This window comes from Nocardia suismassiliense, from assembly GCF_900269665.1.
Classification (GTDB): Bacteria; Actinomycetota; Actinomycetes; order Mycobacteriales; family Mycobacteriaceae; genus Nocardia; species Nocardia suismassiliense.
Genome location: NZ_LT985361.1, coordinates 7,754,808 through 7,810,003 on the forward strand (window position 1 = coordinate 7,754,808; position 55,196 = coordinate 7,810,003).

At 66.4% G+C, this 55,196-nt stretch carries 63 protein-coding genes (2 of these 63 cut by a window edge); 24 read left to right on the forward strand and 39 right to left on the reverse strand.

Going from position 1 to position 55,196, the window contains the following annotated elements; genetic code table 11:
• Positions 1–104, forward strand: partial view of a DUF222 domain-containing protein gene (locus tag DBO33_RS34555; RefSeq protein ID WP_107658786.1) — the end only. Its footprint begins 1,354 nt before the window's first position; 104 of the gene's 1,458 nt are visible here — the last part of the coding sequence; its start codon lies beyond the left edge, outside the window; its stop codon occupies positions 102–104.
• 422 nt (positions 105–526) lie between these two features.
• Here the strand turns inward: DBO33_RS34555 and DBO33_RS34560 are convergent, their stop codons facing one another.
• The 7 genes from DBO33_RS34560 to crcB all read right to left on the reverse strand — a co-directional run bounded on the left by DBO33_RS34560 (position 527) and on the right by crcB (position 6,698).
• Positions 527–1,330 carry an SAM-dependent methyltransferase gene (locus DBO33_RS34560; protein ID WP_107658787.1) on the reverse strand — a complete coding sequence of 268 codons (804 nt, stop codon included), beginning with the start codon at positions 1,328–1,330 and terminating at the stop codon, positions 527–529.
• Between the two features lie 108 nt (positions 1,331–1,438).
• The gene (locus DBO33_RS34565) at positions 1,439–2,140 is read right to left on the reverse strand and encodes a DsbA family protein (protein WP_107658788.1); all 702 of its coding nucleotides are present in this window, start codon (positions 2,138–2,140) and stop codon (positions 1,439–1,441) included.
• 228 nt (positions 2,141–2,368) lie between these two features.
• Positions 2,369–3,841, reverse strand: a complete 1,473-nt coding sequence (locus tag DBO33_RS34570) for an MFS transporter (protein WP_199856846.1) — start codon at positions 3,839–3,841, stop codon at positions 2,369–2,371.
• Complete coding sequence (gene pgm, locus DBO33_RS34575; RefSeq protein WP_107658789.1) at positions 3,834–5,474, reverse strand: phosphoglucomutase (alpha-D-glucose-1,6-bisphosphate-dependent); 1,641 nt, start codon at positions 5,472–5,474, stop codon at positions 3,834–3,836. Before pgm ends, DBO33_RS34570 begins: the two co-directional genes overlap by 8 nt.
• A 47-nt stretch (positions 5,475–5,521) precedes the next feature.
• Complete coding sequence (locus tag DBO33_RS34580; protein WP_107658790.1) at positions 5,522–5,884, reverse strand: fluoride efflux transporter FluC; 363 nt, start codon at positions 5,882–5,884, stop codon at positions 5,522–5,524.
• Positions 5,881–6,222 carry a DUF190 domain-containing protein gene (locus tag DBO33_RS34585; protein ID WP_107658791.1) on the reverse strand — a complete coding sequence of 114 codons (342 nt, stop codon included), beginning with the start codon at positions 6,220–6,222 and terminating at the stop codon, positions 5,881–5,883. Before DBO33_RS34585 ends, DBO33_RS34580 begins: the two co-directional genes overlap by 4 nt.
• On the reverse strand, positions 6,222–6,698 hold the full coding sequence (gene crcB, locus DBO33_RS34590; protein ID WP_325050772.1) for a fluoride efflux transporter CrcB: 477 nt from the start codon (positions 6,696–6,698) through the stop codon (positions 6,222–6,224). Before crcB ends, DBO33_RS34585 begins: the two co-directional genes overlap by 1 nt.
• Before the next feature lie 273 nt (positions 6,699–6,971).
• Between crcB and DBO33_RS34595 the strand changes: the two genes are divergently transcribed.
• Positions 6,972–8,150, forward strand: coding sequence for a lipase family protein (locus DBO33_RS34595; RefSeq protein WP_456093897.1), 1,179 nt, complete (start codon positions 6,972–6,974; stop codon positions 8,148–8,150).
• Between the two features lie 64 nt (positions 8,151–8,214).
• Here DBO33_RS34595 and DBO33_RS34600 read toward each other — a convergent pair whose 3' ends face one another.
• Complete coding sequence (locus DBO33_RS34600; protein ID WP_107658793.1) at positions 8,215–9,714, reverse strand: MFS transporter; 1,500 nt, start codon at positions 9,712–9,714, stop codon at positions 8,215–8,217.
• Between the two features lie 117 nt (positions 9,715–9,831).
• Here DBO33_RS34600 and DBO33_RS34605 point away from each other — a divergent pair, with 117 nt between their 5' ends.
• Positions 9,832–10,503, forward strand: coding sequence for a TetR/AcrR family transcriptional regulator (locus DBO33_RS34605; RefSeq protein WP_107660847.1), 672 nt, complete (start codon positions 9,832–9,834; stop codon positions 10,501–10,503).
• 53 nt (positions 10,504–10,556) lie between these two features.
• Positions 10,557–11,855 (forward strand): D-arabinono-1,4-lactone oxidase, encoded by a 1,299-nt coding sequence (locus tag DBO33_RS34610; protein ID WP_107658794.1) that lies wholly within the window; start codon positions 10,557–10,559, stop codon positions 11,853–11,855.
• A 1-nt stretch (position 11,856) separates the two neighbouring features.
• On the opposite strand, the gene DBO33_RS34615 is transcribed toward DBO33_RS34610, so the two are convergent.
• Entirely contained in the window at positions 11,857–12,609 is a 753-nt protein-coding gene (locus tag DBO33_RS34615; protein WP_107658795.1) for an SIR2 family NAD-dependent protein deacylase, read from the reverse strand.
• A gap of 177 nt (positions 12,610–12,786) precedes the next feature.
• On the opposite strand from DBO33_RS34615, the gene DBO33_RS34620 reads away from it, so the two are divergent.
• From DBO33_RS34620 to DBO33_RS34630, 3 genes are all read left to right on the forward strand, one after another.
• The gene (locus DBO33_RS34620; protein ID WP_107658796.1) at positions 12,787–13,698 is read left to right on the forward strand and encodes an oxygenase MpaB family protein; all 912 of its coding nucleotides are present in this window, start codon (positions 12,787–12,789) and stop codon (positions 13,696–13,698) included.
• A gap of 527 nt (positions 13,699–14,225) precedes the next feature.
• Positions 14,226–14,639: an arsenate reductase ArsC gene (locus DBO33_RS34625; RefSeq protein WP_107658797.1), complete on the forward strand. Its 414-nt coding sequence runs from the start codon at positions 14,226–14,228 to the stop codon at positions 14,637–14,639.
• Positions 14,640–14,693: 54 nt separating this feature from the next.
• Entirely contained in the window at positions 14,694–15,095 is a 402-nt protein-coding gene (locus tag DBO33_RS34630) for a VOC family protein (RefSeq protein ID WP_107658798.1), read from the forward strand.
• A 21-nt stretch (positions 15,096–15,116) separates the two neighbouring features.
• Here the strand turns inward: DBO33_RS34630 and DBO33_RS34635 are convergent, their stop codons facing one another.
• Positions 15,117–15,866, reverse strand: coding sequence for a helix-turn-helix transcriptional regulator (locus tag DBO33_RS34635; protein WP_107658799.1), 750 nt, complete (start codon positions 15,864–15,866; stop codon positions 15,117–15,119).
• Between the two features lie 120 nt (positions 15,867–15,986).
• On the reverse strand, positions 15,987–16,325 hold the full coding sequence (locus tag DBO33_RS34640) for a hypothetical protein (protein WP_159080678.1): 339 nt from the start codon (positions 16,323–16,325) through the stop codon (positions 15,987–15,989).
• Between the two features lie 393 nt (positions 16,326–16,718).
• On the opposite strand from DBO33_RS34640, the gene DBO33_RS34645 reads away from it, so the two are divergent.
• From DBO33_RS34645 to DBO33_RS34670, 6 genes are all read left to right on the forward strand, one after another.
• Positions 16,719–17,489, forward strand: coding sequence for a dienelactone hydrolase family protein (locus tag DBO33_RS34645; protein WP_107658801.1), 771 nt, complete (start codon positions 16,719–16,721; stop codon positions 17,487–17,489).
• 212 nt (positions 17,490–17,701) lie between these two features.
• Positions 17,702–19,093, forward strand: coding sequence for a bifunctional lysylphosphatidylglycerol flippase/synthetase MprF (locus tag DBO33_RS34650; RefSeq protein WP_107658802.1), 1,392 nt, complete (start codon positions 17,702–17,704; stop codon positions 19,091–19,093).
• Positions 19,094–19,101: 8 nt separating this feature from the next.
• Positions 19,102–20,043, forward strand: a complete 942-nt coding sequence (locus tag DBO33_RS34655) for a threonine/serine dehydratase (RefSeq protein WP_107658803.1) — start codon at positions 19,102–19,104, stop codon at positions 20,041–20,043.
• 96 nt (positions 20,044–20,139) lie between these two features.
• Positions 20,140–20,685 carry a thioredoxin family protein gene (locus DBO33_RS34660; protein WP_107658804.1) on the forward strand — a complete coding sequence of 182 codons (546 nt, stop codon included), beginning with the start codon at positions 20,140–20,142 and terminating at the stop codon, positions 20,683–20,685.
• A gap of 80 nt (positions 20,686–20,765) precedes the next feature.
• On the forward strand, positions 20,766–21,698 hold the full coding sequence (locus tag DBO33_RS34665; protein WP_107658805.1) for a hypothetical protein: 933 nt from the start codon (positions 20,766–20,768) through the stop codon (positions 21,696–21,698).
• Between the two features lie 110 nt (positions 21,699–21,808).
• On the forward strand, positions 21,809–22,522 hold the full coding sequence (locus DBO33_RS34670) for an SGNH/GDSL hydrolase family protein (protein ID WP_107658806.1): 714 nt from the start codon (positions 21,809–21,811) through the stop codon (positions 22,520–22,522).
• Here DBO33_RS34670 and DBO33_RS34675 read toward each other — a convergent pair.
• From DBO33_RS34675 to DBO33_RS34685, 3 genes are all read right to left on the reverse strand, one after another.
• The gene (locus tag DBO33_RS34675) at positions 22,516–23,130 is read right to left on the reverse strand and encodes a dihydrofolate reductase family protein (protein WP_107658807.1); all 615 of its coding nucleotides are present in this window, start codon (positions 23,128–23,130) and stop codon (positions 22,516–22,518) included. The two genes, DBO33_RS34670 and DBO33_RS34675, sit on opposite strands and share 7 nt — an antisense overlap.
• Positions 23,131–23,207: 77 nt before the next feature.
• Positions 23,208–23,924, reverse strand: coding sequence for a class I SAM-dependent methyltransferase (locus DBO33_RS34680; RefSeq protein ID WP_107658808.1), 717 nt, complete (start codon positions 23,922–23,924; stop codon positions 23,208–23,210).
• A 105-nt stretch (positions 23,925–24,029) separates the two neighbouring features.
• Positions 24,030–24,986: a GlxA family transcriptional regulator gene (locus DBO33_RS34685; RefSeq protein WP_107658809.1), complete on the reverse strand. Its 957-nt coding sequence runs from the start codon at positions 24,984–24,986 to the stop codon at positions 24,030–24,032.
• A gap of 153 nt (positions 24,987–25,139) precedes the next feature.
• Between DBO33_RS34685 and DBO33_RS34690 the strand changes: the two genes are divergently transcribed.
• A complete protein-coding gene (locus DBO33_RS34690) occupies positions 25,140–25,589 on the forward strand; it encodes a hypothetical protein (protein WP_107658810.1) in 450 nt (149 codons plus the stop codon).
• Here the strand turns inward: DBO33_RS34690 and DBO33_RS34695 are convergent.
• From DBO33_RS34695 to DBO33_RS34725, 7 genes are all read right to left on the reverse strand, one after another.
• On the reverse strand, positions 25,586–25,951 hold the full coding sequence (locus tag DBO33_RS34695; protein ID WP_234391210.1) for an HPF/RaiA family ribosome-associated protein: 366 nt from the start codon (positions 25,949–25,951) through the stop codon (positions 25,586–25,588). The two genes, DBO33_RS34690 and DBO33_RS34695, sit on opposite strands and share 4 nt — an antisense overlap.
• 97 nt (positions 25,952–26,048) lie before the next feature.
• Entirely contained in the window at positions 26,049–26,864 is an 816-nt protein-coding gene (locus DBO33_RS34700) for a mycofactocin-coupled SDR family oxidoreductase (RefSeq protein ID WP_107658811.1), read from the reverse strand.
• Positions 26,865–26,889: 25 nt separating this feature from the next.
• Positions 26,890–28,419 (reverse strand): flavin-containing monooxygenase, encoded by a 1,530-nt coding sequence (locus tag DBO33_RS34705; RefSeq protein ID WP_107658812.1) that lies wholly within the window; start codon positions 28,417–28,419, stop codon positions 26,890–26,892.
• Positions 28,409–29,038, reverse strand: coding sequence for a TetR/AcrR family transcriptional regulator (locus DBO33_RS34710; protein WP_159080679.1), 630 nt, complete (start codon positions 29,036–29,038; stop codon positions 28,409–28,411). The genes DBO33_RS34705 and DBO33_RS34710 overlap by 11 nt, the downstream gene beginning before the upstream one ends.
• Before the next feature lie 183 nt (positions 29,039–29,221).
• Positions 29,222–29,560, reverse strand: coding sequence for a hypothetical protein (locus DBO33_RS34715; protein ID WP_107658814.1), 339 nt, complete (start codon positions 29,558–29,560; stop codon positions 29,222–29,224).
• A gap of 186 nt (positions 29,561–29,746) precedes the next feature.
• Positions 29,747–30,154, reverse strand: a complete 408-nt coding sequence (locus DBO33_RS34720; RefSeq protein WP_107658815.1) for a hypothetical protein — start codon at positions 30,152–30,154, stop codon at positions 29,747–29,749.
• A 101-nt stretch (positions 30,155–30,255) separates the two neighbouring features.
• Positions 30,256–31,191, reverse strand: a complete 936-nt coding sequence (locus DBO33_RS34725) for a phosphotransferase family protein (RefSeq protein WP_199856849.1) — start codon at positions 31,189–31,191, stop codon at positions 30,256–30,258.
• 185 nt (positions 31,192–31,376) lie between these two features.
• Here DBO33_RS34725 and DBO33_RS34730 point away from each other — a divergent pair, with 185 nt between their 5' ends.
• Entirely contained in the window at positions 31,377–31,655 is a 279-nt protein-coding gene (locus tag DBO33_RS34730) for a glutaredoxin family protein (RefSeq protein WP_107658816.1), read from the forward strand.
• A gap of 432 nt (positions 31,656–32,087) precedes the next feature.
• Positions 32,088–32,555 (forward strand): hypothetical protein, encoded by a 468-nt coding sequence (locus DBO33_RS34735; protein ID WP_107658817.1) that lies wholly within the window; start codon positions 32,088–32,090, stop codon positions 32,553–32,555.
• 48 nt (positions 32,556–32,603) lie between these two features.
• Here DBO33_RS34735 and DBO33_RS34740 read toward each other — a convergent pair whose 3' ends face one another.
• The 3 genes from DBO33_RS34740 to DBO33_RS34750 all read right to left on the reverse strand — a co-directional run bounded on the left by DBO33_RS34740 (position 32,604) and on the right by DBO33_RS34750 (position 35,319).
• A complete protein-coding gene (locus tag DBO33_RS34740) occupies positions 32,604–33,752 on the reverse strand; it encodes a hypothetical protein (protein WP_107658818.1) in 1,149 nt (382 codons plus the stop codon).
• 114 nt (positions 33,753–33,866) lie between these two features.
• Positions 33,867–34,760, reverse strand: a complete 894-nt coding sequence (locus DBO33_RS34745) for an EamA family transporter (protein ID WP_234391211.1) — start codon at positions 34,758–34,760, stop codon at positions 33,867–33,869.
• A 124-nt stretch (positions 34,761–34,884) separates the two neighbouring features.
• Positions 34,885–35,319: a MerR family transcriptional regulator gene (locus DBO33_RS34750; RefSeq protein WP_107658820.1), complete on the reverse strand. Its 435-nt coding sequence runs from the start codon at positions 35,317–35,319 to the stop codon at positions 34,885–34,887.
• Positions 35,320–35,383: 64 nt separating this feature from the next.
• On the opposite strand from DBO33_RS34750, the gene DBO33_RS34755 reads away from it, so the two are divergent.
• Positions 35,384–36,277, forward strand: coding sequence for an NAD(P)-dependent oxidoreductase (locus tag DBO33_RS34755; RefSeq protein WP_107658821.1), 894 nt, complete (start codon positions 35,384–35,386; stop codon positions 36,275–36,277).
• A 9-nt stretch (positions 36,278–36,286) separates the two neighbouring features.
• On the opposite strand, the gene DBO33_RS34760 is transcribed toward DBO33_RS34755, so the two are convergent.
• A complete protein-coding gene (locus tag DBO33_RS34760) occupies positions 36,287–36,616 on the reverse strand; it encodes a plasmid stabilization protein (RefSeq protein WP_107658822.1) in 330 nt (109 codons plus the stop codon).
• Between the two features lie 64 nt (positions 36,617–36,680).
• Positions 36,681–37,028, reverse strand: coding sequence for a hypothetical protein (locus DBO33_RS34765; protein ID WP_107658823.1), 348 nt, complete (start codon positions 37,026–37,028; stop codon positions 36,681–36,683).
• A 149-nt stretch (positions 37,029–37,177) separates the two neighbouring features.
• Between DBO33_RS34765 and DBO33_RS34770 the strand changes: the two genes are divergently transcribed.
• Both DBO33_RS34770 and DBO33_RS34775 read left to right on the forward strand, forming a co-directional pair.
• Positions 37,178–37,588, forward strand: a complete 411-nt coding sequence (locus DBO33_RS34770; protein WP_107658824.1) for a pyridoxamine 5'-phosphate oxidase family protein — start codon at positions 37,178–37,180, stop codon at positions 37,586–37,588.
• A 65-nt stretch (positions 37,589–37,653) separates the two neighbouring features.
• On the forward strand, positions 37,654–38,025 hold the full coding sequence (locus DBO33_RS34775; RefSeq protein ID WP_107658825.1) for a helix-turn-helix domain-containing protein: 372 nt from the start codon (positions 37,654–37,656) through the stop codon (positions 38,023–38,025).
• 4 nt (positions 38,026–38,029) lie between these two features.
• On the opposite strand, the gene DBO33_RS34780 is transcribed toward DBO33_RS34775, so the two are convergent.
• Together DBO33_RS34780 and DBO33_RS34785 are read right to left on the reverse strand one after the other, a co-directional pair.
• Complete coding sequence (locus tag DBO33_RS34780; RefSeq protein ID WP_107658826.1) at positions 38,030–38,623, reverse strand: ClpP family protease; 594 nt, start codon at positions 38,621–38,623, stop codon at positions 38,030–38,032.
• A gap of 2 nt (positions 38,624–38,625) precedes the next feature.
• The gene (locus tag DBO33_RS34785; protein ID WP_107658827.1) at positions 38,626–39,228 is read right to left on the reverse strand and encodes a ClpP family protease; all 603 of its coding nucleotides are present in this window, start codon (positions 39,226–39,228) and stop codon (positions 38,626–38,628) included.
• Positions 39,229–39,341: 113 nt separating this feature from the next.
• On the opposite strand from DBO33_RS34785, the gene DBO33_RS34790 reads away from it, so the two are divergent.
• Entirely contained in the window at positions 39,342–39,827 is a 486-nt protein-coding gene (locus tag DBO33_RS34790) for a GNAT family N-acetyltransferase (RefSeq protein ID WP_107658828.1), read from the forward strand.
• A gap of 129 nt (positions 39,828–39,956) precedes the next feature.
• Here DBO33_RS34790 and DBO33_RS34795 read toward each other — a convergent pair whose 3' ends face one another.
• Complete coding sequence (locus DBO33_RS34795; protein WP_107658829.1) at positions 39,957–40,817, reverse strand: helix-turn-helix transcriptional regulator; 861 nt, start codon at positions 40,815–40,817, stop codon at positions 39,957–39,959.
• A 101-nt stretch (positions 40,818–40,918) separates the two neighbouring features.
• On the opposite strand from DBO33_RS34795, the gene DBO33_RS34800 reads away from it, so the two are divergent.
• A complete protein-coding gene (locus DBO33_RS34800) occupies positions 40,919–41,668 on the forward strand; it encodes an SDR family oxidoreductase (protein ID WP_107660850.1) in 750 nt (249 codons plus the stop codon).
• Between the two features lie 59 nt (positions 41,669–41,727).
• Here the strand turns inward: DBO33_RS34800 and DBO33_RS34805 are convergent, their stop codons facing one another.
• The 3 genes from DBO33_RS34805 to DBO33_RS34815 all read right to left on the reverse strand — a co-directional run bounded on the left by DBO33_RS34805 (position 41,728) and on the right by DBO33_RS34815 (position 45,507).
• Complete coding sequence (locus DBO33_RS34805) at positions 41,728–43,362, reverse strand: peptide ABC transporter substrate-binding protein (protein ID WP_456093890.1); 1,635 nt, start codon at positions 43,360–43,362, stop codon at positions 41,728–41,730.
• 115 nt (positions 43,363–43,477) lie between these two features.
• On the reverse strand, positions 43,478–45,199 hold the full coding sequence (locus DBO33_RS34810) for a thiamine pyrophosphate-dependent enzyme (protein WP_107658830.1): 1,722 nt from the start codon (positions 45,197–45,199) through the stop codon (positions 43,478–43,480).
• Positions 45,200–45,234: 35 nt separating this feature from the next.
• On the reverse strand, positions 45,235–45,507 hold the full coding sequence (locus tag DBO33_RS34815; RefSeq protein ID WP_107658831.1) for a GlsB/YeaQ/YmgE family stress response membrane protein: 273 nt from the start codon (positions 45,505–45,507) through the stop codon (positions 45,235–45,237).
• Between the two features lie 354 nt (positions 45,508–45,861).
• On the opposite strand from DBO33_RS34815, the gene DBO33_RS34820 reads away from it, so the two are divergent.
• Positions 45,862–46,614, forward strand: a complete 753-nt coding sequence (locus DBO33_RS34820) for a PIG-L deacetylase family protein (protein WP_107658832.1) — start codon at positions 45,862–45,864, stop codon at positions 46,612–46,614.
• On the forward strand, positions 46,611–47,225 hold the full coding sequence (locus DBO33_RS34825) for an SAM-dependent methyltransferase (RefSeq protein WP_107658833.1): 615 nt from the start codon (positions 46,611–46,613) through the stop codon (positions 47,223–47,225). Before DBO33_RS34820 ends, DBO33_RS34825 begins: the two co-directional genes overlap by 4 nt.
• Before the next feature lie 5 nt (positions 47,226–47,230).
• Here DBO33_RS34825 and DBO33_RS34830 read toward each other — a convergent pair whose 3' ends face one another.
• Positions 47,231–47,812 carry a TerD family protein gene (locus DBO33_RS34830; protein ID WP_107658834.1) on the reverse strand — a complete coding sequence of 194 codons (582 nt, stop codon included), beginning with the start codon at positions 47,810–47,812 and terminating at the stop codon, positions 47,231–47,233.
• A gap of 118 nt (positions 47,813–47,930) precedes the next feature.
• The gene (locus DBO33_RS34835) at positions 47,931–48,365 is read right to left on the reverse strand and encodes a MarR family winged helix-turn-helix transcriptional regulator (protein WP_159080680.1); all 435 of its coding nucleotides are present in this window, start codon (positions 48,363–48,365) and stop codon (positions 47,931–47,933) included.
• Between the two features lie 204 nt (positions 48,366–48,569).
• Between DBO33_RS34835 and DBO33_RS34840 the strand changes: the two genes are divergently transcribed.
• On the forward strand, positions 48,570–49,994 hold the full coding sequence (locus tag DBO33_RS34840) for a pyridoxal phosphate-dependent decarboxylase family protein (protein ID WP_107658836.1): 1,425 nt from the start codon (positions 48,570–48,572) through the stop codon (positions 49,992–49,994).
• 14 nt (positions 49,995–50,008) lie between these two features.
• Here DBO33_RS34840 and DBO33_RS34845 read toward each other — a convergent pair whose 3' ends face one another.
• The 5 genes from DBO33_RS34845 to DBO33_RS34865 form a co-directional block, all read right to left on the reverse strand.
• A complete protein-coding gene (locus tag DBO33_RS34845; RefSeq protein ID WP_107658837.1) occupies positions 50,009–50,668 on the reverse strand; it encodes an RraA family protein in 660 nt (219 codons plus the stop codon).
• A 207-nt stretch (positions 50,669–50,875) separates the two neighbouring features.
• A complete protein-coding gene (locus DBO33_RS34850) occupies positions 50,876–52,717 on the reverse strand; it encodes a sugar-binding protein (protein WP_234391212.1) in 1,842 nt (613 codons plus the stop codon).
• Between the two features lie 101 nt (positions 52,718–52,818).
• Positions 52,819–54,063, reverse strand: a complete 1,245-nt coding sequence (locus DBO33_RS34855) for a pyridoxal phosphate-dependent aminotransferase (RefSeq protein WP_107658839.1) — start codon at positions 54,061–54,063, stop codon at positions 52,819–52,821.
• A gap of 39 nt (positions 54,064–54,102) precedes the next feature.
• A complete protein-coding gene (locus DBO33_RS34860; protein WP_107658840.1) occupies positions 54,103–54,657 on the reverse strand; it encodes a cysteine dioxygenase family protein in 555 nt (184 codons plus the stop codon).
• 213 nt (positions 54,658–54,870) lie between these two features.
• Positions 54,871–55,196 carry the final stretch of a LysR family transcriptional regulator gene (locus tag DBO33_RS34865; RefSeq protein WP_107658841.1) on the reverse strand. The gene runs 583 nt beyond the window's last position, so the window shows 326 of its 909 coding nt (coding positions 584–909); its start codon lies beyond the right edge, outside the window; its stop codon occupies positions 54,871–54,873.

Consider the following 55,196-nt stretch of genomic DNA (forward strand, 5'->3'; position numbering starts at 1 on the left):
CGCTCCGCGGCCACGTGCTGGTCCACCGCCACCTGTGCCGAATCGCGCCAGAGGACGAGATTCCCGACGACACAACAACTTCGGTGACCAACACCGCGTACTGAACGAGGCCACCTAGGGACCACAAAAGTCCCCCACAGACCAACTGAAAACTCGACGCGCGGCGGTCCCGGCCGACTGGGGAAGCAGGACCGCGCCGTCGAACGGGCCGAGTCGCCGACAGGTGGAGTCGGCGACTCGGCCCCACGAAACGACGCGCTGCGGTCCAGGGGGAAATTCGGGCCGCGCCGTCGAACGGGCCGGGCCGTCGGGTGGTGGATGCGACGGTCCGGCCCCCTGACCAACCGAATACTCGGCGGGCAGGGTCCGGCCGACTGGGGTAGCCGGATACCCCCCGCCGAGCGGGCCGAGTCCACGAGAAGATCGTCGGCTCGGCCCCCCGAGCCAACCGAATACCCGGCGCTTGCAGTCCGGATCGCGCGTCGAGCGGGTCGAGCCGCGACAACGTGATGCGTCCGGCCCGACCTCAGGACTTGACGGCTATCCCGCCGACGATGATCTCCTCAACGAGGGTCAGCTTGTCGCGCACGATGCTGTCCGGTCGCCAATGCGATAACGGCACCAGACCCGGCTCGACCAGTTTGCAGCCGCGGAACAAACGGATGATCTCGTCGTAGGTCCGGAACCGTCCGGTGCCGAGGAATTCCAGAAAGGACTTCTCCAGCGCACGCGATTCCTCGCCGGTGTGCAGGAAATGCGTGATGAACAGGTGGCTGCCCACGGGCACGGCATCCAGATACGCGTCGACAACGCCCTCGGGATCTTCGTCGTCGTGCAGGTGATGCAGCATGCCGACGAGCATGACGGCCACCGGTTGAGAAAAGTCGATCAACCGCTGCACGTCCGGATGCGCCAGCACGCCCTCGGGGTCACGCAGGTCAGCGGTGATGACACTGGTCCGGCCGTTCAAGCTCATCAGTGCGCGAGCGTGCGCCAATACGATCGGATCGTTGTCGACGTAGATGACGCTGGCGTCCGGTTGCAGTTCCTGCGCGACCTGATGGGTGTTCTCCATCGTGGGTAGCCCGGCCCCGAGGTCCAGGTATTGCGTCAAGCCGGCGGTACCGGCCAGGTAGCGCACCCCGCGATTGAGGGCCGCACGATTCAGTTTGGCCAGCTCGTAGACGTCCGGCATGGTCTCGCGCAGATGATCGAGCACCCGTTCATCGGAGGGGTAGTAATCCTTGCCGCCGAGCATCGCATCGTAGACGCGCGAGATACTCGGCTTGGTCACGTCGAACTCGACATGTGCCGACTCGGAATTCGTCATCGTTCATCCCTTTACGCACGATACTCGGACGTCTGACCGCCACCGAAAAGCCTAGCGACGTAGCCGGATAGCGTGTGGCGCTATTGCCCGATCTGTACCAAGTCGACATCACCGGGTGAGCGCGTCCACCCAGTCCTCGTTGCTGACGTCGATTTTGGACTTTCCGTCGAAAACGGACGGGGTGGCCGCGGACTTGCCGAGCGCCGATTCGAGGGCGGTCATCGCGGCTGTCGCGTCAGTGCGCGCCGCTTCGACCCTGGCGCCGGTGGAGATGCATTGCAACACCGACTCCGGCGCGCCCGCGACCCGGGCGATCGCGGCGAGTTCGGCATTGTCGAGATCGGCGCCGCCCTCGCTCGGTCGTTTGGTGGTGAACAACTCGGTGTGGAATTTCGAGTAGACCGGGCCCGAGCCGCCTTCTGCGACACATTGATTGGCGGCGACCGCGCGCGTCGAGTAATCCTTGCTCCGCGAACGGTTGTCGAGGAAATTCACCAGCCGGTAGCGCACGGCCAGCTTGCCCTCATCGATGCGCTGCGCGATCTCCTGGCCGGCGATGCGTTCCAGGTTGCCGCAGGCGGGGCAGATCGGGTCCTCGTAGAAGTCGACCGTCTTCGGGGCGTTGGGTTTACCGAGCAGGATCGAACCGTCCGGTTCCAGCAGCACGCGCACACCGGGATCGTGCGCGGACCCGTACCCGTCGTTGCGTACGCTCGGCTCGTCGTGCCCCCAGTTGATCGTCGCGATCACGATCACCGCGATCAACGCGAGGGCAACGGCGCCCAGCGCGTAGGTGGTCTTGCTGGACATGGGCCGAGGAGTGTAGTTCGAACGCGATTCGCTCACCCCACCACTCTGCCGCAACCCGACCACACCCCCACCGCCAACCCCCACCCGCTGCGGCGCGCCACACACCTGGTCGAGGACTCGCACAGTAGCCACGGTCGACCTGCACCCGACCCCGAGCGACTACCGCTCGATATCCACCACAGCCGTCCGGCATTGCGCGGCGCCGCTCGTGGCGCCGCGCCCCGTCAACTACCGCGCGATCGAATCACGCCGAGTCGGTTTCGTATCCGCATCAGCCGAGTCAGTCCGTTGCCCGGATTCACCCTCGGCAACAACAGGTTCGACCGGCACCGGACTATCGGCCACCGGCGCACCCGCCGCATCGTTCACCGCATGCTCGACCTGAGCATCGCGAGCCCGCAACTGATGATCGGCCCCGTCCGGCCCACAGAGGTGCTCGCTTTCGGCCCCCGCCTCGTCCGCCCGCTTGCCCACCGGCTCCTCGCGTTTACGCAACGGCTCGGGCACCACCGCCCACCCGAGCGCCGCCACCGCGAGCAGCGCGCCGGTGACCGCGAGGGCGAGTCCATAAGAAGCCTGCTGTGCCAGTGCGCCGACCGCGACCGGTCCGAGCACGGTGCCCAGATCCGCCGCCATCTGGAACCCGGCGAGCACCGGCCCACCACGGGCGTTCGGGCCGATGATGTCGGCGACCGCAGCCTGCTGAGTCGGCGTGAACATTCCGGCCCCGAGACCGGCCACGAACGAGGTGATGAGCAACCACGGCAACGTGTCGGAGATGCCGAGACCGGCCGTGCCGAGCGCACACACCAGTGATCCGACGATCAAAAACGGTTTACGCCCCCACCGATCCGAGTACCGGCCCGCCAGGAAAAGCACCGCGACGTTACCCGCCGCGAACACGGTCAACGCCACCCCGGCCATGCCCGGCGTCTGATGCAGCACCTCGACCACGAGCAACGGCACCAACGCCATCCGCACACCGAACACCGCGGCACCGTTGGCGAAGTTGGACCACAGCACCGCCCGGTACTCCGGCCGCGCCCACGCCTCCCCGAACGACATCATCCGCACGCCGCCAACGGGTTCCGGCGCGGCCAGCTGCGAATTCCGCAGCGCCAGATACACAGCGACGGTCACCGCGAGCAGCGCGACCGCATAAATAACGAACGGCATGCGCAACCCGAGTCCGGACAGCACCCCGCCGACCAGCGGCCCACTGACCGACCCGATCAGGAAGCTGGTCGACCACAACCCGGACACCCGCCCGCGCGCGGCGGGCGGCGACATCCGGATCACCAGCGCCAGCGACGACACCGTGAACATGGTCGACCCGATCCCGCCGAGCGACCGCAAAACCATCAGCTGCCAGTAGCTTTGGGCCAACGCGCTGGCACCGGTCGACACCGCGACGATCAGCAGCCCGCCCAGATAGACCGAGCGCTCCCCCAGCTTCTGCACCAACCGGCCACTCACCGGCGCGAACAGCAACCGCATCAACGCGAACGCACTCACGATCGCCGAGGCCGCCGCGACGCCCACCCCGAAGCTGCGCGCGAATTGCGGCAGTACCGGGGCGACCAGGCCGAATCCGATGGCGATGACGAACGCGCCGCCGACCAGCACCCAGATCTCGATAGGCAGCGGCTCCGCCCGGCCGGTGGACCGGGTCTTGCCGACTGCCGACGATCTACTACTCACCGGATAGCGCCTGTCCCACCACTTCCTCCGCGGCCGCCTGCACCTGCGCGAGGTGCTCGGGACCGTGGAACGACTCCGCGTAGATCTTGTATTTGTCCTCGGTGCCGGACGGGCGGGCGGCGAACCACGCGTTCTCGGTGGTCACCTTGAGCCCGCCCAGCGGCGCGCCGTTGCCCTTCGCCCTGGTGAGCACGGACGTGATGGGCTCACCGGCGATCTCCTTGGTGGTGATCATGTCCGGAGTCAACTTCCCGAGCAACGCTTTCTGTTCCGTCGTGGCGGCGGCGTCGATCCGCGCGTAGGCGGGACTGCCGTAACGGCGTTCGAGTTCGACGTAGCGGGCCGACGGGCTCTGGCCGGTGACCGCGGCGATCTCGGCGGCGAGCAGCGCGAGCAGGATGCCGTCCTTGTCGGTGGTCCACACGGTGCCGTCCATCCGCAGGAACGACGCGCCCGCGCTCTCCTCGCCGCCGAAAGCGAGGCTGCCGCTGAACAATCCGGGCACGAAGAACTTGAAGCCGACCGGCACCTCGTGCACGTCGCGGCCGAGCACGCTGACCACGCGATCGATCATCGACGAGGTGACCGCGGTCTTGCCGATCTTGGTGAGCGCGTCCCAGCCCATCCGGTTCGCGACGAGATACTCGATGGCGACCGCGAGGAAGTGGTTCGGGTTCATCAGCCCGCCGTCGGGGGTGACGATGCCGTGCCGGTCCGCGTCGGCGTCGTTGCCGGTGGACAGGTCGTAGTCGTCCTTGATCGCGATCAGCGAGGCCATCGCGTAGCGCGAGGACGGGTCCATCCGGATCTTGCCGTCGCTGTCCAGCGTCATGAAGCGCCAGGTCGGGTCGACGAACGGGTTGACGACCTCGAGCTCGAGGTCGTAGCGCTGCCCGATCTCTTCCCAGTAGTCGACGCTCGCGCCGCCCATCGGGTCGGCGCCGAGCCGGATGCCCGCGCCGCGAATCGCGTCCAGGTTCAACACATTCGGCAGGTCGGCGATGTAGTGGTCGAGGTAGTCGTAGCGCTGGACGTTGGTCTCCAGCGCGTGTTGCAGCGTGGTGCGCTTGATCCCGCTGAGCCCGCTGCGCAGCAGTTCGTTGGCGCGCGCGGCGATGGCGTCGGTCGCGGTGTTGTCGGCCGGACCACCGTGCGGCGGGTTGTACTTGAAGCCACCGTCACGGGGAGGATTGTGCGACGGGGTGATCACGATTCCGTCGGCCTGGTTCTTGGTGCCGCCCCGATTGTGGCGCAGCACAGCATGACTCAGCGCCGGCGTCGGCGTGTACCGGTCGCGAGCGTCGATCATCGCGGTCACGTCGTTGGCCGCGAGCACCTCCAGCGCGGTGACCAGCGCGGGCTCGGACAACGCGTGCGTATCCCTGGCCAGATACACCGGCCCGGTAATCCCGCGGGTCGCACGGTATTCCACGATCGACTGGGTGATCGCGAGGATGTGCGCCTCGTTGAACGCGGTGTCCAGGCTGGAGCCGCGATGTCCCGACGTGCCGAAAACCACCTGCTGTGCCGGATCCGTCGGATCCGGAATCCGGCTGTAGTAAGCCGTGACCAGATGTGCGATGTCTTCCAGGTCGGTGGGACGCGCGACACGCCCGGCTCGATCATGGGCCATGCTCGGGTCTCCCTTCCGTATCGGCTGTGCCCTGCTCGTCATCAGGATCATGTCCACAACCACTGCGTCGTCGACGCGGCGGCGAAGACCGCGGTCAGGCTGGCCACGACACTGATCACGACGTTGCCAACGGCGTAGGCGTAAGCGCCGTCCGTCACCAGCCGGATCGTCTCGTAGCCGAACGTACTGAACGTGGTCAGCGCGCCGCAGAAACCCGTACCGGCGGCGGCCAGCAGCCAGTTGCCCGCACCCGCGCCGATCAATCCACCGAGCAGCGCCGAACCGACAATGTTAACGGTCAGCGTGCCCAGCGGCAGCAGAGAATCGAAACGTGCTGATACGACACGGTCTACGAGGTACCGAACGGGCGCGCCGAGCATCCCGCCGAGCACGACGAGCAGGACTGTCATCGGGCGGCTCCCTGCCACAGCTCCAGTGGCGAGAGCGCGACGTTGATGGTGGTGAACAGTTCGGCGTTCTGCTCGACGAACGAACGCAACCGGTCGGCTTCGTCGACGAGCATCAGTACCAGCGGCAGATGGTCGGCCATGTCCAGGATGCGGGTGGTGTGGATGCGCGAGGACGCGCCGTAGCCTTCGATGCCGCGCCAGACACTCGCGCCGGCCAGTCCGGTGTCGCGGGCGCGCCGGACGATCTCGTGGTACAGCGGCGTGTGCCGCCATTTGTCGTCCTCGTCGAGCAGCACCGTCAGCCGCGCCGCAGGCTGCCACTGCCCCGCTGCACTCATCACCGCTTGGCCCCCTTCCGTCCTGCCGTTGCCGTCGACTGCCGAGCCATGCCAGTTGTCCACCGTGCCAGGCCCATGCCGAGCACGACGGCCCCCAGCGCCGCCACCACCGTTCCCCCGAGATAGCCGAACGCCGGTACCGCGGCGCCCGATTCGAGCAGTCTACGAATCTCGAGACCGTAGGTGGAAAACGTGGTGAAGCCGCCGAGCACTCCGATACCGAGAAAGGGACGCAGCAGTCTGTGGGCTACCCACATCTCGGTGCTCAGAACCATCAGAATCCCGATAGCAAAGCATCCCACGACATTTACGGTGAGCGTGGACCAGGGGACGTGTCCGTCGTGCACGGGCCACCACACGCCGAGGCCGTAGCGGGCCACCGCGCCGAGGCCGCCGCCGGCCGAGATCACCGCGAGCAGCATCGGTTCGACGAGCGGGGTGCGCCGCACCCACTGATCTCCCGCGCCGAACGCCACCTGCGCAATGTTATCGGTTGGACCGCGCGGCACGGTCCGCCGGACCCCGCATGTCGAGACCCTACGAACAGCGTTGTTCATTGACATCCGCGCGAGTTCCGCGTACGAATGGCCTGAAGGTTTGGCCGAAGTCGTCTCCATCCACCACTTACTCAGGTCGGAGCAACGATGGCGGCACAGCGAGCACAACCGAACGCGCACCCGGAGACGGCGGCAGCTCGCCCACCGGGGCATCAGCAAACCCACGGCAGACGTCAACTGGGCGTCGGCCGGATTCTGCGTCGATTCTCGATCGTGGCGCTCGCGACGGCCGCGGCCGGGCTCGGTCACCTGGCCCCCGCGGTGGCCGCACCTATCTATCCAGCCGCCGACGGCGACGGCTTCTACAACGCGCCGCCGGACGTCGCCAACTTCCAGCCGGGCGACGTGATGCGCAGCAGGGCGGTGCCCGCGGCCGGTTTCCCGGGCGCCACGGCATGGCAGCTGCTGTACCGGTCGACCAACTCCGCCGACGAACCGATCGGCGCGGTGACCACGCTGCTGCTGCCGCCGGGTGGCGGCATGAGCAGGCCGATCGTGTCGTATCAGCCGTTCGTCAATTCACTCGGCATGCAGTGCGCGCCCTCGCACAGCATCTTCAACGGCACCATGCAGGAGGCGCCCGCGCTGAACCTACTGCTGGCCAGGGGCTGGGCGGTCGCGGTGCCCGATCATCTCGGACCGACCAGCGCCTACGGTGCCGCGCGCCTCGGCGGCAGGCTGACCCTGGACGGTATCCGTGCCGTAAAGCGTTTCGGCCCAGCCGATCTCGCGGGCAGTCCGGTCGGCATGGCGGGTTACTCCGGTGGCGGCATGGCGACCGGCTTCGCCGCGGCCCTCGCCCCCGAGTACGCGCCCGAGCTGCCGATCGTCGGCGCGGCGCAGGGTGGCGTCCCGATGAACATCGGCAAGCTGGCCCAGGACGTCGGGTTGCAGCGCAGCCCGCTGTTCGGACTCGGCTTCGCGGCCGCCATCGGCCTGGAGCGCGAATACCCCGGCGAGTTGCAGATGGACCGGATCCTGAACCCGGCCGGCTTCGCCCTGCGCGACCAGATCGCCAACGCCTGCACCAACGAGATCATCAACGCCGGTGCGAACAAGAGCTTCAGCGATGTGTTCAACGGTCCGATGGACGCCGACCCCACCGTCGTCCGCATCCTGCACGAGAACAGCATCGAGATCTACCCCGGCGTCCCCCGGACCCCGATCTACGAATGGCACGGCGGCTCGGACCAGGTCTCCCCGCAGCTGGTGCGGGAAGTCGCCGGCCGGTACTGCGCCGAGGGCGTCCGCGTCCAGCTCGACATAATCCCCGGGGCCGACCACGGCACCGCGATCGCTCCGGGATCGGTCAACGCCTTCAACTACCTCGGCGACCGCTTCGCCGGCCTTCCGGCCCCGAGCAACTGCTGACCGAACACAGCACAACGCCCCCGTTCACCATTGAACGGGGGCGTTGTGTCGTTCGAGCGGAACGTCAGTGCGCGAGCACCGGCTCGCCTTCCGACGGCTCCGGCACCGTGTTCGGCATCAGCGCCGCCATGATCACCGCGCCGACCACGAAGATTGCTGTCGCCCACCAGAAGCTGGTGGTGTAGCTCTCTACCGCGGATTGCGCCACGGTCAGCGGATCCGGCGTGCGGGTCGACAGGTAGTCGGTGGCTGCCGACGCGGCGATGGTGCTGAGCAGCGCCGTGCCGATCGAGCCGCCGACCTGCTGGCTGGTGTTGATCATGGCCGAGGCCACGCCGGCGTCCTCGTGGTGCACCCCGGAAGTCGCACCCTGGAACGCGGTCGACATCGCGCCACCGAGGCCGAGGCCGAGCAGGATCAGCGCGGGCAGGATGTGCGAGGTGTACCCGGTGTCCAGGCCGATCTGGGTCAGCCAGGCCATGCCGCCCGCGGCGATCAGGAAGCCGCCCGCCATCACGACCTTCGGGCCGACCTTGGGCAGCACCAGCGAGGGCACCGTGGTGGACGAGACGATCATCGCCGCGACCATCGGCAGGAATGCCAGGCCGGTCTTGATCGGCGAGTAGCCCATGCTCAGCTGCATGTAGTAGGTGAGGAACAGGAAGATCGCGAACATCCCGATGCCCATGATGAACACGGTCAGGAACGATCCACCGCGGGTGCGGTCCAGCACGATGCGCAGCGGCAGCAACGGGTGTGCGACCCGCGTCTCCAGCCAAGCGAACACCGCGAGCAGCACCGCGCCGCCGATGAGGAAGCTCAGCGTCACCGGGTTGGTCCAGCTGGTCGATTCCGCGTGCGAGAAGCCGTACACGATGCCGAACAGCGCCGCGGTCACCACGACGGTGCCGGGGATGTCGAGCTTGGGCCGATCGGTGGTGACGTGCTTGGCCAGCAGCAGCACCGCGCCGATCAGCGCAACGGCGGCGAAGGCCAGGTTGACGAACATCACCCAGCGCCAGTTCGCCCACTCGGTGAGCATGCCGCCGAGCAACAGGCCGATCGCGCCGCCGGCACCGGCGACCGCACCGAAGATGCCGAAGGCCTTGGCCCGTTCACCCGGTTCGGTGAAGGTCACGGTGAGCAGCGACAGGGCGGCCGGAGCCAGCAGCGCGCCGAACACGCCCTGCCCGACGCGCGCCGCGACCAGCATCTCGAAGCTGGTTGCCGCGCCGCCGACGGCGGAGGCCCCCGCGAAGCCGATCAGGCCGATGATGAAAGTATTGCGGCGACCGAAGAGGTCACTGAGTCGTCCGCCGAGCAGCAGCAGGCTGCCGAACGCGAGTGCGTAACCGGTGACCACCCACTGGCGGTCGCCGTCGTTGAAGCCGAGGTCGCGCTGCGCGGCAGGCAGTGCGATATTGACGACGGTGGCGTCCAGCACCACCATGAGCTGCGCCACGCCGAGGACGGCGAGCACCCACCAACGCAGGGCGTGCGAGCCGCGACGGCCCTGATCCGTTTTTTCGGGGGCGGGTGCCCCACGGTCGAACGTGGTAGTCATTTGTCCCCTTTGTCTCAAGGTTTGATGCGGAGTTGACGCCTCCGGTTACCGTTAGAAGCTACCACCATAACGGAGAGAACGCCTCCGCTTAATCCCGATACTTGATAGGATGTGGGTGTGAATCACGCCACGGCCGTCTCTCCTCCCCGCCGCCTGCGTGCCGACGCCGCGCGAAATCAGCAGCGGATCATCGCCGCCGCGCGCGAGCTCTTCGCCGATCACGGACTCGAGATCACCCTCGACGACGTGGCCGAACGGGCGGGCGTCGGCGTCGGCACCGTCTACCGCCGCTTCGCCAACAAAAAAGAACTGATCACCGAGGTCTTCGAGCAGAGCATCGGCGAGTTCGCCGAGGCGGCCGACGCCGCCTACCGGCACCCCGATCCCTGGTTCGGACTCGTCGAGTTCTTCGAATATGCGTGCAGACACATGGCGAAGAACCGTGGCTTCAGCGAGGTGATGCTCGAACTGGAGGACGACGTCGACCGGTTCGTGGTCGTCCGCGACCGGATCAAGCCGACCGTCACGGCGATCGTGGACCGGGCCCGCGAGGCGGGCGTGCTCGCTCCCGGCATCGAGCCGTCGGACTTCTTCGCGCTGATCCACATGGTCGACGGCATCGCCGAGTTCGCCAGGCCGGTGAACCCGGACGTCTGGCAGCGCTACATGGCGATCGTGCTCAACGGCGTGCGCGCCGAGGGCACCCCGCCGCAGCAGCTGCTGGTGCCGCCACTGAACGACTCCGAGGTAGAGCAGGCCAAGGGCGCGTGCGGCGGCCGCCGAAGGTAACAACTGCGTTATAGGTAGCGCAGATCACACAGCGATCCCCTACAGTTGGACACATGACCAACTCGTGGGTGAACTGGGCTGGGGATCAACAGTGCGCGCCGGCGACCATCGCCACCCCGCGCACCGCCGACGAGGTCGCCGAGCTGCTGGGCCGGGCCGGCGATGCCGGTCAGACCGTGCGCGTCGCGGGCGCGGGACACTCGTTCACCGACGCCGTGCTGACCGATGGGGTGCTGCTCGATCTGCGCAACCTCAACCGGGTTCTCGATGTGGACGCGGCCACTGGTCGCGTCCGGGTCGAAGCGGGCATCACCCTCAACGCCGCGAGCAACGCCCTGCACGAGCACGGCCTCGCCTTCCCCAACCTCGGCGATATCGACGTGCAGACCGTCGCGGGCGCCACCGCCACCGCCACCCACGGCACCGGGGGCGCACTGCAAAATCTCTCGGCCGCACTGCATTCCATCGAACTGATGCTCGCCGACGGCAGCCGGGTCGAGCTGAACGCCGAGACCGATCCCGAGGGCTGGCGCGCGGCCAGGGTGAGCGTCGGCGCACTGGGCGTGGTCACCGCCGCGACGCTGCAACTGGTGCCGTCGTTCGTGCTCGAAGGCGTCGAGCGGCCGGTCCCCGTCGAGGACATCCTGGCCGACCTGGACTCCCATATCGATACCAACGACCACTTCGAGTTCTACATGTTCGCGCACAGCCCGGTGGCGATGACCAAGCGCAACAACGCCGTCGACTTGGCGGAGCAGCCGCGCGGCAAGGCCGTGGACTGGTTCGCCGACATGCTGATGTCGAACTACACCTTCGACGCGCTGTGCAAGCTGGGCCGCTGGCAGCCGCGGCTGGTGCCGTTGATCCACCGGGGCGCGGCGTACGCGGGCAGCTACCGCCGCCAGGTCGACCGCTCCTACCGGGTCTTCGCGTCCCCGCGCCTGATTCGCTTCACCGAGATGGAGTACGCGATCCCGCGGGAGCACTCCGCGGCGGCGATCCGCGAGATCAAAGAGCTATCCACGAGATTCGATACGCCGATGCCGATCGAGGTCCGCTGGGTCGCACCCGACGACGCGTTCCTCTCCCCCGCCACCGGGCGCGACACCTGCTACATCGCCGTGCACCAGTACCGGGGCATGGCCTACGAGCCGTACTTCCGGGCCTGCGAGGCCGTGTTCGACAAGTACAACGGCCGGCCGCACTGGGGCAAACGCCACTTCCAGACCGCGGACACGCTGCGCGGGCGCTACCCCGACTGGGATCGCTTCGCCGAGGTGCGCCGCCGCTTCGACCCGAAAGGCCGCTTCAGCAACGGCTACTTGAATCGCGTCCTCGGTCCGGTCGACTGATCTACGCGCCGCCGTCGAGGATCTCGGCGACCAGCCGCGGCACAGCGGTGCCGATGGGCTCGCGGACGATCTCGGTGGCCATCGAGTCGTACGGCGTGGGTTCGGCGTTGACGATGATCAGATCCGCACCGTTCTCCACCGCGATGGCGCACATCGAGGCCGCGGGCTCGACCTGGAGCGAACTGCCGATCGCCAGGAAGATCTCGCTGGTCTGCGCGGTGAGCATGGCCTTCATCATGGTGCGGCGGTCCATTTGCTGGCCGAACATGATGGTCGCCGATTTCAGCACGCCACCGCAGTCCGGGCACGGTGGGTCGGCCTCGCCTGCCGCGACCCGGTCGAGCGTCGCGGCCATGGTCGTCTGGTAGACACATTCGACGCAGACCACCTCGAACATGTTGCCGTGGATCTCGATCACCCGGTCGTCCGGGAAACCGGCGCGCTGGTGCAGGCGGTCGATGTTCTGCGTGATGATGGTGACCGCGCGTCCGGCCTGCGCCAACTCGGCCAGCGCGGCGTGTGCGGCGTTGGGCTGCGCCTGCCAGGCCGGATTGTCGCGGCGGGCCAGCCACGCGCGTTGCCGCAGGTCCGGGTCGGCCAGGTAGTTGTCGTAGGTCGAGAGCAGTTCGGCGATCGGGTCTTTCGTCCACACCCCGCGTGGTCCGCGAAAGTCCGGGATGCCGGAGTCGGTGGAGATGCCCGCCCCGGTGAGCACTCCGATGCGGCCGTCGCGGCGGCGCCACTCGCTCGTCATAACACCGAGCCTAGGTCCTGTGCCGAAGCCCGGCCGGACGCATCCGGGCACCGTATGGACTTCGACGCAGGGCCTGGAGCGCGGGACCCACGGTGCGATTCACCCTACGCAAGACGATGAGAGAATGTTACAGTTATCATCTCATCGCTTTAGAGGTGCTGATCAAAGGAGATCACGATGACCGCGTCCGCCGCCCTCGAATCCACCAGCGCCCGAACGCTTCCGCCACGGCGTCCGTTCGCGCCGGGCACCCGGCTGTGGGACGAGACCGGACTGATCACCTTCTCGCTGACCGCCGGTTCGGCCTTCCTCCTGCAAACCATGGAGCCGAGCATCGCCGCGGTGGTCGATGAGCACTCCACCTTCCGCACCGATCCGATGGGCCGCGCGGTGCGCAGCATCGCCTCGGTGATGATGTGGATCTACGGCGGCGAGGAGGCCCTCGCCGAGGCCGACCGACTGCGCACCATGCACGCCTCGCTCAACACCACCGACGCGCACGGCGTGCGGCACACGGCGCTGTCCTCGGGGCCGTGGGCCTGGGTGCTGCACACCGGGACGTTCGCCTTCGCAGAGAACGCGAAGTACTTCGCCCGCAACCCGCTCTCCCAGGCCGAGAAGGAGGCGGTCTACCAGGAGATGGTGCAGCTGATGCGCAACTTCTCGGTGGCGCCCAAGGAGATTCCGGCGAACTACGCCGAGTTCGAGGCGTTCTTCGCCGACATGGTGGCGAACCACCTGGAGGCGACCGGCACCGCCCGCGACTATCTGCGGGTGATCCGGTCCGTCGCGCCGCCGAAGCAGTTGCCGCGGGTTTTCGCGCCGCTCTGGCGCCGCGCCGTCGCCCCGGTCGGGCGGATGCAGTACTTCGTGACCGTGGGCACGACGCCCGAGGTCGCCCGGCGCAAGCTCGGGCTGACCTGGAGCGAGTCCGATGAGCGCAAGCTGCGGGCGCTCGGCTGGGTGCTCGCGCGGGCGGTGCCGCTACTGCCGGAACGCGTGCGGTACTTCCCGATCGCTTATGAGGCGCGGCGGCTCGAGCGTGATCGGGCGCGGCTGCGCAAGATGATCGACTTCCGTCCGATCTGAGCGGTCCCTGTCGACGGGCGCTGCGGTCAGTCTGACCGCAGCGCCTTTTGCTGTGTAGCAAGGGCTTTCAGGAACTTGCGAAGCTTTGCGATGCGGCAGCCAGCCCGTTCGGGGGTAGCGCTGGATACCGACCAGTATGGATCTCCGTGTTTCCGTCGGCCATAAGACGTTGTGCGCCAACAACTCTCAGCAGCCCTCGATCGCCCCGCCCGAGCGGGACCGCAGCTATGACAAACCGTCCAGTCCGAAAGCGGTCTCCGCCCACGCCACGCGCGCAGCACACCCCGCAGCTCGATGATGCTTCCATAGACACTGCACAACAACATCTTTCACGACCAAGTACCCACACCGTGACCGACCCGCAACAGGTGTCAATGCGGACGAGCACCTGTCCGCAGTAACGATCTTCGCCGCGCTGGTATACGTATCCCGTACGCTTCGACAGCGTTTCGGCCCCAACACGCCGGATAACCCTTATCTGGCAGCACAGACACCCTGCTCGGCTCCGCTCATCGAAAGGCGCTTCTATGCCGCACAAGCCCAGCGTGCTGTTCCTCTGCGTGCACAACGCGGGCAGATCGCAGATGGCCGCCGGGTTTCTCAGCGCGCTCGCCGGCGACCGGATCGAGGTCCGCACCGCGGGCAGCGCGCCGGCCGCCGCGCTCAACCCGACGGCGGTCGCGGCGATGGCGGAGGTCGGCATCGACATCTCGGGCCACACCCCGAAACCGCTGACGATGGATGCGGTGGGTATCTCCGATGTGGTGGTGACCATGGGCTGCGGTGACGCCTGCCCGTTCTTCCCCGGCATCAGCTACCGCGACTGGGTGCTGCCCGACCCGTCCGGCCAGACCATCGACGTGGTCCGCACCATCCGCGACCGCATCCGGATCCTGGTGGAAAACCTGATCGCGGAACTCGTCCCCGCGCTGGCCCGCTGATCGCTGTCCGATTCGTTCAAGACCGCGGCGGGCGCGGCTGACTACCGTGCGGGTATGACTCCACAACTCGACGTCATCGGCATTGTTGTCACCGATATGAGCGCCTCGGTCGCCTTCTACCGCCGCCTCGGCCTCGACTTCCCCGCAGGTTCCGAAGACGCGCCGCACGCCGAAGCGGCCCTGCCCAACGGCTTCCGGCTGGCCCTCGACACCGAGGCCACCATCAAGTCGTTCCATACCGATTGGGAGCCCCCGAGCAGCGCGGGCCGCATCGGACTCGCCTTCCGCTGCGCCGACCCCGACGAGGTCGACTCGGTCTACGCCGCCCTCGTCGAGGCCGGCTACCACGGTGAGATGAAACCGTGGGATGCGTTCTGGGGGCAGCGCTACGCCGTCGTCCTGGACCCGGACGACAACGGGATCGACCTCTACGCTGCGCTCCCGGCCACCGACTGAGCAGCCGCTGCGGGCCAAGGGTCAACCGACCAGCGACAGTCCTTCCCTCGCCTCGGCAGACCGGCTCAGCACCTGCCCCAACGGCATTCCGGTGAGGTCACGCATCTCTCGCGCCAGATGCGCTTGGTCCGCGAACCCGGTCGACGCCGCGATATCGGCGAACGACATGCCGCGCCGCGCCTGCGCCAGCGCTCGTTGCATGCGCAGCACGCGCGCCAGGGTCTTGGGTCCGTATCCGAACGCGGCCAGCGAACGCCGGTGCAGCAGCCGGGCATTCAACCCGGCTGCCTCGGCGGTCGCCGCCACCGACCAGCCGGCGTCCAACGCCGCGACTACCCGCGGCAGTACCGGATCGGGTGGCGCCACCTCGGCTGCACGCCGCAGCGCGATCCGTTCCAGCGCGGCGACCGGATCGTCGGCGGTCCCGAGTTGTTCGGTCAGCCGCCGCACCGTCCCCGATGCCCAGAGATCCGCGAGTTCGATCCGCTGATCCCGTAATTCGTGTGCGGGCACTCCGAGCAATGCGGGTGCTGTCCCCGGCGCGAACCGAAGCCCGACGTACCGCGTCCCGATCGCCGCCGTCGGTCGGAAAGCTCGCGTGTCCGGTCCGGCGACCACCAATGTCCCGTCCACCCATAGCAGGTCGATGCAGCCGTCCGGCAAGACCGGCAGCACGGCGTCGGCGTCGGTCACCGTCCGCGTCCACACCACCGCCCGCGCGAATCGCGACGACCGCTCCCGATACGCCCGCCCATCCCAGGAGTCGTCCACTCCTCGACGCTACCTCCGCCCCCTGACACACTGCGCCGTCGGCGACATGGCCCGTTCGCCGAGTCACCGTGGCGTCCGCGCTACCCCAGCGCGGGATGCTGCCGAGGACCCGAAACCGGATCAGCGCTGGGCGGGGACCGGCATCACCCCGCGCGGCACGACGCGCACGAACGCATCGGGATGTGCGGCAGCGATTTTCGATTCCGGGTCTTTGCAGCCGACCGTGACATCACCGATCGGCGCCGCGGAAAACGTCCACACCGTCATCCAGTCCTTGCCATTCACCGATTCGGTCTTTTTCACATCCGAGGACCGCAGATCTTCGTTCCGGCCGGAACTGTCGACCACCGTGCAGCGCAGCTCATTTGCGGCCTGTCCCCAGTCGGCGGGCATCCGAATATCCATCACGGCGTCGGCGGGTACGGCGACTTTTTTGGTCTCGCCGAGCGCGATCCGCACGCCGCCGCCGGTTTCGCTGTCGTCGCCGGAAGCCGGTGTGGTCTCGGGCGAACTGGAGGTCGCCGCGTTACTCGACGAGGTCGATTCCTGGCTCGCCGACTTGTCATCGGAGCACCCCGCTACGAGTGCGACCAGCGCCGGAACCAACACCCAGATCAGTTTCACAGGTCAAACCCTCTCGTCGCGCCCACTCTCCAGGCGATTGGTACGGATCAGCGATCGAACACCGCGGTGTGCGCATCCGGACCACGTGCACGCCGCCAATAGACAGAGCATGACAACTTCGGAGTCGAATGGAGACTACACGCGCCCGAAAACCGCCGATTTATTCGGTAATTTGCCGGAGTAATGTTGGCTCGTTGGTTGTCCGCATTACCCACGGAGACTCGCCTGATGACTTCACCTGTCGTGTTCCACGCGGTCGAAATTTCCCTGCCCGACGGCACCGCTGAGGCCTACTTCGCCCATCCCGACGAGGGCGCAAGGCATCCGGGTCTGCTGTTCTATCCCGATGCGTTCGGCCTGCGGCCGTGGCTGCGGGAGATGGTGGAAACCATTGCGGCGCACGGATACGCCGTGCTCGCGCCGAACATCTTCTACCGGTCCGGTCGCGCACCGGTCCTGCCCATGCCCGACTTCAGCGAGCCGGATGCCCACGAGAAGTTCTTCGCCGCCTTGGCGCCGATCCGCGAGGTTCTCACACCCGACAAGGCCATGCAGGACGCGCACGGCTACCTCACCTGGCTGTCCGGCAACGAGCTGGTGGCGCCGGGCGCGCTCGCGACGACCGGCTACTGCATGGGCGGCAGGCTCGCGCTGCGCACCGCGGCGACGTTCGGCGCGCAGGTGGCCGCGGCGGCCAGCTTCCACGGCGGTTTCCTCGCCGCCGACGACCGGCCGGACAGCCCGCACCACAACGCGGCCGACATCACCGCCGAGCTGTTCGTCGCGCACGCCGACCACGACTCGTCCATGCCGCCGGAACAGATCGCCCACCTCGAACAGGCCCTCGACAAAGCCGGCGTGCGCTACACGTCGGTCACCTACCCGGACGCCGCGCACGGTTTCACCATGCGGGACACGCCCGTCTATCAGGAGGACGCATACCAGCGTCACCTGCATGATCTCCTGGCGTTGCTCGGTCGCGCCTTCGCCCCGGAATAAAGGCCCTATCATCCGATGTTTCGGCTGGAGGCGGTATCGACTCCAGCCACGGGGCCGGACTGTGCCGTCACACGACCGACCGGCCGGTTTACGGGGGCGTTATCCCCGGAACCGCCGGTTCCGCATAGTGTTGTCGGCAGGCGATCATCGGGAGGACCACATGGCCGAGCTGGTGTGGATGGAGGAACGCGACGGCGGGGCGGAGTATCCGCGTGGGTGACCAACGGGGCGCGGCCGCCGCGACGCCGCGCTACTCGGCCTTTACCGGGTACCGCCAAGCTGCCCTCACGACCACCACGACGACCCGGCCTGTCTTCATCGGCGTCGCGCTGATCGTCAGCGTGCTGCTGGTGTACGCGGCGCATCCGGCGGCGCAGGAGGGGCCGGATCACGCGTGGTTCCTCGGTATCGCGGTGGCCGGCGTCTTCGTGGCCCGCGGCCTGCATCTGCGGCGCCCGATCACGCTGCCGCACTTCACGGTCGCCCTCCTGGTTTTGGCGATCGCCCATCTCGCCTACCGCGCGGAACATCCGAGCTACGGATTCGTGCTGCTCGCCGCCAGCGGTTTCATCATGGTGCTGCCGCAGTCGAGTAAGCCGCAGCCCGAACAGCTCTATCGCGTCGCCGAACTGGTCGGCCGCACCGAGCGCGACCCGCTCGCTCCGTTCGCGCTGCACTCCTCGAAAACCTATTTTTTCAACGCGAATTCGACCGCGGCGATCGGCTACCGGACCCGCTTCGGCATCGCCGTGGTGGCGGGCGACCCGATCGGGGACCGTGCGGCGTTCCCCGAACTGCTCACGGAGTTCTCCGATTTCGCGATCAACCAGGGCTGGCGCGTCGCGGTGCTCGGCGCCAGCCCGGCGCTGGCCGATATGTGGCGGCGCCGCGCGCTGGAACACCGTGGGCTGCATGCCGTTCCGATCGGCCGCGACGTGGTGATCGAAGTGGACGACTTCGCGCTGGTCGGCAGGCATTACCGCAATCTGCGCCAAGCCGTCAGCCGCACCCGCAATTTCGGTGTCGCCACCGAGATCGTGGACGAGTCGGCGCTCACCGATCAGCAACGCGACGGGCTGCTCGCCATCGTCGACGAATGGGGCAGGGGCAGGCAGACGCGCGGCTTCTCGATGATCCTCGATCACCTGCTGGACGGGCGGAACCCGAACATGCTGGTGGTCATGGCCAAGGACGCGGACGGGACGCTGTCCGGCTTCCAGCGTTACGGCATGTCCAACCGGGGCCGCGAACTGAGCCTCGATGTGCCGTGGCGGCGCAAGGACGCCCCGAACGGCCTGGACGAGCGGATGATCATCGACCTGGTCGACTACGCCCGCGCGCACGACATCCACCGGATCTCGTTGGCGTTCGCGCCTTTTCCCGAGCTCTTCGCCGACAAGCACAAGTCGCGCACCGCGAAGCTCATCTATGTGCTTGTGCACCTCGGTGATCCGCTGATCCGGCTGGAGTCGCTGTACCGATTCCTGCGCAAGTTCCACGCGCTGTCGGACCAGCGGTATGTGCTGATCCGCTGGCGCGAGGTCGTCATCGCCGCCGCCGCGCTGCTTACCCTGGAGTTCGCACCGCACCGCCGCGAACACTGAGGAACCCGATGGAACTGACCCACACCGATATCAAAGCCGCCGTCGCGCGGGTGGCCGGCCGCGTCCGGCCGGTTGCCGTCGCCGCCGCCGACGACGGCGCGGGACAGTTGTGGTTGGCCCTGGAGTTGATGCAGCACACCGGCAGCTTCAAGGCGCGCGGCGCACTGAATTTCCTACTGACACATCAGGAGAACGGCACACTGCCGGACGCGGGCGTGACGATCGCCTCCGGCGGCAACGCCGGGCTGGCGTGCGCGTGGGCCGCCCGGGAACAGGGCGTCCGCGCCACTGTGTTCCTGCCGACCACCGCGCCGAAGGTGAAGGTGGACCGCCTGCGCTCCTACGGCGCCGAGGTCACGTTGATCGGCACGCAGTACGCCGACGCACTCGCGGCCAGTCGCGAATTCGCCGCCACGACAGGCGCTTTGCTGTCGCACGCGTACGACAATCCGCTCATCGCCGCGGGTGCGGGCACGCTGATGGCCGAGATCCACCAGCAGCTGCCCGAGCTGGACACCGTGGTGGTCGCCGTCGGTGGTGGCGGCCTGTTTGCCGGAGTAGCCACTGCCGCAGCTCATTACGGCGTACGGACGGTCGCGGTGGAGCCGAGGTATTGCCGTGCGCTCAACGCATCGATCGAGGCGGGGCAGATCGTCGATGTCGACGTCGACTCGATCGCCGCCGACTCCCTCGGTGCGCGCCGTGCCACCGAGTTGGCGCTGCATGCCGCGCAGCACTACGACGTCGTCTCGCTGCTCGTCGACGACGCGGACATCGTCGCGGCCCGCCGCGCCGTCTGGGAGGACCGCCGCCTCGCCGTCGAATACGGTGCCGCGACAGCACTTGCCGCGGTGTTCGGCGACCAGCCCGCTTACCGGCCCGAGCCCGGCGAGCAGGTGTGCGTCGTGGTGTGTGGTGCGAATACCGACCCGTCGGATCTCGCGACGTAGGAGCTACCACGTCTCCGTTGCTCCCACGGATTTCCGGCGAACACCACTGTGCGGCGCTACGCTCGTACCGTCTTCGATCCCGACGGAAGCACTTCCATGGCGCTCGCATCCCGCATGGTTCCCCTCGGTACACCGGCACCGGACTTCTCCCTGCCCGACCTCGATCAGCAGACGCACTCGCGCGCGGACTTCGAAAACGGGCCTGGTCTGCTGGTCGTCTTCGCATCGAACCACTGCCCCTACGTCAAGCATCTCGAGTCGGCGCTCGGCGCGCTCGTCGACTCGCTGCCCATGCCGACCGTGGCAATCAGCACCAACGACGCCGCCAACTACCCCGACGACGCCCCGGTCCACCTGCGTGACCAGGCAATTCGCGCGGGCTGGACGTTTCCCTACCTGATCGACGAGTCGCAGGAGGTGGGCCGCGCCTTCCAAGCCGCGTGCACGCCCGACTTCTTCCTCTACGACGCGTCCCTCACGCTCGCCTACCGCGGCGCCTTCGACGAATCCACGCCCGGTAACGGGAAACCGTTGACCGGCAACGACTTACGGACCGCGATCGAAACCGTCCTGGACGGTAAGCCGGTGCCGGAACCACACCGGCCCAGCATGGGCTGCTCGATCAAGTGGCGGGCCGACTGAAACACCCGCGACAAGCGGCGCCGAGTAGGCGAAAATATCGCAAGACAACGTCACAGGGCCTGACAAGTCCGACGAAAGGGGTGGGGACGTTGGCAACTATCGTCCTTGTACACGGCATCGCGCAGGAGCAAGCGGCGGCCGACACGCTGGAAATTCAATGGCTGCCAGGACTGGCGGGCGGGGTGCGCAATCACGGCGACAACGAACTCGCCGATCGACTCTGGCGCAACGGTCTACCCGGCGACATCTCGACACGAATGGCCTACTACGGCAACAAGTTCCTCGCCAAGGGCGCCCAGGGCACCGCGGTGGGCGACCTCGACGACGAGCAGCTCGTGCTCATGGAACAGCTCGCCGAGGTGTGGTTGGCCAACGCCGCCGAGCACGCGGGTGACCAGCGCGACCGGGCGACCGCCCAGCGGCTGACCGCCGTGCCACCGCCGGACGCCCGGCCGCAGGGCGTCAAAGCCGCACTGCGCCCGGCCCTCAACGCACTGGTCCGGCTGCGCTGGTTCGCGCCGTTCGGCGTCGGGCTCGCCGAGAAGTTCGTGGTGCGCGCGCTTTCCCAGGTCAGCCGCTACTTCACCGACGACGAGGTGCGCGAGTACGCCCAGCAGCAGGTGCTCGCCCATGTCGGCCCGGACACCAAGCTCGTCATCGCGCATTCCCTCGGCTCGGTCGTCGCCTACGAGGCGCTGCACCGGGTCGACCAGGAGGTGACCCTGCTGACCATGGGTTCCCCGCTCGGCCTGCGCACCGTCATCTATGACCGGCTCCGCCCGCAACCTTCCACCGTCCCCAAATCCGTGGGCAACTGGTACAACCTGGTCGACCGCGACGACCTGGTCGCCGCCCACCTCGACCTCGCCCCATACTTCCCGCCGTTCCCCGGCTCCGACGTCACCCCGATCACCGAGGAGCCGCTGGACAACGGTGCGAGCCCGCACGACTCCACGCACTACCTGACGAAGGCGATCACCGGCGGCATCGTCTCCAAAGCGCTGGCAGGCTAACGCCTTTCGAGGATCTCCCCAGCAGCCCGGTCGGCAAACCAGCCACCGAGCCACCTGGACGCGATGACAACTACTTGATTTACACATACGTACGAACGTATTGTTTGTCCATGACCCTGGCTCGCCCCACCACCGAAGAGACCGATCCGTTCTGCCTTCCTCCCCTGGAGGCCGCGGCGCTGCTCTTCGACGCACCCTGGCAACGGTTTGCCGTGATCGGCGACAGCCTCTCCGCGGGCACCGGCGATCCGACGCCGGGCTACACGACCCTCGGCTGGCCCGACCGGGTCGCCGACGTCCTGCGGCGCGTCCGGCCCGACCTGGCCTACCTCAACACCGCGGTGGTCGGGGCAACCACCATGGAAACCCTGCGGCACCAAGCGGATCGGATGCGCGAATTCGCGCCCGACCTCCTGCATCTGCCCTCCGGCGCGAACGATATCGTGCGCCGCGCACCGGATTTCGATGAGATCGAGCAGATTCTGCGGGACATGTACCGGATGGCGGCAGGCACGGGCGCCCAGCTGACCACGTTCACCCTCGGCAAAGCCTATGTCGTACCGGTCTTTCCGGACTTTCGCGACCGAGTCCGCCGACTCAACGACATCACCCGCACGCTGGCCGCGGAATTCGACGCCACGGTGATCGACATGTGGGACCACCCGTTGAACGATCGACCGAACCTGTTGAGCGCGGACGGCATTCACTTCAGCACTGCGGGCCAGGCGGTCCTGGCCGGCGAGGTCGTCCGGCAGCTCGCGCACCTGCTCGACACCCCCGTGCCGCGGGCCGTGCCGGACGGCCCGCGGCGGATCACCTACTGATCCGCGTGCGGCAGGTTGGCTTTCGCTTCCTCGTAGCCGCCGGTGGGCGCGGCCTCATCCTTGGTGTAGACCAGGTGCAGCACGCCGGTGGTGAAGGTTTCCGAGGAGAGCAGCCGCAGCGGCAGCGTCGTGTCCCGATCCTCGAACAGCCGCAGGCCCTTGCCCACCACGATGGGGTGCACCAGCAGATGCAGCTCGTCCAGCAGTCCGGCGTCGAGCAGCTGGCGGACGACGGAGACCGACCCGCTCATGGCGATATCGCCGCCCGGCTCGTTCTTCAGCGCGGTCACCGCCTCGATCAGCTCGCCCTTCAACACCTCCGAATTGCGCCAGGTGAGGTCGAGATCCTGATGCGAAACGACGATCTTGCGGGCATCGCCGAACGACTTGGCCATCTCCGCGTCCTCACCACCCGCGGTTTCCCGCTCCGGCCAGGCCGCCGCGAAACCTTCGTAGGTGACGCGGCCGAGCAGCATCGTGTCGGCGTTGCCCATCTGTGCGGTGACCGCCACGCCCATCTCGTCGTTGAAGTACGGGAAGTGCCAGTCCTGCGGATCGGCGACCACGCCGTCGAGGGCGGCGAACAAGCCTGCGGTGATTTTCCTCATCGTCCAACTCCTGGATCAGTAGTGCCTGTGTTGCCTGATCTGACGAGGTGGCGATCGAAAAATCATCGGCCTGCGGCTCAGACCCGTTCGGCCTCCACCACCCAGATGGGCAGCAGCATAGAGCCGTCCTCGTCGTACTCGAGTTGTACGCCGTCGCGTTCGAAAACCTCCTGCAACGTCGGGGTCGGTTTGATCGCGGTGAGCTTGCCGCGGCGGAACTCGGTGAGATGCCAATCCGGTGCCCGGAAGGCGGTGCGCAGTTCGTCCTCGCCGATCGCGAACGGAGCGTAGGAGTCGCTGTATTCGGCTTCGCAGAAACAGAATTGGATCAATCGCCCGCCGGGCCGGAGCACTCGGTGCAGCGCCGCCACGTAGGGCTTGCGCTGTTCCGGATCCAGGCAATGGGCGAGGGCACTGCTGACTACAGTGTCGAACCGGTTGTCGTAGCCGGCGAGCACCGTCGCGTCCGCGACGGCGAACGACGCCGCCACACCATTTTCCGCCGCCCGGGCCCGGGCCGCTTCGATCGCCGTCGGCGCGAAATCCAGCCCGGTGACCCGGTAGCCGAGGCCGGCCAGATAAACACTGGTATCCCCTCGGCCACAACCGATGTCGAGCACATCGCCGGTGATCCGGCCCGCCTGCTCGAACTCAACGAGCAGCGGTTGCGGCCGGTCGATCTCCCAGGGGAGCCGGTCCATGGTCACACCCTCGAAGGGGGTGCCGCTGCTGTAAGCATGTTCGTAGTCGATCGTCGATGGGACGACTCGGGGTGTTCCGTCATTCTCGGTCATAACCAACCTGTCCCTCGCCTTGCTGGTGGATCGGGATTCGACGGATGAATTCTATCGAGAAACGGAGCGCGTTACTCCGGTTGACGTGACAAGCTTCCGCGCTGGTCAGCCGTCGATTGCGGCCCGTGAAAAGGCCGCGCGATAGCTGTGCGGGCTGGTACCGACGACTCGCTTGAACCTATCCCGGAACGCGGTCGGCGAACCGAAACCGACCTGCCCCGCGATCCGGTCCACCGGGTGACCGGTCGATTCGAGCAGGTACTGCGCCTGGCGAATACGGGCCCGCAGCAGCCACTGCAACGGCGTTGTCCCGGTCTGTTCGCGGAAGCGGCGGTTGAGCGTGCGCGTGCTCATCCCGGCCTGCGCGGCGATGTCCTCCAGGGTCAGGTCCTTCGCGAAATTGTCCTGGAGCCAACGGGTTATCGGTTCCAGCGCCGAACCGCGCGGGGTCGGCGGCTGGTCGTGCACGATGAACTGTGCCTGTCCCCCTTCACGTTCCAGCGGGACCACCGAGAGACGCGCCGCGTCGGCGGCGATCGCGGAGCCGTGATCGCGGCGAATCAGGTGCAGGCACAGGTCGATTCCCGCGGCGGCGCCCGCCGAGGTGAGCAGCTGACCGTTGTCCACGTAGAGCACGTCCGGGTCGACATCGATGGCGGGGTAGCGGGCCGCGAACTCGGTGGCGGCGGCCCAGTGCGTGGTCGCGCGTTGTCCGTCGAGCAGGCCGGTGGCGGCGAGGACGAAGGCGCCGACGCAGATCGAGGCGATGCGAGTGCCCGCGGCGGCCGCCTGCCGCAGCGCGTCGAGCACGTCGTCGGCGACCGGCAGCATGGGATCGGTCCGGCCCGGCACGATGATGGTGTCCGCGTCGGCCAGTGCCGTCAGGTCGAACGGTGGTTGCAGTATGAACGCACCGGCATCCACCGTCGGCGCGGCGCCGCAGACCCGTACCCGATACGCGGGCCGTCCGTCGGGCAGCCTGGCGCAGCCGAACACGTCGATGGGTGTCGTGAGGTCGGAGGGGATGACCTGGTCCAGTGCGAGAACAGCCACCACATGCATGGCCCCATGCTAGGTCGCTGCCAGATTCTCGCCAACAGGGCTGACTTGCTGGTACCGCTCGAAAGGCCAGTTCAGTGCAGTTGGCCAGAATCGACCGGTGTATGGCAGTTTCGCCTATTCCTCACCGGACGGATCGCCGCTAACCTCGCCGCTGTGACGAAGTTTCTGCTGTCGGTCCACGTGCTGGCCGTGATCCTCGCTGTCGGACCGGTGACGGTCGCGGCGAGCATGTTCCCGCCGACCACACGACGTGCCCTCGCGGACAACGGTAGCGAACCCGCCGTGCTCGCGACGCTGCACCGCATCTGCCGCGTCTATGCCTACCTCGGGATCCTCGTCCCGATCTTCGGCGCGCTCACCGCGCTCAGCCTCGGCGTGCTCACCGACCCCTGGCTCATCGTTTCCATCGGCTTGACCGCCGCCGCGGGTGGGGTGCTCGCGCTGCTCATCCTGCCGGGCCAGCACAAGATCCTCGCCGACCTGCCCGGCGCGACGCCCACCCTGATCCGCCGACTCGGCATGGACACAGGCATTTTCAACCTGCTGTGGGTCGTCGTCACCGTGCTGATGATCGTCCGTCCTGGTTCCACCACCGGGGCCTAGTCGGGGGCAGGCATGTGCCGGATCGTCTCGCCACCCTTGGTGTGGTGCAGGCGCCCGAACTTGCTGTCGAGCAGGTGCGCCATGCTGTCCGCCGCCCCGCGCACCGCTTCTTCGACCGACCCGGCACGATGTGTGGCCGCCACCGGATGCTGACCGGCGGGCCGGGCCTCCAGCACACACTGCTTGTCCTCCGGGCCGCCCTTTTCGCCGTTCTGGTCGGTCAGGTGGGCCTCGACCCGCGTCAGCTGATCGCTGAAACGATCGAGCACCGAGGCGATCTCGGTCTCCGCCCACCGGTTCAGGTCTTCGCCGCCGTGGATGCCGCTTCCGGTATTGATCTGGATCTGCACAGCTTTCTCCATTCCGTTAGGTGGCAAACTCCACGAAACCGACACTACCTGCGCGGAAGCTGTGGTCGAGGTCATACGGGCCCGGGTCGAGCCATGCAGTCGGGCTTGGTTACCTCGCCAAGAATCCCTTGTCGACAGGTATCTGCGCACCGGTGATGACCCCCGACGCGTCGCCCGCCAGCCATACGACGACCTCGGAGATCTCCTCGGGTTCCACCAGCCCATCGGTCTTCAACAAGTTCGGCTGGAAGCTGTAGACAAAGGTGGGGTGCTGCTCGAACAGCGAGTACATCGACGTGTCATTGCCCAGCGGGGTGTTGGTCCCGTACGGCAGCACCGTATTCGCGCGGATGCCGTATTCACCGAGCTCGACGGCCAGCGATTTGGTCAGGCCGACGACGCCGAATTTGCTTGCGGCGTAATGGCCGCAGCCGGGCGGCGCCTTCACCCCCGCGGAGGAACTGACGGTGATGATCGACCCGCCGTTGCCCGCCTCGATCATCGCGGGGACCGTGGCCTTGATGGTGTTCCAGACGCCGACCAGGTTGACGTCGACGGCCTCCTGGAACTGCTCGGCCGAGATCTCCCAGAGCCGGCCCCAACTGCACACTCCCGCATTGGCAACCACGATGTCGAGGCGACCGAAAGTGGCGATGAGCTCGGCAACGGCGGCCTGTTGCCCGGCCAGGTCACGCACATCGACCTGACTCGTCAGCACCTTGCGCCCTTCCGCCTCGACCAGCCGGGCCGTTTCGGCCAGGTCCTCGGGTTCGGCCATCGCATAGCCGCTGAATGTCGCGGTCTGCGCGCAGACGTCGAGGGCGACGATGTCGGCGCCGGCTCGGGCCAGCCGGATCGCGTGCGAACGTCCTTGTCCGCGTGCGGCTCCGGTGACCAGGGCGACTTTTCCGGCGAGTGCGGTCATGGGAGTGCCTCGATTCTCGATGGATTCAGTTGTGTGGCGTGAAGGAGTAGTCGTCGAGCGAGGAGAACCGGCTGAACCACAGTGCGCCACTGATGGTTTGCGGCCGGTAGTACAGCGCCTCGCCTTGCGAGTTGACGAAGTAGGTGCGCAGGCCGGGATTGCAGTCGACGGTGTAGGTGCTGATGACCTTGCCGTGTCTGCGCATCTTGCGTACCCAGCGGTCGAACGCCTCGGTACGAACCTGTGCGACGGCGGCGTCACGTCGGCTGGTCTCGATGATGATCCGTATCGCGTGCCGCGCGGTGAGGTCTACGAAGGTATGCCAGGCCGCGCCGACGAAGCCTTGCGGCGCTACCAGCGACCAGCGGTTCGGTAGGCCGGGATGAGCTGAGCCGCCGTAGCTGCGCAGGCCCTTGTCGCGATAGTCATCAGCAAGATCGAAGCCGTTGGGGCCCAGCGTTTTTCCACGCCGATAGGCCTCTGGGTCGGTGAACAGCTCGTAGCCGGTTGCCAGGACGATCAGGTCGTACGCACGTTCCGTGCCGTCCGTCGTGCGGATGCCGTCGGGGGTGATTCGCTCGATCGGGTGCACGACCAGTGCCGCCGAATCCGACTCGAGCGCGGTGAAGAAGCTGCTCGACAACACCGGGCGCTTGGCGAGGATGCCGTAGTTCGGCACCAGGGCACTGCGATCGGCATCGTTGCTGACTCTGTGCCGCAACATTATTCGATACAGAGCACGCCAGATCCTGTCGTACTGGGGCAGCAAGGTGGCGAGCAGTCTGCGCGGTAGCAGGGGAAGCACGTGGCAGATCAGTTGCAGCGGGATCTCCATGGCCGCCAGCAAGGTTCCGTTTATGGCTGCGGCGACGCCAGGAATGGCCAGCACCCGTTGCGCGCGTGGGGAAAACGCGAGGTCGGGCTTGGGCAGGATCCACGAGGGTGTCCGCTGATAGACATCCACTCGCTCGGCCTCGTCGACGAGCGCTGCGACGATCTGTACCGAGCTCGACCCGGTGCCGATCACCGCCACTCGCCTACCGCGACAGGAGTATCCGGGGTCCCAGGAGTTGGGGCGCAGGATTGTCCCGCGGAAGTCGTCGGTGCCTGCGATGGTGTCGGCCGACTTCGCGTTGATGTATCCGCCGACGGCATTGATGACGAAGCGGGCCCGGACCGGCTCGTCCCCGGCAATGTCCAGCACCCAGACCTGCGCTCGGTCGTCCCAGACTTCGCATTCTACCGTGCAGCTGCCGCGAAAGTACTTGTACAGGTTCAGGTCTGCGGCAACCTGCTGGTTGTACCGCTGGATCTCAGGCCCCTCCGGGAACAGTCGCGACCAATCGGCCTTTCGTGCGAAGGGGAATTGGTAGAAGAGGGTCGGAATGTCGACGGCGAGGCCGGGGTAGACATTGTCGCGCCAGCTGCCGCCGAAATCCCCGGCGCGCTCCACGATGACGAAATCTGTTATGCCGGAACGTAATAGGTGATACGCGGCGGTGATCCCGCCCGGTCCGGCGCCGATGATCGCGACCTCGAAGTCCTCACTTGCCATCCGCTTTCACTTCCTCGGCGGCGCGGGGTGCGAGTCCGTTGAGCAGGAAGTCGCTGGTGCGCGCCCGCACATCGTCCGCATCGGTGAAACCGGCCACCACGAATGGCAGGATCTCCAAGCTGAGCAGGACGCGAACGATCCAGTCGCCGGCGTGCAGCGGCACCAGGTCGCGGTCGACTTCGCCGCGGCGCTGCGCCTCGGCGACCAGGGCCGCCCAGAACGCGGCCCAGCTGTGGCACAGGTTGTCGCCGTAGTGTTCCAGCAGCGTGGCGATGATGCTCTCGGTGCGCAGCGCCGGTGAGAAGGCCTGCGGTGTGCGCACGTGGTCGTAGATCATCGCCGCCGCCGCACCGATCTGCTCGCGCAGCGTCGGCAGCGGACGCACCCCCGCCGCCAGTCCCTCGATGAAGGCATCGCACAGGTAGGCCAGCCCCGCGTTGATCGCGGTTTCCTTGTCGCCGAACCCGTTGTACACCGTCCCCCGGGACACTCCCGCGATCTTGGCGACCTCGGTCAGCCGAAATCCGTTGACCCCGAAGCGCCGAACACATTCCGCCGCGCCGAGCACCAGCTCGATGGACGCTTCACCCCGTGGCGCTTCCTGCGCCGTGCTGCTCATGTTGAACATATTGCGTCAAAGTGTTCAAGGCGTCAATGGTCAGTCCTCGAAATCCACTGCCGCAACAGAAGTTCGCAAGCCGCCGCACACACTTTGACATCCGCACGCGTGTCAGCACGGCAAGTCGGTGTGCGGGAAATCAGAAGATGTGCGGCTACCGCCAGGCTTCGGCGCACCCTGCGCTCAATCCCACAGAGCCGCAACAACAGTCTGGTAGTCGCCGGGTTCCAGCGTCGGTCGCCCGGTCGCCAGCAGCCACCGCTCGACCGCGCGATCACCGTCGGTGCGATACGAGCATTGGTCGCCGCGCGCGATCTCCATCACCCCACGATGCACCCGCAGGGTCTCCTCGTCCGATAGCTGAGCGACGAAACCCCGGTATTCACTGTGGTTTTCGATCTCGCCGACCGCTGCACGTGGCGCCGCGGCGATCAATCCGTGCAGCTGCGCCTCGTCTCCAGGCGTAAGTTTCCACCGCGGATTCGGCTTGCCGGAATTGATGTCGAGTTCGACTTTGATCATGTCCGTACCCCCGGCGACAGCGGGCCACGAGCGGGATCGGCGCTGGCCGTCCCGAACGGAGTTTCCCACATCACTGCCCTCCTCACGGGCGCCCGACGAGGAGATGGTAGCCCCGCAACGCCGCGCCCACCACTCGGTCGGCAGCGCAATTCGACTGCGCTGGAACGCAGTGCCGGTTTGTCCGTTTCAGCCGTTGCCGACGACGCAGCCGTTCCCCACGTGCATACCGTTCCCGACGCGGATATCCACCCCCGCGACGATCCGATCATCCGGCGCCTGGACAGCACTGATCGTGTGCAGCCCCGGCGTCGCCGGCACCCAATCCACCAACGCCGTCCCCCCGGACGGCCGCGTCACCGCGAACGGAATCCCGTTGTCGTAGAACACAACCGGCTGCACCACGTCGGTCACCGTAGCCCGCGCCTGATACCGGCACCCCGTCCCATAATTGGTCGACGACCCGAAACTGATCCCCGGCGCCATCCCCACCTGCGTCACCATCGCCCCCACCCCCGGCGCCACACCCACCGCAGCCACCGCCGCGACCCCCATAACTCCCGCAACAACCCCCACCCGCATCCGCACAACCTTCATGAATTCGGTCCTAGTCCTGGGCACCGGAGCACCGCACCCCGGCGAGTACGTAGCATCCTCACCCCCCAAGCCCCGCCACGTGACACAAACCGTCGAATGTTTCAGACCATCCGCCGAATATCCTCCGCAATCCCGGCCAACAGCGCCCCCTCCCCGATAGCGGCAAACCAATCCCACAGTTCCAGGGCGTGATAGAGCCGGTACAGCGCCGACCTCGCCGCCCAATCCGCAGGCAGCGGTCCATAACCGTCCACCAGTGCGGTCCGCTTCACCGGGTCACCTTGCACGGCGTAGTAGTCGGTCTTGGCGAGGTCCAGCAGCGGATCCGCGGCCACGGCATTCTCCACATCGATGAACCCACTGACCTTCCAGCCGTCGACCCGATGCTCGACAAGGACGTTTCCTTCATGGAAGTCGTTGTGGCACAACACCGGTGCCTCACAGCGCCGAAACAGGTCCGTCCGTTTCGCCACATAGTTCCGAATCCCGGTGTGCAGTTCCAGGTCACCGCCGAGCTCCTCGAACTCGGCGAGCTTCTTCGCGAACTGACGCGTCATATAGGCCGTGTTGTCCGGCTCGGGATCCAAGATTCGAGTCGTCAGATAACCGTAGGAGCTCTGCCCGATCCGGTGGATCGCCGCCAGCGTCGCGCCGAGCTGTCGGTATACCCGAGCCACCTGCGCGGTATCGAGATCGGCGCTGACGTGCGAAAGCGGCACGCCGGGCAGCATGGTCATGGCGGTGCACGCGTAACCGAATAAGGCGGTGTCGGGCTCGACCCGCAGGATCACCGGCACCGGGCCGACCTCGTATGCACTCAGCAGCCGGTACACGGAGACCTCCTTGGCCTGCTTCCAGCGCCACTGATCGGCATAAACCTTCACGATCACCGCATCCGCAGGCTGCGAGCAGCGCACCTCGTAGACCGAACTCAATTGCCCGCCCGTCCGAGGACAGACTTCGGTCACCACCACATCCGGCCACACCTGGCGCAGAATTTCGGTGGCGCGTTCCTCGCTCAGAAACTGAAGGGTCACATCCTGACCGTAGGTACGGCGGCAGCCTGGATCGACTGAATTTCCGGTGCCGTTTCCGGGCAGATCGGGGGCGACCTACCCGCGTTCCAGAGTCGCCGGCACGGGCCTAACCGCAGGTATACGCTCGAGTGACAACCCTGCGGGGCGTAGTGCTCCCGCCAACGACGAGCGCACCAGGGACCACGATGACCGAGTCCGGACCGTCCGAAACCGCCGCGCCGATCACCATCTACTGGCGCCGCTGGTGTCCGTACTGCCAGCGGCTCGGTGTTCGGCTTCGGCTGGCGGGCATTCCGTTCCGCAAAGTGGACATCACTCGCGATCCGGCCGCTGCGGCCGAGGTGCGGGCGATCACCGGCGGGGACGAGATCACGCCTACCGTGCTGGCGAACGGGCACCAACTGGTGAATCCGAGTGTCGATGAGATCCGCGCAGCCCTCGCCGCGCCTCCCTCAGTTTCATAACGACGAAGAGTAATCCACAAACAGCTGTCAGTAAGCAATCAATTCGAACGACAGTATGTATTCGTTGCCAGGACAGTTCTGGATGGGTGCAATTTCAGGTAGTTTCGGAGTCCGGCACATATTACTCGCAAATATCGACTGACCTGGCCTTTTGTCGCCCCCGACTCAATGCGCTAACCTTTCCGCGATCCATCCCATTCCGATGGTCAGGCATGTGGCCGCCGCACATTGCCCGCCCCGAATGCAGCCGCGACTCCGGCTTGCATTCGGGGATCCGGAAATGCGATGGACGCTGTTCCACATTTCTCATAAGCGCGCCAAGAGCCTGCTTTACACGTTTCAGATGGCAGTTCTGCCAGCAGTCCTGACGTACCGGTAGCTCATGGCTCGGCTACCGGCGTCGCCGAAACAGCAATGGGAGGTACCGATTCTATGCGCACATCAAAGGTCCTGGTAGGCAGCGTCGTGGCGATCGCTGCGGCACTGCAGATCGGCATTGCCGCGACGGCTTCGGCCGATGCCAAAGAGTGGGTTCGCGTCGACGGCGTCACCGCTGCCGAGGATGGAATGACCTTGGATGTAGAGGTCACCTACAACTGCACCAGCAAAGAGCACAAGAAGCTCACGGTCACTGTCGAAGAACAAGCCAAGGAAGCAAAAGAAGGCGAAGAAGCCGCCGAGCCGCCATCGGGCTCCGCTCAGGTGAAGGTCACTGAGACTGTCGATGGCGAAGACAAATCCAAGTGTGACGGTACGGACCAGAAGGTGACCGTCACGGTCAAGGATTCCGCCGGGGAGGCTTGGTCAAAGCCCGGAATGGGCACGGTAAGCGCGGGGTTCGTTGACGCGGCTACCTTCAAATCGGACTACCACCTGAAGTGGGTTGGGTTGCCGGATTAGCTCTCGGCGAGCCAGACCGGCCCTGCAGTCCGGTTCAGATCCTGAACCTCACATGAACGACGACTCTTTGGTCAACCCCAAAGACTCGTCACCACCAGTGATGATCGGCTGACAGTTACCGACCCCGCTCGCACCGGTGGAATCAATCACCCGGACCACGGTGTCGCGGATCTGGTGTAGACGGCGAGCGGATTCGTAGGTGGAGCAGTCCTCGATCCGCTCGCCGTCCACGTGCAGACCCGGCCCGAGCCACGAACCGTGGTGGCGTCCGTCGAACCCGAAGTAGAGTCCGGCACCGAGATGGAACCCGGTGTCCGACATGGCTTCCAGGGTCAGCACCCGCTCGGTGCCGTCCTCCGTGATGGCACGGATCAACCCACCACGCAGTCGCCGGTTGTCCGGGTCGAAGGACAACTCGGGCACCAGATCCTTCCACTTCTCGAACCGTCCGTCCGCGTGCTCCACCCCACCCATCACCGTCTTGCTGAAAAACCCGTCCATCTGCACGATTTGATAGTGCAGGTGCAGCCCGTACCGTGACCCGTCCGCACGAGTCAGCAAAATCGGCGCCCAGATCATCCGGAACGAAACCTCTGGCGGCAGATCCATCGACTCCACATCGCCGGGCGGCACCCCGACGTCATACCGCACACCCCACGAGTGATCCCTGGTCGACACCCAATCGTCGAACGTGGTCCGCTCCCCGTCGATACTGACCCACCCTGAGGCAGTACCGATCTGGTGATAACGCACCAGATCCGACATCACCCGATACCCACGCCGCAGGTGTGTGCGATCCTCGAGCTGCGCGGGCAACGCAGCCTCGAACAGCCAATCGAAAGCCACAGGCTGGCAATCGTTTTCCGCTAGCCGGAACCGAATCTTGCGCAGCGGCTCCACGATCTCGTATTCGATCGGGCCCACGGACAGCGCCTCCGGCGTCGGCGCGAGGGTCCGGCTCCCCCGCACCGTGACCTGCTCGACGCCCCGCGAGATCCCCGCGTACCCGTCGAGCACATTGCGATTCTTGTACTGCCCCAAGCCGAAACCCAACTGCACCGACCCGTCCGGCGCACACGCCATCGCGCACACCTTCTCGGTCCACGCCAGGTCACTGGTGCCGACCGTGGCCACGGTATCGATGATCTGATGGTTGAAACCTTCGTCGGCAGCGCCGAGCGGTCCGATCGGATTCACACCGCCCGTCGTAACACGGTGCGCGCGCCCAGGTCGAGCACCGATCCCGCCCACCGGAAACCGCCGCCCACAGGCGGGCGCCCATGGGACTGCCAGGTGCAGAACTGCTGCCCCTCAACGCTTCTCAGCGGTACGCGTCGCACCCGCGGAAGCAGCCACCACGCAGATAACTCCCACCCACTGCGGAATATTCATGAACTGACCGAGCACGACCAACCCGGCCAGCGCCGCGACCGCCGGCTCCACACTCATCAGCACCCCGAACACCCGAGGCGGAATCCGCCGCAACGCCTCCAGCTCCACCGAGTACGGCAGCACCGACGACAGCATCGCCACCGCGAATCCCATTGCGAGAACTGCGGGTTCGAGCAACGCACTGCCCGCGTCGACCACCCCGAGCGGCGCCATCAGCACCCCGCCGAACGCCATCGCGATCGCCAGCCCACCTCCACCACTGGTCTGCTCGCCGAGCGCCGCACTCAACAGAATGTAGGACGCCCACAACACTCCTGCCCCGAACGCCAACAGCACCCCGACTCCGTCGACCGCCCCATCGACCTGGGTCAACAGCACCACGCCACCCCCGGCCAGCAGCACCCACAGCGGATCCGTCCAGCGCCGCGAGCCACCCAACGCCACGGCCAACGGCCCGAGAAACTCGATCGTCACCGCCATCCCGAGCGGTATCCGATCGATCGCCGCATAGAACAGCAGATTCATCACCCCCAGCACCGCGCCACACGCCAGCACCACCGGCACCGCCTGCCGCCCGACCCGCAGCGCGGACCGCCACACCACCAGCAAAACCACCCCGCCGAACACCAGCCGCATACTGACGGCACCCGCAGCCCCCGTCGCGGACAACAACTGCTTGGCCAGCGCAGCCCCCACCTGCACACTGACGATCCCCGTCAACACCAACGCGGTAGGCGGCACCCCACTGAGCCCCCGCTCGACCACTCCCCGAGCCCCACCCCCCATCCCCACCCGCTCGACGTCGATCGCCACCCCGACATCCCCTCCCTCCACTACCCATCATCCGCACCCTCCCCCTGTCCGGATACCCAGAAAACATAGGGGTACGGACCCACCCCACTTGACGCGAACGCCCGCTACGTCGAGAACACCTGCGTTACACCGACTCCGCCCGGATCGCTTGCCGTGCGGGCAGGTTCGGCCGGTCCTCCGCAGGACAGGCATCCACCTGAATGTCGTCCGGCGGCGTCGCCGCGATGATGGCCGCCAACGTGGACTTGGCGGCTTCGAGATCCGCTATGGCACGGGCGATTCGGTCGTGCTCGCGATAGAGGTCGGGTAGCATGTCGGGGCAGGCCGGTGCCAGGCCGGCACCGGTATCGACCATGCACGGCAACAACTCGCCGATCGTGTGTGTCCCGAGCCCGGCCGACAACAGGATGCGGATGTGCTGGACGGTGTGCACGTCACGCGCGCTGTACTCCCGGTAGCCACTGGGCCTGCGCTCCGGCTTCAGCAGGTCCTGTTCCTCGTAGTAGCGCAGCAGGCGAACACTGACGCCGGTTCGCTGGGACAGAGCTCCAATGCGCACGTGTCGATCACCACATCGCCTCGAGGTTGAGTCTCACATTATGTGAGACTCTAGCGTTTTCCGTATGACAGCTCCGCAATCGACCAGTTCCGTCACCGTCGTCGGCCTCGGACCGATGGGCATCGCGCTTGCCGAAACACTACTGCGGCAAGGACATTCGTTGACCGTATGGAATCGGACGCCTGAGAAGGCGGACGGCCTCGTCGCACACGGGGCGCACCGCGCGGCGAGCATCACCGAGGCGATATCCGCAAGCGAAGTCATCCTGCTGTGCCTCAAGGACTACGACACCATCTATGACATCTTCGACGCGGCCGACCACGCGCTGCGGGGCAGCGTCCTGGTGAATCTGAACTCCGGCACGCCGACCGAGGCGCACGCGGCGGCCGCGTGGGCGGCGAAGACAGGCGCCGCCTACCTCGACGGCGCGATCATGGTGCCGCCCTTCCTGGTCGGCAATCCCGAATCCGTTTTCCTCTATAGCGGCCCCCGACAGATCTTCGACCAGCACCACGCGGTGCTCGCGACGCTCGGTGACCCCCGTTACCTCGGGGCTGACACCGGCTTGGCCGTCCTCTACAACACGGCGCTACTCGACCTCATGTACGCAACCATGAATGGATTTCTGCACGCCGCAGCACTGGTCGGCTCCGCGAATGTCGCCGCGGAAACATTCGCCGAACTCGCACTCGACTGGTTCGTGCCCTTCGTGGTGACTCCGTCCCTCGTCGAGCAGGCACCCAACCTGGACAAGGCAAATTACCCCGGCGACTTCGGCACCATGGAAATGAACCTGAACGCGCTCGACCACATCACCCGCACCAGCGTGGAACAGGGCATCCAGCCCGACCTCCCACAACTGATGCGGGCTTTCGGCGAGCGCGCGACTGCCAAGGGCTACCGCACCAACAACTATTTGGCCGTCTTCGAGATATTCAAGCAGTCGTCCGGCGCGTGATCACGGCTGCTAGGACCGCCCCAGCGCCTTCTCGAGCTGCCCCTTGTTCATCTTCGAGCGCCCCTTGATACCGCGCTGACGGGCCTCGTTGTACAGCTGGTCGCGGGTCATCCCCCGTGGTCCCTTACGACCGGACCGCTGCCCGCCCCGGCTCTGCGGGGACTTGTCCCGCACCGAGGACCGGCTCGCCTTCTTCGACTCACCGGACTGGGCACGATTCTTGTTGACCGTACGAGCGGCGATTTCTTTCGCCCGCTTGGTGCTCGCACCGCGGTCCTCGGCCGAGTCCTTGATGTGCTCGTACTGCCGTTCCCTTTTGCCACTCCACTCTTTCGGCATGTCACACCTCCTGGGCATCGAATACCCAGGCATCAACAGGCAAACCTGCTGTCGGAATTTTCGGTCAACGGCGGCGTAGCCGGACTCTGCCGGTCCGGCCGCCGATCGGCGCCGAACCCTGCTGTTCGCTGGTGAGCGCGAGCATGGCCAAGCCGGTATCGCGGATCAACATGTCCAGGTCATCGACCAGAGCGGTGATGGTGTCGCGGAGCTGGGGTTGGGTCGCGGGGTCGAGTGCGTCGAGGACGTGATGCAGTCGCAGACCCACATCGAACAGGTGCCGGACCAGCCGGTCGCCGACATCGGCGAATTGCGCGTTACCGCCGAGGGTTTCGAATAATAGGACGGATCGCTGCGGGCGGTGCACACGCGTGGAATTGCCGGTGTAGTCGAGTCGCGCGGAATCAGGCATGTCCTCCTCCTCCGTTGGTAGGTGGGTCGACGCCTGCGAGCCGCACTTCGGGACTCGAAGCAGATCTTTAAGTTTAGGGTTACTTAAGCAAATTTCGCTATCGCGTCCATGCCCCGAAACCGATCCGCAACAGGTGGGACAATGAAGACATGCCCGCCAACCACGCAAGCGAGACGCGTGCGCTGTCGGTAGAAGAATCTCTGGCTCTGCTCCACAGCGTCTGCTTCGGCCGCATCGCGTTCTCGCGGCACGCCTTGCCCGCGATCCGGCCTGTCCGGCACACGGTTGTCGACGGCTGCATTGTGATCGCCGCCGACCCGGCGATGATCCGCACCTTGCACCGACAGGTTGTCGCCTATGAGGTCGACACCATCGATCACCAGACCACGCTCGGCCGGTGCGTGATCATCACCGGCGTCGCCGACACCGTCACCGACCGTCAGGAACTCGCCAAATACCAGGCGCACCTGCAACCGTCGGCCGCACCGGACAGTCAGTTGATCGTCATCGATCCGGACATCATCACCGGCATCGAATACGTCGGCAGCAACGGGGCATGACCGAGTTTGTCTGCCCTGGGTGAACATGGTCCGGGCCGGCGCGGCGGGGTGTAAGACTCGTCGGTATGGCAGCAGAAGAGGATGGCGTCGTAGTCGATCTCGATGCACGCCGCCGTGGCGAATCCCGCAGCGACCGGGTCGAAACGGCGTCGCCGCTGCTGCGCGCCGTCTACGGCGAGGTGCTGCGCGACGAGCGGCTGGATCAGGACCGCACGCTGGCCGATGTGGCCACCGAAGTCGGCATGTCCAAGCAGTACCTGTCCGAGATCGAGCGGGGCCGCAAGGAAGCGTCCTCGGAGATGCTGCGTTCGATCTGCCTCGCGCTCGGGCTGCCCGTCGAGTCCCTGCTTTTTCGCGGTGCTCGGAAACTGGGCGCACTGCGGCAACTGCACCGCCGCCCGGTCTCCGAGGCGCGCGTCGAGCTGCTGGCGGCCTGAGCCGTCAGTGGTCGCGGGTGAAGATCAGCTCGTCGGCCAGGCCGTACTCCACCGCCTCCTGTGCGGTGAACACGCGATCGCGGGCGGTGTCCTTGCGTAGCTGTTCAACGCTCTGACCGGTGTGCTTGCTCAGAATGGCCTCGGTCTGCGCACGCACCCGCATCACCTCCGCCGCCTGCAGCGCGAGATCCGAGATGGTGCCCTGCCCCTGCGCCGACGGCTGGTGCAGCAACACGCGGGAGTGGTTCAGCACGTACCGGCGCCCCGGCGTGCCCGCCGCCAGCAGCACCGCCGCGGCGGACACCGCCTGCCCCATGGCGTAGGTCTCGACCGGCGTGCGCATGAACTGCATGGTGTCGTAGATGGCCAGCATCGCCGTGTTCGAGCCGCCCGGCGAGTTGATGTACAGACTGATCTCGCGATCCGGCGACTCCGACTCGAGGTGCAGTAGTTGCGCCATCACGACATTCGCGACGCCGTCGTCGATCTCGGTGCCCAGGAAGATGATTCGGTCATTGAGCAGCCTGCTGAAGACGTCGAAGGAGCGCTCGCCGTTCGGCGTGCGTTCGATGACATGGGGAATCGTGTACTGGGACATGGTTACAACCCCGCTCGGTGTGCGTTGGTGAATGGTGCGATCTGCGCGAAGCTGGCGGCGATCTCGTCGACGATGCCGTACTCGCGCGCCTGCTCCGGCGTGAACCAGCGGTCCCGGTCGCTGTCGATCCTGATCTCCTCCAGCGAGTGTCCCGTCTCCGCGGCGAGAATCTGCTCCGACTGCAGCTTCATGTACTCCAGGTTCTCCGCCTGGATCGCGATGTCCATGGCGGTGCCGCCGATGCCGGCGGACGGCTGGTGCATCATGATCCTGCTGTGCGGCAAGCTGATTCGTTTACCTTTGGTGCCCGACGCGAGCAGCACCTGCCCCATGCTCGCCGCGAAGCCGACGGCCACGGTCACCACGTCGTTCGGGATGAGCTTCATCGTGTCGTAGATGGCGAGGCCGGCGAGCACCGACCCGCCCGGGGAGTTGATGTAGAGGACGATGTCGCGCTTGTCGTTCTCACTGGCCAGCAGCACCAGTTCGGTGCACGCCCGCTCAGCCATCGCGTCATCGACCTCACCGGTCAGTTGGATCGTCCGATGCCGGAGCAATCGGTCGGCTAGTTGGCCCCGGTAGTCCAGGTGCGATGTTTCGATCATTACTCAGGTCTAATGCCATTCGAGCACCGAACGCCCCTGTGTCTGCCGACAGCAGACCCGTGAGGGGGAATCGTTGACCTTCCCGCACCGGCCGGAGTTGTTATGGTGCGCGAATGACAGAGGGAGTTGCGGTCGTGCAACTGCGGCCGGCCCGCCCGGCGGACGTAGTGACCATCGCGCAGATCTGGTACGCGGGCTGGTGCGACGCGCATCTGGGGAACATCCCCGACGAGCTGATCACGGCCCGTCCGCGCGAATCCTTCGATACCCGTGCGGCACAACGGGTCCCGGACACCACCGTGGCGACGGTGGGTGACGCTGTCGCCGGGTTCGTGATGGTGCACGGTGACGAGGTCGATCAGGTCTATGTCTCCGGTGACCACCGCGGCTCCGGCGTCGCGGCAAGCCTGCTCGCCGCCGCGGAGAGCCGGGTCCGCGCCAACGGTCACCGGCAGGCGTGGCTGGCCGTGGTGCCGGGCAATACTCGGGCCCGCAAGTTCTATGAGAAGCACGGCTGGTCCGACGAAGGTCTGTTCGTGCATGAAGCGCCGGGCCCGGTCGACGTACCCGCTCATCGCTACATCAAGCGCTTCGACTGACGTGGCGGCACGTAACCGAGCTGTCTGATCCGCGCCGCCGGACCGCTACCGAGGGACGGCCTGGTCGAGCAACGGCGCGCGACCTCTGGACAGCCGACTCGACCCGATAGTCCACTGCCGAGCCGCGTACTAATCGAGCGACGGCGCGTTCGAGTCCCGCACGACCGGTTCGGCGGTAGCGCTTATGGTCCCGAGCAACGCCAGCGCATGCTCGGAATCGGAGCCGAGCTCGGCGTGATAGGCGATGAGAATCTGCCCCGGCGCACCGTTGACGGACAACGTTTCGTAGGACAGTGTCAACTCGCCGACCATCGGGTTGCGGAAGCGTTTGGTGCCTGCGGTCTTGCCCCGAATGTCGTGGCGCGCCCACAGGCGGCGGAAGTCCTCGCTCTTCAGTGACAGCTCGCCGACCAGTTCGGTCAACCGAGGATCATCGAGATCGCCTGCGGTGGCGCGCAGACTCGCTACCGTCTCCGCGGCGTGCATCGCCCACTCCGGATAGATATTGCGCGCCTCCGGATCGAGAAACATCATCCTGACCTGGTTGACGCCCGGCGTCAAACACGAATTGACCGCAGTGGCAAGCGGATTCGCAGCGAGCACATCCAGATACCTGCCGAGCACCAGCGCGGGCGTGTTCGGCCACGTCTGCAGCAGCGCCAGCAGTCCGGGACTCACCCGCTCGGGCCGCTGCGGCGCGCGCCTGCGCCGCACCACCGGGCGCGCCAGCTCACGCAGATGGGCGGTGCCCTCCTCGTCGAGCGCGAACACCCGGGCCAAGGCGGCGATCACCTGCTCGGACGGATGCTTGTCCCGGCCTTGCTCCAGCCGCACGTAATAGTCGGCGCTCATCCCCGCGAGCATCGCTACTTCCTCGCGACGAAGCCCGGCCACGCGCCGCTGGCCGCCGCCGGACATCCCGAAATCCGCCGGACCTACCAGCTCGCGCCGAGCCCGGAGAAAGGCGCCCAGTCGGTTGTCGGAGTCCATTCATCGAGGGTAAGCCAGGGCTGAGCCAGCTGGGTGGCCCTCTCACTACCAGGAAGTCCGCACCCTGGCACGAGGCCGTGACCAGCACCAATGTTGTGGTCATGACAAACAACCTCACCGGCCGCGTCGCGGTCGTCACCGGTGCGTCCAGTGGAATCGGCGCCGCCACCGCACAGCGGCTCGCCGCCGACGGCGCGAAAGTCGCGCTGCTCGGACGGCGCAAGGATCGGCTCGACGAGTTGGCCGCCGAGATCGGCGGCGCGGTGCTCGCCGTCGAGACCGACGTCGCCGTGCAACAGTCGGTACTCGACGCCGCGGCGACGGTGCGGGCAGCCTTCGGACCGGTCGACCTCGTCGTCGCCAACGCGGGCGTCATGCTCGCCGCACCGTTCGAGTCGGCACACACCGACGAGTGGGACCAGATGGTCGGCACCAACATCAACGGATTGCTCTACACGGGAATGGCTTTCATCGACGACCTGCTCGCCGCAGCGAGCAACGGCGACCGCGCCGACCTGGTCCACGTCGGTTCCGTCGGCGGGCACATGGTGTTCCCCAACTACGGCGTCTACAACGCGACCAAGGCGGCGGTCGCGCACCTGACGCGCAACCTGCGCGGGGAGTTCGGCCCGCGCGGCGGTCGCGTGCAGAACGTCGAACCCGGCTTCGTCACCACCGAACTCGGCGCGGGGATGCGCGACGATGACCAGAAGGCCGGCCTCGCCGAATGGCGCGGTCAGCTGGAAACCCTTGTCGCCGAGGACATCGCGGACGCCATCGGTTACGCGGTCGCTGCTCCGACACGGGTCAACGTCGCCGAGATGATCGTCGTGCCGACCCAACAGGGCTGAAAGTGCAAGGCCCGCTGACGCATTCAGCGTCAGCGGGCCTCGGTTCATAGTTCAGCGCACTACTTCTCGATACCCTCGAAATCCCACAGGCCACTCCAGGTGAGTTCGGCCTTCTTCACCTTTTCCGACCGGCCCGCGGCGGCCATGTAGTCGAACATCGGGATGTCGGCCATGTCCTTGAACAGCAGCTCCTGCGCCTTGGCGGTGATCCGGTAGGACTCCTCCAGGGTCGGCGCGGCCAGCGCGGCATTCAGCAGCTCGTCGAACTCTTTGCTGTCGTAGGTGACGCTGTTGGTTCCCGAGAAGCTGTAGTACTGCGAGGTCAGGAACTGCAGCATGGTCGGGTAGTCGCCCTGCCAGCCGTGCCGGAACGCCTTACCGATCGTCTTACCGGTGATCGCGTCCCTGATGTTCTTGAACGTGGGGTACGGCGCGCCGATCGCCTCGATGCCGAGGGTGTTCTTGATGCTGTTCGCCGTCGCTTCGACCCAGGCCTGATGGCCGCCGTCGGAGTTGTAGGCGATCTCGTAGCGGCCCGACCACGGGGAGATGGCGTCAGCCTGCGCCCAGAGCTTCTTGGCCTCCTCCGGGTTGTACTTCAGCAGTTCGTTGCCGGGCAGTTTGTCGCTGTACCCGGGCAGGGTGCGTGCGGTGAAGTCGAGCGACGGAATCCGGGTGCCGTGGAAGATGTTCTGGCAGATCTGTTCCCGGTTGATCGCCATCGAGATCGCCTTGCGCCGCAGCACACCTTCTGCACCGCTGAAGTGCGGGACGTTGGTCTGGATGCCGAGCGCCTGCTTGTACGCGATCGGCTTCTTGATCGCCCGATCGCCGAGATCCTTTTCGTACGAGGCCATTGCGGTGTCCGGGATGACGTCGAGCGCGTCGAGATTGCCCGCCTGCAGATCGGCGTAGGCCGTGTCGAAGGACTGGTACATCACGAACCGCAGACCCTTGTTCTTGGGCTCGCGGCCACCCTTGTACTCCGGGTTGGGCACCAGGTCGATCTGCACGTTGTGCTGCCACGCGCCCTGGCGCGCGAACTTGTACGGGCCGTTGCCGATCGGGTTCTCGCCGAACGCCTTCAGGTCCTTGAACGCGGCTTCGGGCAGCGGATAGAACGGTGCGAACCCGAGGCCGACCTCGAAGTCGATCGAAGGCTGCTTCAACGCCACGGTGAAGGTGCGGTCGTCGACCACCTTCAACCCCGACATCGTCTGCACCGTAGGCTTTTCCGCCTGCACATCATCAAATCCGATGATCGGCGCGAACACATAGTTCTGCAACTGCGCGTTGGTGGCCAGCGCACCGAAGTTCCAGGCATCGACGAACGACTTCGCGGTGACCGGCGAGCCGTCGGAGAACTTCCAGTCCGGCTTGATGGTGATCTTGTAATTCTTGCGGTCGGACGACTCGATCGACTCGGCAAGCTCGTTGTGCGCCACACCGTTGGCGTCGTAGTACTTCAGCCCCGCGAACAACCGGTCGACCACGCGGCCGCCCATATTTTCGTTGGTATTGGTGGGTATCAACGGGTTCTGCGGCTCGCCGCCGTTGACCGTGACGATGTCGGCGTCGCCACCCTCATCCGACGAGCATGCGGTCAGCCCTAGGCTTGTGGCCATCAGTGCTGCCGCGAGCAGCGCACCAGCTCTTGTGAATCTCACGCGTTCTCCCGATTTCGAACCGGCCATCGGGGCCCCACCCGATCGCCTTGGAATGTCCTCGGACACTAACCATTCCGGCGTCGGTTGTCATGGGATCCACCGATGATCGGACCCGCGGCGGGCCGCCGCGGGCGCCGACTTCTTATGTCCGGCTCTCCAGCGTCTCCTTGACCTTGGCGATGGCGAATCCCCAGGCCTGGTCGAAAGTCGGTTTCGGGGGGATCGAGATCTCGTCGGGGTTGGTGACGACATCGAGCAGCACAGGCTTGCGCTGGGCGAAGGCCTCCGCGACCGCCCCGTCCAGATCATCGGGATCGGTGATCCGCCGCGACTCCAGGCCCATCGCCTGCGCGACGGCGGCGATATCCGGATTGTCGAGCACGGTGCCGAACTCGGGCAGGCCGCCTTCTTCCTGCTCCAGCTTCACCATGCCGAGGCGGCCGTTGTTGAACACCACCAGCGTGACCGGCAGATCGTAGGTGACCGCCGTCCGCAGGTCGCCGAGCAGCATCATCAGGCCACCGTCGCCGCAGAAGGCCACCACCTGACGTTCACGATCGAGAATCTGCGCGCCGAGCGCCTGCGGCATCGCGTTGGCCATCGACCCGAAGTTGTAGGAGCCGAGCAGCCGACGGGTGCCACGCAGGCTGAGGAATCGGGACAGCCACACCGTGGACATGCCGGTGTCCGAGGTGAAGATGGCGTCGTCGGCGGCGTGCGTATTCACCGCGGCGGCAACCGCTTCCGGACGGATCAGCTGATCCGGATTGTCCAGATGCTTACGGATACGGCCGAGGAATTTGCGATCGTGCTTGGGCTCGGCCAGCCGATCCTGCAGTCCGGACCAGCGCTGATACTCCGTTTGTGCCTTCTTCAGGTGCTTGTCCGAGGACTTGGCGTCCAGTTTCGAGAGCAGTTCGCGCAGGGTGGGACCCGCGTGACCGACCAACGCGACATCGACCGGCGTGCGGCGGCCGATGTGGTCGAGCCGGGCGTCGAGCTGGATGACGGTCTTGCCGGTGGGATACCAGTCCCGATACGGGAAGTCGGTGCCCACCATGAACAGCACGTCGCAGTCCTCGAGCGCCGAGTTGGCGGCGGGATTGCCGATCAGACCGGTTTGGCCGACCGCATAGGGATTGTCGTGCTCGAGGCCTTCCTTGGCCTTGATGGTGAGCACCATCGGCGCGGAGAGCTGTTCGGCGAGCCGCAGCACCTCCTCGCGCGCCTCCCTGGCCCCGATGCCGACCAGCAGCGTGACCTTGTCCGCCTTGTTGAGGGTGTCTGCGGCCTGCACGATCTCGGCCGCGCCGGCCATGATCGTGCGGTCGCGGGCGACGAATCGGGGGCGCTCGTCGGAGTCCAGCTTCAGACCGCCGATGTCACCCGGAATGGTCAGGACACTCACGCCCTGCCGGGACACCGCCGCGTTCACAGCCTGCTCCAACAGCCGCGGCATCTGCGCGGCGCTGGTGACGGTGGCTGTGAACTCGGAGACGTCGCGGAAGACCGCGTCGTTGTCGACCTCCTGGAAGTATTCGCTGCCCATCTCGGAGGTCGGCACCTGACCGCAGATCGCCAGGACCGGTGCGTGCGACTTCTTCGCGTCATAGAGACCGCCGAGCAGATGGATCGAGCCGGGGCCCACGGTTCCCATACACACCCCGATGGTGCCGGTGAGCTGGGCCTGTGCGCCCGCGGCGTACGCGGCGACCTCTTCGTGTCGCACGCCGATCCATTCGATCCGGTCTTCTCGGCGGATCGCGTCGGTAATCGGATTGAGTGCGTCGCCGACGACGCCCCAGACCTGGGTGACACCCTGGTCGGCCAGCGCAGTGACGATCATTTCCGCAACAGTGGTCATCGTCGGCTCCTCCTCCTAGTCAGTCGATTCGGCGATCAGTGCGACACGCGTCGTCCGGTCACCAAATTGACCAGGAACAGCAGGATCACCGCGCCACCGATGCAGGTGAAGAAGCTGAACCACAAACCGCCACCCTCGACGTCGACGCCGAGCGCCTTCAGCAGGAAGCCGCCGAGCAGACCGCCGACGATGCCGACGACGATGTTCAGCAGAATCCCCTGCTGAGCGTCCGTCTTCATGATCTTGCTGGCCAGCCAGCCGGCGAGGCCGCCGATGATGATCCATCCGATGATCCCGAGACCCAGCATGATGTCCTCCTGACGTTGGTTCTGGCACGCCGGAAAAGAACGCGCTGCGGCGGTCATACCCCTCGCAGCGCAGCCCAAGCAGCGCCGCGAGCTTCACCACATCGAGACTCGCTGACCGTTTGCTCGGGTCGTCGCCGGGTAGCCGAGTCCAATGAGCGACTCCCGTCCGCGCGACAGAGTCCGTAATTTGCTCGCTGACCGGCAGGAAGATGCCGTGCTCGGCGCTGGTGTCGGCTACGGCGGTGCGCTCTGTGCAGCTACTGCTGCTTGGGTTCGCTGCTCATTTGCGGCAAATCCATTTTCCGTATCGCTCCGAGCGCAGGAGTGTCTTACGACGCCGACCGAGGAGTTCTCATGGTTGCCGAACCACTGATCGATCTCGCTGCCCTGGGCACTCCCGAGCGCACCTGGGCTCGCTGGCGCCAGCGTCGCCCGGAACTCTCGCTGACCGGATGGCGGCACCTGATCGTAGTCGCGCCACACCCCGACGACGAGGTGCTCGGGGTCGGCGGGCTGATCGCGCTGGCTCGCTCGCGCGGTCTGCCGGTCACCGTCGTCACGGTGACCGATGGTGAGGCGTCCCATCCGGGCTCCCCCACCTGTTCGCCGTCCGAACTCGGCGACCTGCGGGTGCAGGAATCGCGCCGCGCAGCCCAGGAACTGAATGTCGACGCACCGATCCGGCTCGGCATCGGCGACGGCCGGGTAGCCGCCGACGAAGCCGCGGTCACCGACGCACTGTCGGACATCCTCACGCGATGTGGCCACACGGGTGCCTGGTGCGCGACCACCTGGCGGCGCGACGGTCACCCGGACCACGAGGCGGTCGGGCGGGCCACGGCCGCGGCCTGCGCAGGCACCGCGACTCGACTGCTGGAATTCCCGGTCCGGATGTGGCACTGGGCAACTCCGGAACACCCGGTGGTGCCCGCCAGCCGCGCCCGGACGTTGACCTTGCCGGGGTCGGCGGTCGACGCCAAGGTGCGCGCGCTGGCGCAATTCCGCAGCCAGATCCTGCCGATGTCGGACGATCCCGCCGACCAGCCGATCCTGTCGCCCACGGTGCTCGACCGGTTCACCGGCAACACGGAAACGTTCTTCGTATGAACGAGACCGGGCTGGCCGCGGACTATTTCGAGGACATGTACACCCACGATCCGGACCCGTGGGGCTTCACCACCGACTGGTACGAGCAGCGCAAGCGCGCACTCATCATGGGAGCGTTACCGAAAGCCCGCTACCACAACGCCTTCGAACCCGGCTGTTCGATCGGCACCCTCTCGGTGGAGCTCACCGAGCGCTGCGATCGACTGGTGTGCACCGACATCGCGGCCCAAGCCCTCGACTCGGCCGCCAAACGCATCGATCGATTGCCCGAATCCCTACGCGGCGCAGTCGAATTCCGGCGCTGGGCACTGGGCGAGCAATGGCCCCACGAGCATTTCGACCTGATCGTGCTCAGCGAGGTCTGCTACTACCTCGACTCCACCACCCTGCGTACGGTTTTCGGGCAGGCAGTGCAGCACCTCGAATCGAACGGCACGCTGCTGTGTGTGCACTGGCGCCGAAAGGTGCCCGAGTACCCGCTGTCCGGTGACCACGTGCACGCCATCGCCCGCACCACCCAGGGTTTGACGGCGCTGGCGGGCTATCACGACGAAGACCTGTTGCTCGACGTCTTCACGACGGGCGACCCCATCTCCGCCGCGACCCCCTGACCTCGCTACGCCATGGCGAAGCGCAGCAGTGCCTGCTTGTCGCCCTGCTTGATCTTGCCCTTACGGTTCAGCACTTCCAGCTGCCAGGTGGTGCCGGAACGGAACGCGCGGGCAACGGCATTGGCGTTGTCCGTGCCGAGCAGGGACGGCCAGATGTCGGCGACCTGCTGGCTGGTGCCGCCGCTGGCGTCGTAGACCTTGAAGCTGATGTTGTTGGCCTTCTCGAACGAACTGCCCTTCTTGAAGGCCACCGCGACGAAGATGATGGCGTCGATGCCGCCGGGCACGTCGGCGAAGGTGACGTGCACTGTCTCGTCGTCGCCCGCGGCGGCGCCGGACCGTTCGTCACCGCTGTGCAGCACGGAGCCGTTGCCCAGCGGGTCGAGCGAGTCGAGCCCGGCGAAGCGGACCGGCTCGGCGCCCTGCATGAGGATGGCGATCAGGTCCAGGTCGACGCCTTTCTTGCGGCGCGCCCAGCCGAGCGCCCCACCGCTGGCACCCGCCGACGGATCCCAGCTCACTCCGACGCTGAGCTTGGTGACGCCGGCGAGATCTGCGGCGCCGTCTTCTTTCTTGAGCGTGATCATGGGTTCAGATTAGCGGGGGTTTCGTAACTTCAAGCGCCGGAAAGATTCTCATTCGGCTAATGGGCGACAACACAGGCAACCGTGAAATCTATTGATAGCAAATGGCTCTCGCCGATGCTCACGCGCTGGATGTGGCTTTCGACAGCAACCGGTGCAGCTGACGTTGCTCCCTGGCCGACAGCCGGCGCAGCGGCAGATGCCGGGTCATCGCGTCGACCAGCTTTTCGCGCTGCGTCACGCCGGCGACGGTGAGCGCCACCACTTTCACGCGTTTGTCGTCCGGGCCGGGTAGTCGCTCGACAGTGCCGCGTTTCTCCAGCTTGTCGATGATGAAGGTGACCGTCGACGGATCACTGCAGGTGCGGCGGGCGAGCTCGGACATCGAGGGCGGCGTCGCCGTCGGGGTGAGGTGCCAGAGCACGTTCGCCGACGGCACGGTGAGGTCCAGGTCGCGCAGGACGCTGACGAGGGCGGCGTCGAGCTGGTCGGAAACCGTACGGAGCTCGGCGAGCAGGCGATAACCGAGGTCTGCTTCAGGCAGGTCCGTTGTCACGGACCACAGTGTAGACAGCTACTTGAAGTCTCCTATGAAGTTACTTTGACACTCAAACCTCGAACCGGCGTTTTCGGCTGTCGTACCGGTTGCGCGGCGGCCGCAGATGACGAGCAGTCCCGGCGCGTCTCGATCGCCGCGCGGGCGGATCACCTTGGCCGACTGGCTATTTACAAAGGCGGCCGGCGCGCGGTTCGGTGGGGCATGGCTGATCCGTTGAAAGAACAGAACGTCGCGGCGCACGCGTTGGCATTGGTACAGGAGGCCGCGGGACCGTACCTGGACAGCCTGCCGGAGCGCCTGGTGCACGACGCCACCCACGACCCGCTGATCGACGACCTCGGCGGTGCGCTGCCCGAGCACGGCGACGGCGCGCTGGCGGCGATCGAGCAGTTGCTGGCGGTCGGCACGCAGGCGTCGGTGCACTCGGCCGGGCCGCGCTTCTTCCATCTCGTAGTGGGCGGGGCGACACCGGCGGCGCTGGCCGGGGACTGGATAACCGCACTGCTGGACCAGAACTCGGGACTGTGGGTTACCTCGCCGCTGGCGTCGCGTACCGAGACCGTCGTGCTCGGGTGGCTCAAGGATCTGTTCGGCCTGCCGCAAGACTTCGGCGCGGTGCTCACGCCCAGCGCCACCTTCGCGAACCTGACCGGGCTGGCCGCGGCCCGGTACTGGTGGGCCGATCGGCATGGGGTCGACGTGGTCGCCCAAGGATTGGCCGGCCTGCCGCAGCTGCCGGTGCTCACCAGCGGACTGGCGCATGCCAGCACCCGCAAGGCCTTGCAGATCCTCGGCTGCGGCCGAGATACCCTGCGCACCTTCGTCCGTGACGATGCCGGACGGATCGACCTGGCGGCGCTGGAGCGGGCGCTGATCGAGCTCGACGGCGCGCCCGCGGTGATCGTCGGCAACCTCGGCGAGGTGAACACCGGCGACTCCGACCCCATCGATGAGCTGGCCGACCTGGCCGAGCAATACCGGTCCTGGCTGCACGTGGACGGCGCTTTCGGACTGTTCGCGGCGGTCTCACCACGCACGGCGCACCTCGCCCGCGGCGTCGAGCGCGCGGATTCGATCACCGCCGACGGCCACAAATGGCTGAATGTGCCGCAGGAGAGCGGGTTTTCGTTCGTCAAGGACAACTCGGTGCTCGGCAAGACCTTCGGCGGCTGGGGTGCCGCCTATCTGCCGACCCTCGATGACGAGCAGGTCAGCTACAACATGCATGGTCCCGAATCCTCGCGCCGTGCACGAGCATTCCCCATCTGGGCGACACTGCGTGCTTATGGCCGTGCGGGTTATCGCGACATGGTGGAACGTCACCTCGATGTGGCCGCCCACCTCGGCCGGGTTGTCGACGAGGCACCCGACTTCGAGCTCTTGGCACCGGTTCAGTTGTGCGTCACCTGTTTCCGCTACCGTCCGCCGGGTGTGCCGGAAGGTGAGCTGAATGCCCTCAACGCTCGGCTCGGCGCGGCCATTCTCGACGACGGCCGCGTCTACGTCGGCACCACCACATATCGAGGCATGACCGCGTTGCGGCCGACTTTCGTCAACTGGCGCATCACGGAGCCCGAAGCCGACCTGCTGATTCAGGTGATTCGCGAAATAGGGCCTGGGCTATAGGCTTTCAGCGCTGATCAAGCCAAGAACTGCAGGGACGAAGGCGCACCGTTGCGGAGCGCCTCGGTGTGTGCGGCGACGTTGATCGCGTCGCTCAATGTCGCGCCCGCGTCCAGTTTCGCGATCACCCCGGCCTCGGCATCCTTGACGGCCGTCGCGGCGTCGACGAGGTGCTCGAGGCGAGCCGGATCGATGACGATGACCCCCTCCTCGTCGGCCAGGATCACGTCGCCGGGCGCCACCGCGACGCTGCCACAGGTCACCGGAACCTGTAGCTCACCGAGCTGAGCGGTGGTGCCCGCCATGGGTGTAATGAATCGGCTGTAGATCGGCAGCTCGCAGCGGCGCACATAACCGATGTCGCGGTATCCCCCGTCGATGATGATTCCGCCGAGCTGCCGGACCTGCGCGCCGCGCGCGAAAATCTCGCCTGCGAAGGCGATTTCGCTTCCGTCGCCGTCTACGACGATGACATCGCCTGGTGCGGCGGACTCGATCGCCCGCAGTACCGCGAAGAAGTCACCCTGGCAGCGCACGGTGAACGCGGGTCCGAGGATCCGCACCTCGGCCGACCGTGCCCGAATCCCGGTGTCCATCACCCGCATCGACTTGTCCGCGTCGCACAGTGCGGTCGTATCGACAGAGTGAACCTTCGCGACAAGTTCGTCGGTCAGCATCGGCGCCGCCCCTTCGAGGCTCGGAGTGTCCAGTCCCCCAAACCTTACTTCCCGGACCACGTCCGAGTGGCTGTCTCGACAGTGCCCGGAAGTTGCGGTTGGGCTTGGATGTTGAACGATTCAGGGCTGCGTGCCAGCAGAAACTGTGCCTAGTGCTCCCAGGTTGCGCGGAACGAGGTCCGGCTTGGAAGTCCGCACGTCGGCTGGCTAGCGTGCGGGTTCGGGTCTTGGGTTGCCCGCGATCGGTATTCCGGTGCGGCGGGTTTGGGCCAGCGAGGCGGGCGAGTCGGCGCTTCGGGCGGTGGTTCCTTTAAACAACTCCCAGGCCCCCAGAACGGACCAGATATCGGATTCCGTCCTTTTGTTTGAAAAAAAAAAAAAAAAAGTGAGAGGGCACAACAGGCNGGGGGTGGGGTGTGCTCGGTAGTCGGCGAGGGTTGCGGTGCCCCAGACGTAGGGGTCGGCTTGGGCGCTGCCGAATGGTGACCAGGCCAGACGGGTTCTGCCGGTTTTGTCGTCGGTGTCGGAGTCGTAGACCAGGATGTTCATCGTGAACCGGGTGGGATCGACCGGTTCGGGCAGCGCAGTGAGCGGGATTTTCACCTCGACCGAGTAGCCGTGGTACGGCTCCGTGACGTGCGAAGCCACCTGCATCCCGGGTAGCGGTGCGCCCTGGTGGTTGTCAGCGTCGCGCTCTGCGGCCGGTCCGCCGCGGTTTGCGGTGTACGGCAGGATGCCGACTTTGCAAGTGGTCGAGGTGTCGTCGGAGTTGCCGCTCGGGTCGATGGCGATCTCGACCGAGTCTGTGCGCCAATGCCTTTTGATGTCGTCGGCTTCCAGTGCTGCACCCTCGCGGTCATCGGTGACGTTGACCAGCACGTACAGGTCGTCATGATGTCTGGAAAGCTTTGCAGTTGCCGCACACCCACCGCCGCCCTGCCAAAGAGCAAGCGGCAGTTCAGGTCCCAGATACTCCCCGGGCCCCTCGATGCCGTTCAGGATCGGCGCGATCACCACCGCCGGGACGACGGTGCTCGGGTTCGGTGGATAGTCCGGCTGGACCCGGTTGGCCAACCACGGCAACCCGGTTCGGTCGGCCCACTCCGCGAACTCGGCGTACCGCGGTTTCAATCCGGATTGCCGATGCGCCGGCACCTCGACGAATCGCCCGTCCTCGGCCAGCACCGTGAACCACTCGGAACCGAGCTGATCCGGGTCGGTCGGTACCTGCGCGGGCTTCGCGGCGAAACCCTGTGTCAGATATAGCCGAGTGGCGTCACGTTCGACCTGCGCCCAGGTCGTCTTGTGTGCGCGCGAGCGGACACCGGACCAGACGCCGATGACCGGCAACCCGGTACCGGGATCGGCGCGCCGCTGTTCGGCTGCTTCTGGTCCGAGCAACGAGCCGAACCCGTAGTTCTGCGCGAGCAGCCTGGTCGGCCGCCACACCGGCAGTCCCTCGCCGGTGAGCTGTTCCGGATACGCCTGCCGATCACCTGCCAGCCGGAACGCCTCGATACCGAGCCGCGCCGAAAGTTGGTGTCCGCCATGCTGATCGAACGGCCGAGGGTCCATCACCACGATCGTGTGCGGTGTGGTGAGCCGGACCAGCCGCACCAGCCTCGCGAGGGTGTCCTGCTCGTCCCATACGCGCGCGGTCAGCGGCGCGGACAGGGTGTACCAGAAGTCCGGTTTGTCGAGGTAGTAGATGTTCTCGATCCCGGCGAGGGCGTTCGCCGTGCGTTCCTCCGTCTCGCGGATCAGCCCCAGCTCGGGTCCTTCCGCCAGCCCGACGGCATTGCCGCCGCCTTCGCCGCGCGTGACCGTGACGACGCCGGTGGTCCAGCCGAACTCGTCACGCCACCGCCCGAACGTGGCCAGGTTGCTCGACTCGTCGTCCGGATGCGCACCGACGAACAACACGTCGGTGTGCGCCGGATCTGCGCTTTCGACGCCGGCCGAGGAGCGGTCCGCGACCAGCCAGGTGGCGGCCAGCCCGGCGGCGAGGACGGTACGGCGGCGCAGTTTCGCCTCGAAGCCTCCCGCCACTCGAACCTCCAGTCGCTTGTTCGCACGTCAGTGCCGAACATAGGCGAGGGAGGCGGAGAGGCGAGCCTTGGGTGGCGGCCACCTCGGCGAGGCGGTCGGGGTCAGCCCAGCGATTGCAGTGCGGTGTGCAGCCGGTCGAGTGCCGCGGCGATCCACGGCAGGGACGTCGGATCGTTGCTGCCCAACGCTTCCCAGCGCTGATCGGCCGTCTGTCCATAGAGCAGACTGGTCGCCGCCCGGAAACGCAGACTCTCCCGCGTGTCCCCGAAATGTTCGCCGGCCAGCACGCCGATGCCGTACTCGTCGAGCAGATGGTCGGCGAGTGCGACGCCCGTTTCGATGCCGCGGGCGGCCAGTGCGGGACGGAACAGCTCGAGATCGGGATAGAGATAGAACCCTGCTTGCGGCGCCCGGCAGGCGACGCCGGCTTTCGCGAACACCGTGTGTGCCGCGCGCGCCACTGAGGCGTGCAGTCGCCGGCTCGCGGCGATATGCGCCGTCACCTCGGCAGGCGCGTCGAAGGCGAAGACCGCCGCCACCTGCATCGGACCTGCCAGACAGGACCAGACTTCGCTGCCGAGGCCGGTGATCTGCGCTCCCAACTCCTGTCCCGCGCGGCCGGGCGGGGTGCGGAGGAAGCCGATCCGCCAGCCACCGAGGGCCATGGATTTGCTCAGTCCGCCGGTGACGATCGTCCGGTGCGGCAACAGGGTCGCCGGGCTGTGCATCGACTCGGGGTCGTAGGCGAGGTCGCGGTAGATCTCATCGCAGAGGATGGTCATGCCGTGCCGGTCGGCGATCTCGCAGACGCGGGCGATCAGGTCCGCGCCTGCGATGGTTCCTGTGGGGTTGTCCGGCACCGTCAGGATGAGAATCCGCGGGTCAGCACCCTCTTCGCGGGCTTTCGCCAGCGCAGGTTCGAGCAGGTCCGGGTCCGGCACACCACCCGCGATGCGCGGGATCGGCACCCCGATGGCGCGTTTGCCGAGGAAGCCGATCTGCGCTGGATACGTGACCCAGGATGGGATGGGCAGCACCACATCGCCGGGCAGCACCGCGATGGCGGCATACAGCAGCGCCTTGCTGCCCGGCGCGAGGATGACCTGCTCGGTGTCCGTGCGCAGACCACGCCGCGAGAGATACCGCGCTGCGGCTTCGCGGGCCCGAACGGTGCCGGCCACCGGGGCGTATGAGTTCTCCGTCGCGCCCTCGGCCAGTGCGGCGGCGATCTCGGGCAGCACCGGCAGTCCTGCCTCACCGAAGCCGAGATGCAGGATGTCTTGGCCGGCCGCCCGGCGTGCGTTGATCGATTCGTTGAGGGCCAGCGTGGCCGAGCGCGGTACCAAGGGTCATCTCCTGAGATCGAAAGCGGCTGGGGCCTTTGGTTATTCGTCCGTGACGGGCAGGCGGTACTCGCGGCGCATGCTGGTGCCGAGTTTGCCGATGTGCGCGCCGTAGATATGGATCGAGATCACCGTTGAGGTACCGGCATTGCGTACCAGGTGGATGTCGCCGGGCGGGGCGAAACCGCAAGCCGTACCTGCCTTGTTGACCACCTGATCCACCGCGACGAGCCGAGCGGACTCACCCTCACCACGCAGTTCGTAGCGCCATTCAGTCTCCGCGCCCTCGTAAACACCTGCGACACACCAGGACACGTGGTCGTGGATCGGTGTCTGCTGCCCCGGCAGCCACACCAGGGCCACCACGGAGAAACTCCCGTCGTCTTCGGTGTGCACGAGGTGCTGCCGATACTTCTCCGGCGATCCCTCCCGAAACTCGGGGGGCAGCAGATTCGGCTGTGCCAGAAAACCTTCCAGACGATTCGCGACGAGCTGCGCGGCCTCGGCCGGTGGGCGTTCGCGCCGCACGACTTCCCGCACCGCGGCGACAAGATCGGTGAGGACCGGGGTACACGGGGCGGCGGTACTGATGGACATGGCGACTCCGATCGAACAAGTAGACCAACGCGCGCCGCACTTTCGATCAGCGGCGCTGCCGATTCGCATGAAACGCCTTGTCCGGCAACAGAAGATCGTCGTCGGCCTGGCTTTGGCGTCGGCTTATGTCGACCAGCATGCATCGCGGCAACGCTACGGTCTACTTAGACATTGTTGCCGTAACCAAAGGATCCGTTATATGTGCGGCAGGCTCTACTTGCCGCTCATCGCATCGGCGGCGACCTGCAACGCCTCCATCATCAGCCGGGTGACCGGAATGTTGTGATGCCCGGCCAGCGCGTACGCCGCCACCGTCCGCGAGTCCACCGGAATCACCGGACGGCTCACCACCTTCGGATGGCGGATGAACGACTGCACCATGCTCGGCATGACCGCGATCCCCGTGCCCGCCGCCACCAGACTCTGCACCGCGAGATTGTCGTCCGTCGTGAAATCGATGTGCGGTTCGAACCCGGCGGTCGCGCACGACTCGATGAAATGGCTACGGCAGCGCACACATCCGGCGATCCACCGCTCGT

Bases quoted from the DNA above. Each gene is read 5' to 3' on its own strand.
- DBO33_RS34660 (WP_107658804.1), top strand. From the start codon at position 20,140: ATGGCGCTCGCATCCCGCATGGTTCCCCTCGGTACACCGGCACCGGAC.
- DBO33_RS34830 (WP_107658834.1), bottom strand. From the start codon at position 47,812: ATGATCACGCTCAAGAAAGAAGACGGCGCCGCAGATCTCGCCGGCGTC.
- DBO33_RS34705 (WP_107658812.1), bottom strand. From the start codon at position 28,419: ATGGCAAGTGAGGACTTCGAGGTCGCGATCATCGGCGCCGGACCGGGC.
- DBO33_RS34615 (WP_107658795.1), bottom strand. From the start codon at position 12,609: ATGACGAGCGAGTGGCGCCGCCGCGACGGCCGCATCGGAGTGCTCACC.
- DBO33_RS34655 (WP_107658803.1), top strand. From the start codon at position 19,102: ATGGAACTGACCCACACCGATATCAAAGCCGCCGTCGCGCGGGTGGCC.
- DBO33_RS34600 (WP_107658793.1), bottom strand. From the start codon at position 9,714: ATGACTACCACGTTCGACCGTGGGGCACCCGCCCCCGAAAAAACGGAT.
- DBO33_RS34775 (WP_107658825.1), top strand. From the start codon at position 37,654: ATGGCAGCAGAAGAGGATGGCGTCGTAGTCGATCTCGATGCACGCCGC.
- DBO33_RS34785 (WP_107658827.1), bottom strand. From the start codon at position 39,228: ATGATCGAAACATCGCACCTGGACTACCGGGGCCAACTAGCCGACCGA.
- pgm (WP_107658789.1), bottom strand. From the start codon at position 5,474: ATGGCCCATGATCGAGCCGGGCGTGTCGCGCGTCCCACCGACCTGGAA.
- DBO33_RS34825 (WP_107658833.1), top strand. From the start codon at position 46,611: ATGAACGAGACCGGGCTGGCCGCGGACTATTTCGAGGACATGTACACC.
- DBO33_RS34800 (WP_107660850.1), top strand. From the start codon at position 40,919: ATGACAAACAACCTCACCGGCCGCGTCGCGGTCGTCACCGGTGCGTCC.
- DBO33_RS34695 (WP_234391210.1), bottom strand. From the start codon at position 25,951: ATGGAGAAAGCTGTGCAGATCCAGATCAATACCGGAAGCGGCATCCAC.
- DBO33_RS34620 (WP_107658796.1), top strand. From the start codon at position 12,787: ATGACCGCGTCCGCCGCCCTCGAATCCACCAGCGCCCGAACGCTTCCG.
- DBO33_RS34685 (WP_107658809.1), bottom strand. From the start codon at position 24,986: ATGCATGTGGTGGCTGTTCTCGCACTGGACCAGGTCATCCCCTCCGAC.
- DBO33_RS34805 (WP_456093890.1), bottom strand. From the start codon at position 43,362: ATGGCCGGTTCGAAATCGGGAGAACGCGTGAGATTCACAAGAGCTGGT.
- DBO33_RS34820 (WP_107658832.1), top strand. From the start codon at position 45,862: ATGGTTGCCGAACCACTGATCGATCTCGCTGCCCTGGGCACTCCCGAG.
- DBO33_RS34565 (WP_107658788.1), bottom strand. From the start codon at position 2,140: ATGTCCAGCAAGACCACCTACGCGCTGGGCGCCGTTGCCCTCGCGTTG.
- DBO33_RS34730 (WP_107658816.1), top strand. From the start codon at position 31,377: ATGACCGAGTCCGGACCGTCCGAAACCGCCGCGCCGATCACCATCTAC.
- DBO33_RS34645 (WP_107658801.1), top strand. From the start codon at position 16,719: ATGACTTCACCTGTCGTGTTCCACGCGGTCGAAATTTCCCTGCCCGAC.
- DBO33_RS34715 (WP_107658814.1), bottom strand. From the start codon at position 29,560: ATGATCAAAGTCGAACTCGACATCAATTCCGGCAAGCCGAATCCGCGG.
- DBO33_RS34630 (WP_107658798.1), top strand. From the start codon at position 14,694: ATGACTCCACAACTCGACGTCATCGGCATTGTTGTCACCGATATGAGC.
- DBO33_RS34815 (WP_107658831.1), bottom strand. From the start codon at position 45,507: ATGCTGGGTCTCGGGATCATCGGATGGATCATCATCGGCGGCCTCGCC.
- DBO33_RS34560 (WP_107658787.1), bottom strand. From the start codon at position 1,330: ATGACGAATTCCGAGTCGGCACATGTCGAGTTCGACGTGACCAAGCCG.
- DBO33_RS34580 (WP_107658790.1), bottom strand. From the start codon at position 5,884: ATGACAGTCCTGCTCGTCGTGCTCGGCGGGATGCTCGGCGCGCCCGTT.
- DBO33_RS34670 (WP_107658806.1), top strand. From the start codon at position 21,809: ATGACCCTGGCTCGCCCCACCACCGAAGAGACCGATCCGTTCTGCCTT.
- DBO33_RS34700 (WP_107658811.1), bottom strand. From the start codon at position 26,864: ATGACCGCACTCGCCGGAAAAGTCGCCCTGGTCACCGGAGCCGCACGC.
- DBO33_RS34795 (WP_107658829.1), bottom strand. From the start codon at position 40,817: ATGGACTCCGACAACCGACTGGGCGCCTTTCTCCGGGCTCGGCGCGAG.
- DBO33_RS34755 (WP_107658821.1), top strand. From the start codon at position 35,384: ATGACAGCTCCGCAATCGACCAGTTCCGTCACCGTCGTCGGCCTCGGA.
- DBO33_RS34585 (WP_107658791.1), bottom strand. From the start codon at position 6,222: ATGAGTGCAGCGGGGCAGTGGCAGCCTGCGGCGCGGCTGACGGTGCTG.
- DBO33_RS34625 (WP_107658797.1), top strand. From the start codon at position 14,226: ATGCCGCACAAGCCCAGCGTGCTGTTCCTCTGCGTGCACAACGCGGGC.
- DBO33_RS34765 (WP_107658823.1), bottom strand. From the start codon at position 37,028: ATGCCTGATTCCGCGCGACTCGACTACACCGGCAATTCCACGCGTGTG.
- DBO33_RS34710 (WP_159080679.1), bottom strand. From the start codon at position 29,038: ATGAGCAGCACGGCGCAGGAAGCGCCACGGGGTGAAGCGTCCATCGAG.
- DBO33_RS34780 (WP_107658826.1), bottom strand. From the start codon at position 38,623: ATGTCCCAGTACACGATTCCCCATGTCATCGAACGCACGCCGAACGGC.
- DBO33_RS34720 (WP_107658815.1), bottom strand. From the start codon at position 30,154: ATGAAGGTTGTGCGGATGCGGGTGGGGGTTGTTGCGGGAGTTATGGGG.
- DBO33_RS34810 (WP_107658830.1), bottom strand. From the start codon at position 45,199: ATGACCACTGTTGCGGAAATGATCGTCACTGCGCTGGCCGACCAGGGT.
- DBO33_RS34840 (WP_107658836.1), top strand. From the start codon at position 48,570: ATGGCTGATCCGTTGAAAGAACAGAACGTCGCGGCGCACGCGTTGGCA.
- DBO33_RS34760 (WP_107658822.1), bottom strand. From the start codon at position 36,616: ATGCCGAAAGAGTGGAGTGGCAAAAGGGAACGGCAGTACGAGCACATC.
- DBO33_RS34610 (WP_107658794.1), top strand. From the start codon at position 10,557: ATGACCAACTCGTGGGTGAACTGGGCTGGGGATCAACAGTGCGCGCCG.
- DBO33_RS34675 (WP_107658807.1), bottom strand. From the start codon at position 23,130: ATGAGGAAAATCACCGCAGGCTTGTTCGCCGCCCTCGACGGCGTGGTC.
- DBO33_RS34845 (WP_107658837.1), bottom strand. From the start codon at position 50,668: ATGCTGACCGACGAACTTGTCGCGAAGGTTCACTCTGTCGATACGACC.
- DBO33_RS34680 (WP_107658808.1), bottom strand. From the start codon at position 23,924: ATGACCGAGAATGACGGAACACCCCGAGTCGTCCCATCGACGATCGAC.
- DBO33_RS34860 (WP_107658840.1), bottom strand. From the start codon at position 54,657: ATGTCCATCAGTACCGCCGCCCCGTGTACCCCGGTCCTCACCGATCTT.
- DBO33_RS34735 (WP_107658817.1), top strand. From the start codon at position 32,088: ATGCGCACATCAAAGGTCCTGGTAGGCAGCGTCGTGGCGATCGCTGCG.
- DBO33_RS34790 (WP_107658828.1), top strand. From the start codon at position 39,342: ATGACAGAGGGAGTTGCGGTCGTGCAACTGCGGCCGGCCCGCCCGGCG.
- DBO33_RS34770 (WP_107658824.1), top strand. From the start codon at position 37,178: ATGCCCGCCAACCACGCAAGCGAGACGCGTGCGCTGTCGGTAGAAGAA.